General features: G+C 72.1%; 34 protein-coding genes, 6 tRNA genes and 1 riboswitch. Of the genes, 21 read left to right on the forward strand and 19 right to left on the reverse strand.

The genetic code is table 11. The annotated features are described in order from the left end of the window. Positions 1–329 precede the first annotated feature (329 nt). From AB0A61_RS30275 to AB0A61_RS30305, 7 genes are all read right to left on the reverse strand, one after another. Positions 330–404, reverse strand: a tRNA-Asp gene (locus tag AB0A61_RS30275). A gap of 93 nt (positions 405–497) precedes the next feature. Next, positions 498–4,475: an ATP-dependent RNA helicase HrpA gene (hrpA, locus tag AB0A61_RS30280; RefSeq protein WP_361299142.1), complete on the reverse strand. Its 3,978-nt coding sequence runs from the start codon at positions 4,473–4,475 to the stop codon at positions 498–500. A 360-nt stretch (positions 4,476–4,835) separates the two neighbouring features. Further along, positions 4,836–5,171: a hypothetical protein gene (locus tag AB0A61_RS30285; protein WP_361299145.1), complete on the reverse strand. Its 336-nt coding sequence runs from the start codon at positions 5,169–5,171 to the stop codon at positions 4,836–4,838. 147 nt (positions 5,172–5,318) lie between these two features. Next, positions 5,319–5,395 (reverse strand) — tRNA-Phe (locus AB0A61_RS30290). A 24-nt stretch (positions 5,396–5,419) separates the two neighbouring features. Continuing rightward, positions 5,420–5,494 (reverse strand) — tRNA-Asp (locus tag AB0A61_RS30295). A gap of 49 nt (positions 5,495–5,543) precedes the next feature. After that, positions 5,544–5,616, reverse strand: a tRNA-Glu gene (locus tag AB0A61_RS30300). 80 nt (positions 5,617–5,696) lie between these two features. After that, entirely contained in the window at positions 5,697–7,319 is a 1,623-nt protein-coding gene (locus AB0A61_RS30305) for a metallophosphoesterase (protein WP_361299148.1), read from the reverse strand. Between the two features lie 147 nt (positions 7,320–7,466). Between AB0A61_RS30305 and AB0A61_RS30310 the strand changes: the two genes are divergently transcribed. The 5 genes from AB0A61_RS30310 (at position 7,467) to AB0A61_RS30330 (ending at position 12,897) form a co-directional block, all read left to right on the forward strand. After that, entirely contained in the window at positions 7,467–7,817 is a 351-nt protein-coding gene (locus tag AB0A61_RS30310; protein ID WP_361299151.1) for a metallopeptidase family protein, read from the forward strand. A 171-nt stretch (positions 7,818–7,988) separates the two neighbouring features. Continuing rightward, entirely contained in the window at positions 7,989–8,510 is a 522-nt protein-coding gene (locus AB0A61_RS30315) for a hypothetical protein (RefSeq protein ID WP_361299154.1), read from the forward strand. A gap of 226 nt (positions 8,511–8,736) precedes the next feature. Further along, positions 8,737–10,944 carry a DEAD/DEAH box helicase gene (locus AB0A61_RS30320; protein ID WP_361299157.1) on the forward strand — a complete coding sequence of 736 codons (2,208 nt, stop codon included), beginning with the start codon at positions 8,737–8,739 and terminating at the stop codon, positions 10,942–10,944. 190 nt (positions 10,945–11,134) lie between these two features. Next, complete coding sequence (locus tag AB0A61_RS30325) at positions 11,135–12,670, forward strand: amino acid permease (RefSeq protein WP_361299160.1); 1,536 nt, start codon at positions 11,135–11,137, stop codon at positions 12,668–12,670. Positions 12,671–12,824: 154 nt separating this feature from the next. After that, a tRNA-Lys gene (locus AB0A61_RS30330) sits at positions 12,825–12,897 on the forward strand. 120 nt (positions 12,898–13,017) lie between these two features. Here the strand turns inward: AB0A61_RS30330 and arsM are convergent. Continuing rightward, a complete protein-coding gene (gene arsM, locus AB0A61_RS30335; protein ID WP_361299163.1) occupies positions 13,018–13,911 on the reverse strand; it encodes an arsenite methyltransferase in 894 nt (297 codons plus the stop codon). A 105-nt stretch (positions 13,912–14,016) separates the two neighbouring features. Between arsM and AB0A61_RS30340 the strand changes: the two genes are divergently transcribed. The 6 genes from AB0A61_RS30340 (at position 14,017) to AB0A61_RS30365 (ending at position 18,853) form a co-directional block, all read left to right on the forward strand. Beyond that, a complete protein-coding gene (locus AB0A61_RS30340; RefSeq protein ID WP_361299166.1) occupies positions 14,017–14,388 on the forward strand; it encodes a metalloregulator ArsR/SmtB family transcription factor in 372 nt (123 codons plus the stop codon). Further along, entirely contained in the window at positions 14,385–14,546 is a 162-nt protein-coding gene (locus AB0A61_RS30345) for a hypothetical protein (protein WP_361299169.1), read from the forward strand. The genes AB0A61_RS30340 and AB0A61_RS30345 overlap by 4 nt, the downstream gene beginning before the upstream one ends. Positions 14,547–14,575: 29 nt before the next feature. After that, entirely contained in the window at positions 14,576–15,001 is a 426-nt protein-coding gene (locus tag AB0A61_RS30350; protein ID WP_361299172.1) for an arsenate reductase ArsC, read from the forward strand. A 283-nt stretch (positions 15,002–15,284) separates the two neighbouring features. Then, entirely contained in the window at positions 15,285–16,889 is a 1,605-nt protein-coding gene (locus AB0A61_RS30355; RefSeq protein WP_361299175.1) for a histidine kinase, read from the forward strand. Beyond that, positions 16,880–17,563, forward strand: coding sequence for a response regulator transcription factor (locus AB0A61_RS30360; protein ID WP_361299178.1), 684 nt, complete (start codon positions 16,880–16,882; stop codon positions 17,561–17,563). The genes AB0A61_RS30355 and AB0A61_RS30360 overlap by 10 nt, the downstream gene beginning before the upstream one ends. 138 nt (positions 17,564–17,701) lie before the next feature. Beyond that, positions 17,702–18,853 carry an acetylhydrolase gene (locus tag AB0A61_RS30365; protein WP_361299181.1) on the forward strand — a complete coding sequence of 384 codons (1,152 nt, stop codon included), beginning with the start codon at positions 17,702–17,704 and terminating at the stop codon, positions 18,851–18,853. A gap of 360 nt (positions 18,854–19,213) precedes the next feature. Here the strand turns inward: AB0A61_RS30365 and ribA are convergent, their stop codons facing one another. Together ribA and AB0A61_RS30375 are read right to left on the reverse strand one after the other, a co-directional pair. Then, positions 19,214–19,858: a GTP cyclohydrolase II gene (gene ribA / locus AB0A61_RS30370; protein WP_361299184.1), complete on the reverse strand. Its 645-nt coding sequence runs from the start codon at positions 19,856–19,858 to the stop codon at positions 19,214–19,216. Between the two features lie 132 nt (positions 19,859–19,990). After that, a complete protein-coding gene (locus AB0A61_RS30375; RefSeq protein ID WP_361299187.1) occupies positions 19,991–20,506 on the reverse strand; it encodes a MarR family transcriptional regulator in 516 nt (171 codons plus the stop codon). A 106-nt stretch (positions 20,507–20,612) separates the two neighbouring features. On the opposite strand from AB0A61_RS30375, the gene AB0A61_RS30380 reads away from it, so the two are divergent. The 5 genes from AB0A61_RS30380 (at position 20,613) to AB0A61_RS30400 (ending at position 25,975) form a co-directional block, all read left to right on the forward strand. Then, positions 20,613–21,743: a dihydrofolate reductase family protein gene (locus tag AB0A61_RS30380; RefSeq protein WP_361299190.1), complete on the forward strand. Its 1,131-nt coding sequence runs from the start codon at positions 20,613–20,615 to the stop codon at positions 21,741–21,743. A 142-nt stretch (positions 21,744–21,885) separates the two neighbouring features. Beyond that, a tRNA-Met gene (locus AB0A61_RS30385) sits at positions 21,886–21,959 on the forward strand. Between the two features lie 378 nt (positions 21,960–22,337). Continuing rightward, complete coding sequence (locus AB0A61_RS30390; protein ID WP_361299253.1) at positions 22,338–23,465, forward strand: PP2C family protein-serine/threonine phosphatase; 1,128 nt, start codon at positions 22,338–22,340, stop codon at positions 23,463–23,465. 234 nt (positions 23,466–23,699) lie between these two features. Continuing rightward, positions 23,700–23,857: riboswitch (cyclic di-AMP (ydaO/yuaA leader) on the forward strand. 11 nt (positions 23,858–23,868) lie between these two features. Beyond that, entirely contained in the window at positions 23,869–24,900 is a 1,032-nt protein-coding gene (locus AB0A61_RS30395) for a M23 family metallopeptidase (protein WP_361299193.1), read from the forward strand. Between the two features lie 130 nt (positions 24,901–25,030). Next, positions 25,031–25,975, forward strand: a complete 945-nt coding sequence (locus tag AB0A61_RS30400) for an aldo/keto reductase (protein WP_361299196.1) — start codon at positions 25,031–25,033, stop codon at positions 25,973–25,975. 93 nt (positions 25,976–26,068) lie between these two features. Here AB0A61_RS30400 and AB0A61_RS30405 read toward each other — a convergent pair whose 3' ends face one another. The 4 genes from AB0A61_RS30405 to AB0A61_RS30420 form a co-directional block, all read right to left on the reverse strand. Next, complete coding sequence (locus AB0A61_RS30405; protein WP_361299199.1) at positions 26,069–27,460, reverse strand: PrsW family intramembrane metalloprotease; 1,392 nt, start codon at positions 27,458–27,460, stop codon at positions 26,069–26,071. Between the two features lie 60 nt (positions 27,461–27,520). Beyond that, positions 27,521–28,411, reverse strand: a complete 891-nt coding sequence (trmB, locus tag AB0A61_RS30410) for a tRNA (guanosine(46)-N7)-methyltransferase TrmB (RefSeq protein WP_361299202.1) — start codon at positions 28,409–28,411, stop codon at positions 27,521–27,523. A gap of 149 nt (positions 28,412–28,560) precedes the next feature. After that, positions 28,561–29,802, reverse strand: coding sequence for an L-2-hydroxyglutarate oxidase (gene lhgO / locus AB0A61_RS30415; RefSeq protein WP_361299205.1), 1,242 nt, complete (start codon positions 29,800–29,802; stop codon positions 28,561–28,563). Positions 29,803–29,882: 80 nt separating this feature from the next. After that, positions 29,883–31,307, reverse strand: a complete 1,425-nt coding sequence (locus AB0A61_RS30420; RefSeq protein WP_361299208.1) for an MFS transporter — start codon at positions 31,305–31,307, stop codon at positions 29,883–29,885. A gap of 704 nt (positions 31,308–32,011) precedes the next feature. Between AB0A61_RS30420 and AB0A61_RS30425 the strand changes: the two genes are divergently transcribed. After that, complete coding sequence (locus AB0A61_RS30425) at positions 32,012–34,090, forward strand: asparagine synthase-related protein (protein WP_361299211.1); 2,079 nt, start codon at positions 32,012–32,014, stop codon at positions 34,088–34,090. A gap of 136 nt (positions 34,091–34,226) precedes the next feature. Here AB0A61_RS30425 and AB0A61_RS30430 read toward each other — a convergent pair whose 3' ends face one another. Next, entirely contained in the window at positions 34,227–34,565 is a 339-nt protein-coding gene (locus tag AB0A61_RS30430; RefSeq protein WP_361299214.1) for a transcriptional regulator, read from the reverse strand. A 6-nt stretch (positions 34,566–34,571) separates the two neighbouring features. After that, positions 34,572–34,994, reverse strand: a complete 423-nt coding sequence (locus tag AB0A61_RS30435) for a hypothetical protein (RefSeq protein WP_361299217.1) — start codon at positions 34,992–34,994, stop codon at positions 34,572–34,574. Between the two features lie 149 nt (positions 34,995–35,143). On the opposite strand from AB0A61_RS30435, the gene AB0A61_RS30440 reads away from it, so the two are divergent. Then, positions 35,144–38,563 (forward strand): BTAD domain-containing putative transcriptional regulator, encoded by a 3,420-nt coding sequence (locus tag AB0A61_RS30440; RefSeq protein WP_361299220.1) that lies wholly within the window; start codon positions 35,144–35,146, stop codon positions 38,561–38,563. Between the two features lie 4 nt (positions 38,564–38,567). Here AB0A61_RS30440 and AB0A61_RS30445 read toward each other — a convergent pair whose 3' ends face one another. Both AB0A61_RS30445 and AB0A61_RS30450 read right to left on the reverse strand, forming a co-directional pair. Next, the gene (locus AB0A61_RS30445; protein ID WP_361299223.1) at positions 38,568–40,787 is read right to left on the reverse strand and encodes a sigma-70 family RNA polymerase sigma factor; all 2,220 of its coding nucleotides are present in this window, start codon (positions 40,785–40,787) and stop codon (positions 38,568–38,570) included. Between the two features lie 289 nt (positions 40,788–41,076). Next, the gene (locus AB0A61_RS30450) at positions 41,077–41,868 is read right to left on the reverse strand and encodes a helix-turn-helix domain-containing protein (RefSeq protein WP_361299226.1); all 792 of its coding nucleotides are present in this window, start codon (positions 41,866–41,868) and stop codon (positions 41,077–41,079) included. A gap of 397 nt (positions 41,869–42,265) precedes the next feature. Between AB0A61_RS30450 and AB0A61_RS30455 the strand changes: the two genes are divergently transcribed. Both AB0A61_RS30455 and AB0A61_RS30460 read left to right on the forward strand, forming a co-directional pair. Continuing rightward, positions 42,266–43,642: an NAD(P)/FAD-dependent oxidoreductase gene (locus AB0A61_RS30455; protein ID WP_361299229.1), complete on the forward strand. Its 1,377-nt coding sequence runs from the start codon at positions 42,266–42,268 to the stop codon at positions 43,640–43,642. Between the two features lie 238 nt (positions 43,643–43,880). Further along, positions 43,881–45,587 (forward strand): SpoIIE family protein phosphatase, encoded by a 1,707-nt coding sequence (locus AB0A61_RS30460; RefSeq protein ID WP_361299232.1) that lies wholly within the window; start codon positions 43,881–43,883, stop codon positions 45,585–45,587. A 95-nt stretch (positions 45,588–45,682) separates the two neighbouring features. On the opposite strand, the gene AB0A61_RS30465 is transcribed toward AB0A61_RS30460, so the two are convergent. Further along, on the reverse strand, positions 45,683–46,945 hold the full coding sequence (locus AB0A61_RS30465; protein ID WP_361299256.1) for an MFS transporter: 1,263 nt from the start codon (positions 46,943–46,945) through the stop codon (positions 45,683–45,685). Between the two features lie 164 nt (positions 46,946–47,109). Between AB0A61_RS30465 and AB0A61_RS30470 the strand changes: the two genes are divergently transcribed. After that, positions 47,110–47,661: a MarR family transcriptional regulator gene (locus tag AB0A61_RS30470; RefSeq protein ID WP_361299235.1), complete on the forward strand. Its 552-nt coding sequence runs from the start codon at positions 47,110–47,112 to the stop codon at positions 47,659–47,661. The last annotated feature ends 505 nt before the right edge of the window (positions 47,662–48,166 follow it).

Below are 48,166 nucleotides of genomic sequence, written 5' to 3' on the forward strand. Positions count from 1 at the left end.
CGAGGGGAGGGGTGCGCTGTGGGGGCGCGGGTCGAGGGGAGGGGTGCGCTGTGGGGACGCGGGTCGACGGGAGGGGCGCGCCGTGCGGGCGCGAGGACACCACGGCGGGGACGCGCCCGGCGGACGCGAGGCAGACACGGCCGAGGCCTGCGTCCGTTGCCGGAGGCGGGCCTCAGTTCACAAGCGGTCCTGACGGGATTTGCTGTACCCGTTTGCGGCTGCGCCGCGGGCGCGGCCTCCACCTTGACAGGGTGGTGGCTTGTGCGGGCGAGAGCTGGAGAACGACTGAGGCCCGCGTCCGTTGCCGGAGGCGGGCCTCAATTCACAAGCGGTCCTGACGGGATTTGAACCCGCGGCCTCCACCTTGACAGGGTGGCGAGCACTCCAAACTGCTCCACAGGACCAGGTTTCGCGGCGACTGTTGTGCGTTGCGCTGCGAGAAAAGACTGTACAGGAGGCGAGCCGCCTGGTCGAACTCACCCCCTGTGCGCACACCGTCACGGAGCCGCGGCGTCGATCGCCTTCACGATCCGCTTGTCGGAGACCGGGTACGCGGTGCCCAGCGCGTGGGCGAAGTAGCTGACCCGGAGCTCCTCGATCATCCAGCGGATGTCCCGTACCGAGGAGGGCACCGGCCGGCCCTGCGGCAGCTGCTCCAGCAGCCATGCGTACTCGTCCCGCATCTCGTGGACCTTCTGCATGCGCGTGCTGTCCCGCTGGACGTTGGTCGGCATCTGCTGCAACCGGCGGTCGGCGGCGACCAGGTAGCGCATCAGGTCCGGCAGACGACGCAGACCCGACTCGGTCACGAAGCCCGGCTTCACGAGCGCGTCCAGCTGGGCCCGTACGTCCGCCAGGTTCGGCAGCAGCGCGGGGCTCCGTACGGCCTTCAGACGGCGCTCACAGGCCTGCCACGCGGCCAGCACCTGCTGCACCTGGCCCACGGTCCGCACGGTCACGTCGACGATCTCGGCCCGCACCTTGTCGTACAGCTTCCGGTACGACTCCTCGTCCCAGGCCGGACCGCCGAAGTCGGCGATCAACCGGTCCGCCGCCGCCGTCGCACAGTCGTCGAACAGCGCCTGGATCGAACCGTGCGGGTTCGCCGAGAGGGCGAGCTTCTGCTGGTTCGTGAGCTTTTCGGACGCGAACTTCGCGGGGTTCACCGGGATGTTGCGCAGGATCAGGCGGCGCGTGCCCTTCCACATGGCCTCGGCCTGTTCCGCCTCGGTGTCGAAGAGCCGTACGGAGACGGTGTCGCCGTCGTCCACGAGTGCCGGGTACGCCTTCACCGGCTGGCCGGCCCGGCGGGTCTCGAAGACCCGGGTGAGGGTGCCGATCGTCCAGTCGGTCAGGCCCCGGCGCTCCAGTGACTCGCCGCCCTGGCGTACCGCCGTGGCGGCCGCGGCCTGGGACAGCGCCTTCCTCGCCTTCGGCTTCAGCCGGAGCTTCAGTGCCTGAAGGTCCTTGTCCTCCTCCAGCTTCCGGCGCCGTTCGTCGACGATCCTGAAAGTGATCTTCAGGTGGTCGGGGACCTTCGCCCAGTCGAAGTCGTCCGCCTCGAAGGGCACGCCGACCATGCGCTTCAGCTCGCGCGCCATGGTGGTGGTGAGCGGCTCCTGGAGTGGGACCGCCTTCTCCAGGAACGCCTTCGCGTAGTTCGGCGCGGGGACGTAGTTGCGGCGGATCGGCTTGGGCAGGGAGCGGATCAGCTCCGTGACCACTTCCTCGCGCAGGCCAGGGATCTGCCATTCGAAGCCCTCGTCGGTGACCTGGTTGAGCACCTGCAGCGGGATGTGGACGGTCACGCCGTCCGCGTCCGCCCCCGGTTCGAACTGGTACGTCACCCGGAACTTCAGGTTGCCCTGCCGCCAGGAGTCCGGGTAGTCGGCCTTGGTGACCGCCTCCGCCGACTCGCGGATGAGCATCTCCCGCTCGAAGTCGAGGAAGTCGGGCTGCTCCTGCCGCTTGCGCTTCCACCAGGAGTCGAAGTGGGCACCGGAGACGACGTGTTCGGGCACCCGCTGCTCGTAGAAGTCGAAGAGGGTCTCGTCGTCGACCAGGATGTCCCGGCGCCGGGCCCGGTGCTCCAGCTCCTCGACCTCGGTCAGCAGCCTGCGGTTGTCGGCGAAGAACTTGTGGTGCGTGCGCCAGTCGCCCTCGACCAGCGCGTTGCGGATGAAAAGCTCACGGCTCGTCTCCGGGTCGATCCGGCCGTAGTTGACCTTGCGCTGGGCGACGATCGGGACGCCGTACAGCGTGACCTTCTCGTACGCCATCACGGCCGCCTGGTCCTTCTCCCAGTGCGGTTCGCTGTAGGTCCGCTTGACCAGGTGCTGCGCGAGCGGTTCGACCCACTCGGGCTCGATCCGCGCGTTGACGCGGGCCCAGAGGCGGGAGGTCTCGACGAGCTCGGCCGACATCACGAAGCGCGGGGGCTTCTTGAACAGCGCCGAGCCGGGGAAGATCGCGAACTTGGCGTTGCGGGCGCCCAGGTACTCGTTGCGGCCGCCGTCGCGGCGGGCGCCGGGCCCGGAGTCCTTGGACTCCTTCACGTCCTTCATGCCGATGTGCGAGAGCAGGCCGGCGAGCAGGGAGACGTGGATCCGGTCGGCGGGCGCGTCCTGGTCGTTGAGGTGGATGCCCATCTGCTTGGCGACCGTGCGCAGCTGGGTGTAGATGTCCTGCCATTCGCGGATGCGCAGGAAGTTGAGGTATTTTTGCTTGCACATCCGGCGGAAGGACGAGGAACCCCGTTCCTTCTGCTGTTCGCGGACGTAGCGCCAGAGGTTGAGATACGCGAGGAAGTCGCTGGTCTCTTCCCTGAAGCGGGCGTGCTGCTGGTCGGCCTGGGTCTGCTTGTCGGCGGGCCGCTCGCGCGGGTCCTGGATGGACAGCGCGGCGGCGATCACCATGACCTCGCGGACGCAGCCGTTCTTGTCGGCCTCCAGGACCATGCGGGCCAGACGCGGGTCGACGGGCAGCTGGGCGAGCTTGCGGCCGGTCTGGGTGAGCCGCTTGCGCGGGTCCTTCTGGTCCGGGTCGAGCGCGCCCAGCTCCTGGAGCAGCTGCACGCCGTCGCGGATGTTGCGGTGGTCCGGCGGGTCGATGAAGGGGAACTTCTCGATGTCGCCGAGGCCGGCCGCGGTCATCTGCAGGATGACACTCGCCAGGTTCGTACGGAGGATCTCGGCGTCCGTGAACTCCGGGCGGGCGACGAAGTCTTCCTCGCTGTAGAGGCGGATGCAGATGCCGTCGGACGTACGGCCGCAGCGGCCCTTGCGCTGGTTGGCGCTGGCCTGGGAGACCGGTTCGATGGGGAGCCGCTGGACCTTGGTCCGGTGGCTGTAACGCGAGATGCGGGCGAAGCCGGGGTCGATGACGTACTTGATGCCCGGGACCGTGAGGGAGGTCTCGGCGACGTTCGTCGCCAGAACGATCCTGCGGCCGGTGTGCGGCTGGAAGACACGGTGCTGTTCGGCGTGGGACAGCCGGGCGTACAGCGGCAGTACCTCGGTGAACCGGTATTTCTTCTTGAGCAGGGCGTCGGCGGTGTCGCGGATCTCGCGTTCGCCGGAGAGGAAGACCAGGATGTCGCCCTGGCCCTCGGCCATCAGTTCCTCGACGGCGTCGGTGATCGCGGTGATCTGGTCCCGGTCGGCGTCGTCGGAGTCATCCTCGAGCAGGGGCCGGTAGCGCACCTCCACCGGGTACGTGCGGCCGCTGACCTCGATGACGGGCGCGTCGCCGAAGTGCCGGGAGAAGCGCTCGGGGTCGATGGTGGCGGAGGTGATGACGACCTTGAGATCGGGCCGCTTGGGCAGCAGCTGGGCGAGGTATCCGAGCAGGAAGTCGATGTTCAGCGACCGCTCGTGGGCCTCGTCGATGATGATCGTGTCGTAGGCGCGCAGCTCGCGGTCGGTCTGGATCTCGGCGAGCAGGATGCCGTCCGTCATGAGCTTGATGAAGGTGGCGTCCGGGTCCACCTGGTCGGTGAAGCGGACCTTCCAGCCCACGGCCTCGCCCAGCGGCGTCTGCAGCTCGTCGGCCACCCGCTCGGCGACGGTACGGGCGGCGATGCGGCGGGGCTGGGTGTGCCCGATCATTCCCCGGACTCCGCGCCCGAGCTCCAGACAGATCTTGGGGATCTGGGTGGTCTTGCCGGACCCGGTCTCACCGGCGACGATGACGACCTGGTGATCGCGGATGGCTTCGGCGATCAGGTCCTTCTTCTGGCTGACGGGCAGCTGCTCGGGGTAGCTGATGCCGGGCACGCGGGCGCGTCGCACGGTCATGCGCTCCTCGGCCTGCCCGACCTCGCCCTCGATCTCTGCGAGGACGGCGGCGCGGGCCTGCGGCTGGCGGATCTTGCGCGCGCCTTCGAGCCTGCGGCCGAGCCGGTGCGCGTCGCGCAGCGACAGATCGGACAGGCGGGGGGCGAGGGTGCCGAGGGCGGGGGCTGGATGCGTAGACATACGCGGTCCAGGATCTCACCTCGGGGAAATGACACGCGAACGATTTGACGCGGGCGGTTCGTCGGCGACGTCGGGGGCCGGTTCGGCGGGTGGCGGTGTGCCCGGGCGGGGCGCCCGCCGGCTCACTGACCCCGCCGGCTCACTGACCCCGCCGGCTCACTGACCCCGCCGGCTCACTGACCCCGCCGGCTCACTGACCCCGCCGGCTCACTGACCGCGCCGGCTCACTGACCGCGCCGGCTCACTGACCCCGCCGGCTCACTGACCGCGCCGGCTCACTGACCGCGCCGGCTCACTGACCGCGCCGGCTCACTGACCGCGCCGGCTCACTGACCCCGCCGGCTCACCGACCGCGCCGGCTCACTGGCCCCGCTGGACCGGTGGCACCGTGGGCGTTGTGCTCGGCGTGGGCGCCGGCTCGCGTCGCGCCGCGCCGCCCTCGCCCAGGGCGATGGAGCGGGCCGTGTTGGAGACGGCCTTGATGCCGAGGTAGGCCGTGGTCATGCTGCTCACCGCGGTGAACGCGGCGGTGAGGACACCGACGATCACCGCGCGGTCGCCGTCCAGGCGCCATACGCCGAAGATCGCGACACCGGCGATCGCGAGATTGCTGATGATCACGGCCAGCAGTCCGTATCTGGCCCGGTCCTTCTCCAGCTCGGTGTCCCGAATGGCTCGTGCCTCGTCCCGGCTCATCGTCGACCCCCCAGTCGATAATCCCCACGCCGACCAGCCAGAACGTAGCGCCGAACGACACCGCTGCCAAGCCGCTCGCCGGGCAGGGCGCGATACGAAAACACCCCCTCGGGAAGAACCCGGAGGGGGTGTGCCCTTGAGGGGCAGTGGTGGCTGGGGCCGGGGTCGAACCGGCGACCTTCCGCTTTTCAGGCGGACGCTCGTACCAACTGAGCTACCCAGCCACGAGGTTTCACGTGAAACCTCAGCGGTCCTGACGGGATTTGAACCCGCGGCCTCCACCTTGACAGGGTGGCGAGCACTCCAAACTGCTCCACAGGACCATGTGGTGTGTGCGAACCGGCGAACGTAAGTGTCGCACACCGTACTGCGTGCCCCCAACGGGATTCGAACCCGTGCTACCGCCTTGAAAGGGCGGCGTCCTAGGCCGCTAGACGATGAGGGCTATCGGCCCGCCTGGGCGCTTCTCAGCGCGTCGGGGACGTGAGAAGCATATGGGATGGCGAGGGCTATCGCCAAAACGGTTTACGGGCTCGACGGCGAAGAGGGCGAGGGGGCCGAGGGGCTGGGCGTGGCCCCCGGCCGGTTCTCTTCCGGCAGGTGGCGGCTGACCTCGGCCGTCGTCTGGCCCAGTCCGCCCAGTTTGATCTCGTCCCAGGCCTGGAGGCGGTGGTTGTCCCGGTCGAAGTAGAGGATCGACGCCTCGATCGGGGCGGGGTACTGGTGCTCGACCGCCCTTAGGCCGCTGCCGCCCGTCGAGCCCTCCATGCGCAGCCGGGTGCCGTACTTCAGGATCTCCGTTCCCTCGTGGTGCAGATGGCCGCACAGAACCAGCGGCACCTCACCGTCCGTCCCGCGGGCCGCCGACGGCTCGTGGGCGATGGCGACGTCGACCGGTGTGCCCTTGGCCCGCTGGTCGCGCAGCGCCGACGCCAGCCGGGCGCCGGCCAGCTGCTCGGCCGCGTCGCCGCCGGGCGCGACGGAGCGGTCCGGGGTGAACTGGGGGTCGCCGATGCCGGCGAAGCGCAGGCCCGCGATCGTCTCCGCACTGCCGTCGTCCAGGACGTGCACGTTCTTCATGCGCTTGAGATAGGCCTGGGTGACCGTCGAGTCGTGGTTGCCGCGGACCCAGACGTAGGGGACGCCGAGGTCCTTGATCGGGTCCAGGAAGCCGTTCTCCGCCGCCGTGCCGTGGTCCATGGTGTCGCCGGAGTCGACGATCACGTTCACCTTGTACTGCTCCACCAGCGAGTCGATGATCTTCCAGCTCGCCGGGTTCAGGTGGATGTCGGAGACGTGCAGGACCCGGATCGTGGTCGGGTCCGGCGAGTAGGCCGGGAGCGTGGACGTGACGTCGTAGAGCTTCGTCACGTTCGTCACCAGGCGGGCCAACTCCTTCTGGTACACGTCGAATTCCGTGACGATGCTGCGCGCGTTGCCGACCAGGGACGGCGCGGAGGACAGCAGTCCCGAGAACTTGGGCTCCAGGACCGACTTGGGATTCCAGGTCGCGTACGCCGTCGCTCCCGAGGCGGCGAGGAGGGCCAGCGCCAGACCGCCGGCCGCGAGCGCGCGGCGCGGGCGCCGGTAGACCGCCAGGCCGAGGGCCGTCGCGCCGGCCACCACGGCCACGCAGGAGCGCACGGCCAGGTCGAAGGTGCCGTGCTCGACGTCCTGCACCACCTCGTCCTGCAGGCCGGAGATGCGCTCCGGGTGGTCGACCAGGGCCTGCGAACGGACCGGGTCCAGCTGGTCGACGTTGACGTCCAGACGGACGGGCGCGACATGGCTGTTCAGCTCCAGCGCGCCCAGCGGAGAGACGTTGATCTTCGTGCCGCCGCTCAGGGACGGGCGCAGCGTCATCGTGGTGTTCATGGGTCCGACGGGGACCCGTACGTCGCCGACGATCAGCAGGCCCAGCCAGGCGCCGACGAGTACGACGGCCACCAGGCCGAAGGCGCTGAGCCAGGGCCGCGGCTGCGGGGCCGGAGAGAGGGACGGTTGCCGGGCGCGGGCCGGCGGGCGGCGCCGCCGGGCGAGGGCACGGTCCGAGGGGTGGCGCCACCGGGCGAGGACGAGGGCCGCCCGCCCCGGGACGCCGGGCAGGCGGTGCATGCGGATCAGGTCTGCGACGGGGACGCGGGCCATTGGTCGCGTATGCCCAAGTGCGTAGCCCCATATGCGTGGCTGCGGGCGGCACGGGGCGCCCGTGGGACATCGGGCGGCTCGCGGGAGGCTTCGGACGGGGACGGTTCACGCCTCTGCTCCACGGGTGACGTACCGGACAATGGCTCTGTGCTGGAGATGACGCGCGAGGAGTTCGAGGAACTGGTCGCCGAGGCGCTCGACCGGATTCCGCCGGAGCTGATGCGGCTGATGGACAACGTCGCGGTGTTCGTCGAGGACGAACCGCCGCTCGACGATCCCGAGCTGCTCGGGCTGTACGAGGGCACCCCGCTGACGGACCGGGGCGAGTGGTACGCGGGCGTGCTGCCCGACCGGATCACGATCTACCGCGGGCCCACGCTGCGGATGTGCGAGACGCGTGAGGACGTCGTCGCGGAGACGGAGGTGACCGTGGTGCACGAGATCGCCCACCACTTCGGCATCGACGACGCCCGGCTGCACGCCCTCGGTTACGGCTGAGGCCAGGGCTGAGGCCCGGTCACGGCTGGGAGGGGCGTCGCCCGCAGGCGGCTGGGAGGGGCGTCGCCCGCAGGCGGAGCGCCACGGCTGTCGGTGGCGGTGGCGTGTCTTCTCGCGGGCGAGGGGAGTTGGACACGTCGACTCCTTCATCCACCCCGGAGGTGGCTTCCCGTGCGTCCCTTGTACGTACCCGTCCGTCTCGCCGCCACGGTCGTCGCCGTCGCCGCTGCCGCGGGCTGCATGAGCGTGGCCGAAGACTCCGGCGGCGGGGCCAGGCCGTCGCACTCCGCGGGCCGCCGGGCCGGCGAGGCCCAGGACGGAGGCCCGGCGTGGTCGGGCGGCCGCGTGGGGTACGGCGAGGGTGGGGGCGACGGCAAGCACGGGCACGGGGCCAGGGGCAAGGCCGATCGGTCGCCGTCCGCGTCGGCCTCGCCGTCCGCCTCGGGGAGCGCGTCCGCGACGGAGCCGGGCAAGCGGGCGGTGCCGCCGAAGGCGGGGCAGCCGACTCCGACCCCGGTCCAGCCGGATCCGCCGCGCACGTCCGCGCCGCCGGAGCCGCCTCCGGCCTCGTCGGCACCGCCGCCGGCCTCGCCCGACCCCACGGCTGCCGAGCCCTCGTCGTCGGCGCACGAGAACGCGGGGACGCAACTGGTGCAGCGGGAGCCGGCGCCACGGGCGGGGGCACCGGTGTAGCCGACGAGGCGTGGATGACCTGCGCATATGGGCCCGGTTTGCCTTGTGGGCCCGGGAGTGCGTATGGTAGTAGATCGTTTGATCCCATTTGCCCGGCGCCCACGCAGAGCGCGCCGTATGGCGCGTACTCTCCCTTGCCGTGGCGGACCGCATCGAGGCGGTCGTTATGCGAATCACGGAGTTGACGGGCGCGTGCCGACGAGACTCCGGAAGGTTTCGCATTCGCATGTCCATTGCCAGTACCGATCACGCTGTCCTGCCCGAGAACACCGAGCCCCAGGACAACGCCGAGCTCCAGGACGAGGCTCCCCAGCTCACGTTCGCGGACCTCGGCCTCCCCGAGGGCGTCGTCCGCAAGCTCGCGCAGAACGGTGTGACGGTCCCCTTCCCGATCCAGGCCGCGACCATCCCGGACGCCCTGGTCGGAAAGGACATCCTCGGCCGGGGCCGCACCGGCTCCGGCAAGACCCTCTCCTTCGGTCTGCCGACCCTGGCCACGCTGGCCGGCGGCCACACCGAGAAGAAGCGGCCGCGCGCCGTGATCCTCACCCCCACCCGCGAGCTGGCGATGCAGGTCGCCGACGCGCTGCAGCCCTACGGCGACGTCCTGGGCCTGAAGATGAAGGTCGTCTGCGGCGGCACCTCGATGGGCAACCAGATCTACGCCCTGGAAAGGGGCGTGGACGTCCTGGTCGCCACCCCCGGCCGCCTGCGCGACATCATCAACCGCGGCGCCTGCTCCCTGGAGGACGTGCGGATCGCCGTCCTCGACGAGGCCGACCAGATGTCCGACCTGGGCTTCCTGCCCGAGGTCACCGAGCTGCTCGACCAGGTTCCGGCGGGCGGTCAGCGGATGCTGTTCTCCGCGACGATGGAGAACGAGATCCAGACCCTCGTCGACCGCTACCTCAGCGACCCGGTCAGCCACGAGGTCGACGCGGCGCAGGGTGCGGTGACGACCATGTCCCACCACATCCTGATCGTGAAGCCCAAGGACAAGGCGCCGGTCACCGCGGCCATCGCCTCCCGCAAGGGCCGCACCATCATCTTCGTGCGCACCCAGCTGGGCGCCGACCGCGTCGCCGAGCAGCTGCGCGACGCCGGCGCGAAGGCCGACGCGCTGCACGGTGGCATGACCCAGGGCGCCCGCACACGGACCCTGGCCGACTTCAAGGACGGGTACGTCAACGTCCTGGTCGCCACCGACGTGGCGGCCCGCGGCATCCACGTCGACGGCATCGACCTGGTGCTCAACGTCGACCCGGCCGGCGACCACAAGGACTACCTGCACCGGGCCGGCCGTACCGCCCGCGCGGGCCGTACGGGCACGGTCGTGTCCCTCTCGCTGCCGCACCAGCGGCGCCAGATCTTCCGCCTGATGGAGGACGCCGGCGTCGACGCCTCGCGCCACATCATCCAGGGCGGCGCGGCCTTCGACCCCGAGGTCGCCGAGATCACCGGCGCCCGGTCGATGACCGAGGTGCAGGCCGAGTCCGCGGGCAACGCCGCGCAGCAGGCCGAGCGCGAGGTCGCCCACCTCACCAAGCAGCTGGAGCGGGCGCAGCGGCGTGCCGTCGAGCTGCGCGAGGAGGCGGACCGGCTGGTCGCCAGGGCCGCCCGCGAGCGGGGCGAGGACCCCGAGGCGGCGGTGGTCCAGGCCCAGGCGGCGGCCGTGGAGGTGGCCGGGGTCCTGGTGCCGGAGCAGCCGGCGGCCGAGGACGTCGACCGCGCCGAGCGGGCCGAGCGCGAGGAGCGTACGGCGGCCCCGTCGTCGTACGAGCGCCGGGAGCGGCGGGACGAGCGGGGCGGGCGCACGTTCGACCGCGAGCGTTCCTTCGACCGTGACCGTGGTGGCCGTTCCTTCGAGCGGCGCGACGACCGTGGCGGCTTCAACCGTGACCGCGACCGTGACCGTGAGCGCGGCTTCGACCGCCGTGACGACCGGGGTGACCGCGGCGAGCGCGGTGACCGCGGTGGCTTCCGCCGGGACGACCGTGGTGGCCGTTCCTTCGACCGTGACCGCGACCGCGGCTTCGAGCGCCGTGACCACGACCGCGGCTTCCGCCGTGACGACCGGGGCGACCGCCCTGACCGTGCTGAGCGCGCTGACCGTGGTGACCGTGGTGACCGCGGTGGCTTCCGCCGGGACGACCGTGGTGGCCGTCCGTTCGAGCGGGACCGCGACCGGGCGCCCCGCTCCTTCGACCGCCGCGACGACCGTGGCGGCTTCCGCCGGGACGACCGCCCCGCGCACCGCGACGAGCGCGGCGGGCACCGTGGCAGCGACCGCCCGTTCAACCGCGACCGCCAGGGCGACCGCCCCGGCTTCCGCTCCGGTGGCCACGAGCGTCCCTACGGCCGCCGTGACGACCACCGCGGCGGCGGTTCCTTCGGCCGCCGCGACGACAAGCCGCGCTGGAAGCGCAACGGCTGACGCCGACCGCGGCTGACGCCGACCGGTGAGCAGAGAGCGCCGTGACCCCGCCCGGGGCCACGGCGCTCTGCCGTGTACGCCCGAGCGCACATCCAGGCGGGCCGCTGAAGGACCGGGCAGGGGCAATTTTTGGCCATAGCACCTACCGTGTGGTGCATGTCACGCCCTCGGCGAGGGAATCGCTGGGGACATGACAGATGACGCCAGAGCGACAGGGCTGTCGGACGAAGAGCGGCTGGCCCAGCTCGGATACACACAGGTTCTCGCCCGCCGGATGTCGGCGTTCTCCAACTACGCGGTCTCCTTCACCATCATCTCGGTCCTCTCCGGTTGTCTGACGCTCTACCTCTTCGGGATGAACACCGGCGGCCCCGCCGTGATCACCTGGGGCTGGGTGGCGGTGGGCCTGATGACGCTGTTCGTCGGGTTGTCGATGGCCGAAATCTGCTCGGCGTACCCGACCTCCGCGGGCCTGTACTTCTGGGCCCACCGGCTGGCACCGCCGAAGTCCGCCGCCGCCTGGGCCTGGTTCACGGGCTGGTTCAACGTGCTGGGCCAGGTGGCGGTGACGGCGGGCATCGACTTCGGCGCCGCGTCCTTCCTCGGGGCGTATCTGAACCTCCAGTTCGACTTCGAGGTCACGCCCGGCCGCACGGTCCTGCTCTTCGCGGCGATCCTGCTCCTGCACGGCCTGCTGAACACGTTCGGCGTCCGCATCGTCGCCCTGCTCAACAGCGTCAGCGTGTGGTGGCACGTACTGGGCGTCGGTGTGATCGTCGGCGCGCTGGCCTTCGTACCGGACCACCACCGGTCGGCGTCCTTCGTGTTCACGAGGTTCGTGAACAACACGGGCTGGGGCAGCGGTGTCTACGTCGTCCTGCTCGGCCTGCTGATGGCCCAGTACACCTTCACCGGCTACGACGCCTCCGCCCACATGACGGAGGAGACCCACGACGCCTCCACGGCCGGCCCGAAGGGCATCGTCCGCTCCATCTGGACGTCCTGGATAGCCGGGTTCGTCCTCCTCCTGGGCTTCACCTTCGCCATCCAGTCCTACGACAAGGAGCTCGCCTCCCCGACCGGTGCGCCGCCCGCCCAGATCCTGCTGGACGCCCTCGGCGCGACCGCCGGCAAGCTGCTGCTGCTCGTGGTGATCGGGGCGCAGCTGTTCTGCGGGATGGCGTCGGTGACGGCCAACAGCCGCATGATCTACGCCTTTTCGCGCGACGGCGCGTTGCCGTACTCACACGTGTGGCACACGGTCAGCCCGCGTACGCGCACACCGGTGGCGGCGGTGTGGCTGGCGGCGCTGGGCGCGCTCGTCCTGGGCCTGCCCTACCTGATCAATGTCACGGCCTACGCGGCGGTCACGTCGATCGCGGTCATCGGTCTCTACATCGCCTACGTCGTCCCGACCCTGCTCCGGGTGCGCAGGGGCGAGGCCTTCGAACGCGGGCCGTGGCACCTGGGCCGCTGGTCGCGGGTGATCGGAGTGGTCTCGGTGGCCTGGGTCGGCGTGATCACCGTCCTCTTCATGCTCCCGCAGGTCTCGCCGATCACCTGGGAGACCTTCAACTACGCCCCGGTCGCCGTCCTGGTCGTCCTCGGCTTCGCCGCGACCTGGTGGAGGGCCTCGGCCCGCCACTGGTTCCTCAACCCCGACCACGAACGCACCCTCGCCCGAGAGGCCGCCCGCACAAGCACCCCCGAACCGGCCGACCCCTGACCGACGGGCCACCCACGCGGCGCCGGTCACCCCGCGGGACGGCGCCCGCACGGCGCACGCGCGGGACCCGTACGGCGCTCTTCCGGCCCGGCTCACCGATACCCGATCGGAGACACGGCCTCCTGCGGCTATGCTCGGGGAGGCAACATCGCCTGGGCCCTTAGCTCAATTGGCAGAGCAGTGGACTTTTAATCCATTGGTTGTGGGTTCGAGTCCCACAGGGCCTACGGGCTGTAGGCGGGGGTTGACCCCTCTGACCTGCCACGCAGCGCCTGAGTCGGCATCGGCCGGCTCAGGCGCTGTCTCGTTTCCGGGCCCGGGTGTGAGCGATGCGCGGGCGGATGTCTTCAGCTCTGGCAGCCGCAGCCCGACGCGCTCTTGGCTTCCGTGACGGTCAGGGCGGGGTCGGCTGAGGTTTCGGACGGAGTGCAGCAGGCGTTGACGCCGCAGCAGGCCTCCTCCGAGTTCCTCACCTCGTAGGTCGCATCGGAAGTGGTGGGCTTGGTGGCGCTGACGATCGCGGAGTGCATGCCGTCCGCGACGAGGTGCGTCGAGGTGATCTCGACGTCCGTGAACCCGGCGCCCTCCAGACCCGCCCGATACTCGGAGAAAGACAGGGCGCCGGCGATGCAGCCGACGTAGTCACCGCGTTCGGTGCGCTGTTCGGGGGTGAGCGCGTCGTCGGCGACGACGTCCGAGACGCCGATACGGCCGCCGGGCCGGAGGACCCGGAAGGTCTCTGCGAAGACGGCGGGTTTGTCGACGGACAGGTTGATCACGCAGTTGGAGACGACGACGTCGATGGTGTTCGCCGGGAGGGGGACGGCCTCGATGGTGCCCTTCAGGAACTCGACGTTCCTGGCGCCTGCCTTCTCGGCGTTCGCCAGCGCCAGCGCCAGCATCTCCTCGGTCATGTCCAGTCCGTATGTCTTGCCGGTCGGGCCGACGCGGCGGGCGGAGAGCAGGACGTCGATGCCGCCGCCGCAGCCGAGGTCGAGGACGCGTTCCCCTTCACGGAGTTCGGCGACGGCGGTGGGGTTGCCGCAGCCGAGGGAGGCGGCGACTGCTTCGGCGGGCAGCACGTCGCGTTCGTCGGCGGCGTAGCGGGTGGAGCCGAAGTTCTCGTCGACCTCGACGGGCTGGGGCCCGCAACAGGCGGTGCCGCCTTCGGTGACCTCGACGGCCGCGGCGGCATAGCGCTCGCGGACGGTTTCGCGCAGGTCGGTGGACTGCTCGCTCATGACTTCACTCCTGGTGACGGGGCATGGCGGTGCCCTGGAACGGCTTGTATTGACGTTCGTTGATGCAACCTTGCGCACTGAATCGAAAAACGTCAACATAGAGGCATGTCGAAGCAAGAGCTTGAGGTGGCCGACCAGGACGCCACCTGCTGCCAGGGCCTGGCCAGTGCGCCGCTGGACGAGGAACGCGCCATGGAGCTGGCGAAGGTTTTCAAGGCGCTGGGCGATCCGGTCCGGCTGCGGCTGCTGTCGATGATCGCCTCGCGCGAGGGCGGCGAGGTCTGCGTGTGCGAGATGACGCCGGCCTTCGACCTGTCCCAGCCGACGATCTCCCACCACCTCAAGCTGCTGCGGCAGGCCGGCCTGATCGACTGCGAGCGCCGGGGGACGTGGGTGTACTACTGGGTGCTGCCCGGCGTCCTGTACAAGCTCGCCGCCTTCCTGGCCACGCCGCAGACCGCCGGGGTGACCGCGTGACCGCGTCCCTCGGCCGCCGTGTCGCCGCCGAGGCGACGGCCCAGTCGGCGGGCACCGCGCTCGGGCCGGGCGCCGTGGCGGTGGTGGACGGGCGTCCCGCTCGCACGGCAGACGACGTCGTCGTCCCGCGCGGCGAGCCCGAACTCGCCTCCTCCTGACCTCACTCCGCCCGCAAGGACACCCCGCCATGAGCACTGCCGCCCCGCGCCCCTCCGTGCTGTTCGTCTGCGTCCACAACGCCGGCCGCTCCCAGATGGGCGCCGCCTTCCTCACTCACCTCGCCGGGGACGCCGTCGAGGTGCGCTCGGCCGGGTCCGCGCCTGCCGACGCCGTCAACCCGGCGGTGGTGGAGGCCATGAAGGAGTCCGGCATCGACATCTCCGCCGAAACGCCGAAGATCCTCACCACCGAGGCCGTACAGTCCTCCGACGTGGTGATCACGATGGGCTGCGGGGACACCTGCCCCGTCTTCCCGGGCAAGCGGTACCTGGACTGGCAGCTCGATGATCCGGCGGGGCAGGGTGTCGCTGCCGTGCGGCCGATCCGGGACGAGATCGAACGGCGAGTGCGGGATCTGCTGGCCGGGTTCGGGATTCCGGCGGCATCGGCCTGAGCCGGCACTTGGCCGGCTCGACTGCCTGTTCGGCTGTCGAGCGGGACCGGGGATCTGCTTCGCCGCCTTCTCGGCGATTTCAGGGCCCAACTCGGGGAGCGGGCTCGGGCAAGCCGCCTCTCGGCCGGGGTAGGTGTTTGCCTACCTCAGAAGTAGGTATCGGCCCATGGTGCTTGCCGGCCCCCTCGCAGCAGCATGATCTCCAGGCCACGGCGTGTGGCATGGATGACGAGACGGGGGGACGGACATGTGGCCGTTTCCGGTGGGCGTGACGCCCTTGCCGGTGAGCGTGCTTGCGGTGCTGACCGCGGTCTGTGCCGTGCTGGCCTTCAGAGCGGAGCAGGCGCGGGCCCGGCCGGCGCGTACCGCACTGTCGGCCGGGCGGATCGGGTGGCCGGTCGTGGCGGGACTGGTGGGTACGGCCGCGTACGGCAGTGTGCCGGCCCTGCTGACCGACCTGCACAACACCTCCGCCGCATTGCCCGGGTATGTCGTCACCTTGCCGGATCTGGAGCCCGGCGGCCTGCTCCCGGCGGCACTGCTGATGGCCGGCCTGCTGGCCACCGCGCTGCTCACCTCGGCGCCCGCACCCAGGCGGTGGGTGCTGCCCGTGGTCGCGGCGGTCACCGGCGAACTGCTGGAAGGGACGTACTGGCTCACGCATTCCGCTGCGTCCTCGGGCCGGACACCGCTGAACGTCCTGGTGGGCTGTACGAGCGTCCCGGTGATCGCCGCCCTCGCCGGTGCGGCTCTGCTCCGGCCGGCGACCGGCAGACCCGCGTGTCTGGCCGGAGCCGACGCGCCCGGGTCAGCGCGCTGGGCCCTGCTGCTGCCCGCCGTCGTGGTGATGACCGGTGACCTGTTCGGCCTCCATCTGTGGCAGTCCGCGACCCCGGGCACCGGGATCGGGCCGTCAGTGGCGGGTCATCTGGTGGGGCTCGTGCTGCTGGTGGTCGTCGTGGCCGGGCTCATGCGGTGGCCGAGGGCGGCAGCGGACCTGGCGGCCCTGGGACTGGTCGGGATCGGGGCGTACGACGTCGTCAAGAGCGGGTTCGGGCAGTACGCGGTGGTGCAGCACAAGGTCGGCTCCCCGCGTGGGCCGGCGCCGTCCCTCTCCACGGGGCTGGCACACCATGCGTCGGTCCTCGGCGGCATCCAGGGGGCAGTGGTGCTGGCCTTCGGGCTCTGGCTGCTGGCACTGACCGTACTGCCGGATCTCAGGCGGCTGTTGGGGCGGGAGCCGGATCCGGCGTTGAGCCGGCGGGTGCGGGAGCTGACCGAGACGCGGGCCGAGGCGGTCGGCTCCGCGGCCGCGGAGCTGCGCAGGATCGAGCGGGACCTGCACGACGGCGCACAGGGACGGCTGGTCACCATCGGCATGAACCTCAGGGTCGCCGAGGAGATGATCCACAACGATCCGCACGAGGCCGCCGCACTGGTCGTGGAGGCCCGCCTCGCCTCGGCGGCGGCACTGGAGGAACTTCGCGGCCTGGTCAGGGGGATGCACCCGCCGATGCTGGCCGACCGGGGCCTGGGCGAGGCGGTCCGGGCGCTCGCGCTGGACCTGCCCCTGTTGTGCGAGACCGAGATCGATCTGCCCGAGCGGCTCGCCGCCCCGCTGGAGTCGGCCTGCTACTTCGCCGTCGCCGAGGTGGTCACCAACGCCGTCCGGCACGCCTCGGCGCACGGCGTCGAGATCCGTATGGCCCGTACGGACGGGCTGCTGCGCATCGAGGTGGTCGACGACGGGGTGGGCGGCGCGGATCCCGCCCGGGGCACCGGGCTGGCCGGGGTGGAGCGACGGCTGGCGGCCTTCGACGGCATCCTGGCGGTCAGCAGCCCGCCCGGGGGGCCGACGATCGTGGTCATGGAGGTGCCGTGCGCGTAGTCGTCGCGGAGGATCTCTTCCTGCTCCGGGAGGGGCTGGTCAGGCTCCTCAAGGCACGTGGGTTCGAGATCGTGGCGGCCACCGACAGCGCGCCGGGCCTGCTCGGCGCGCTGCTGGAGTTCCGGCCGGACCTCGCGATCGTGGACATCAGGCTGCCGCCCACCCACACCGACGACGGGCTCCGTGCGGCGCTGTCCGCCCGGGAACGGATACCCGGGCTGCCGATCCTGCTGCTCTCGCAGTACGTCGAGCAGATATACGCCCAGGAACTGCTCGCCGACCAGGCCGGAGGGGTCGGCTACCTGCTCAAGGACCGGGTGTTCAGCGACGACCAGTTCATCGACGTGATCCGTACGGTCGCCGCGGGCGGCACGGTCATGGACCCCGAAGTGGTCACCAAGCTGCTCGGCCGCCGCAGCCGTGGCAAACGCGGGCCTCTCGCCAGGCTTACCGAGCGGGAACGTCAGGTGCTCGAGCTCATGGCCGAGGGACGCTCCAACAGCGCCATCGCGAACCGGCTCTTCATCAGCGAGAAGGCCGTGTCCAAGCACAGCACCAGCATCTTCACCAAGCTGGAGCTCGTCCCCTCCGACGACGACAACCGCCGCGTGCTGGCCGTGCTCGCCCACCTCATGTCCGCGCCACATGAAGGCCGTGTGCCACCGAGCCGCTGAGCTGATCAAGACCGGAACACCACCCGGCCCGGGCCGACGGCCCAACCGCCGGGCGTAGCCCAGTGCTGCCCAGAAACCCAGGGAGGGTCCGTGACGACCACACCGTTCATGAACCGAGAAGGAATGACACGCCGTCGCATGTTCGGAGCCGCGCTGGCGGTCGGGGTCACCGTGCCGATCGGCGCCGCACGCCAGGCGTGGGCGGCCTCGACCGGACCGGATCCGGTGCGGCTCACCCTGCCCGTGCCCACCGGACCGTACCCGGTGGGCACGGTGCCCCTGCACCTCGTCGACACTTCACGTCCGGACCCCGTGGCCGGCCCCGGGCACCACCGCGAGTTGATGGCCGCCGTCTGGTACCCCGCCCGGGGCATCGAACGGTATCCGCCGGCCCGCTGGACATCCCCCGCCGTGACGCGGGCACTCCTCACGTCGGCGGGCTGGCCGGCCGATGTCGCGGTGGCGCCGCTCACGGCCGGCCACGAGGGCGCGCCGGTTCGGCGAACGGGCCGACGGCTGCCCGTCGTCGTGTTCTCGCACGGTGCGCACGATCACCGGGCGGACACCACCATCGTGGTGCAGGAGCTTGCCAGCCACGGGTATGCGGTCGTCACGGTGGACCACACGTACGACGCGTTCAGCGTGTTCCCCGACGGCCGGCTCACGGTCCCGCTCGACCGACCTGCCCTGACACCGCGGGACTTCGCCACCGACATCCGGTTCGTGCTCGACCGCGTCGAGGATCTCGCGGCCGGGCGCAACCCCGACGCCGGACACCGGCCGCTGCCGGCCGGCCTGCCCGGCGCCCTCGATCCGCGGCGCATCGGCCTGTTCGGCTGGTCGAAAGGCGGGACGGCGACCGCTCTCGTCATGAGCGAGGACCAGCGCGTCCGGGCCGGGCTGAGCGTCGACGGCCCGATGCAGCCGACGGTCACCACCGACCTGGACCGGCCGTTCATGCTGATGTCCGCCGAGTTCCCCCGGGCCACGCAGCCGAGCGTCGCCGAGTTCTGGTCGCACCTGCGGGGATGGCGGCTCAACGTCCAGGCGGAGGGCGCGGTTCACTCGTCGTACTGCGACGTCCAGTTCTTGATCCCACAGCTGGCACAGGCCGTCGGGATGAGCGACGAGGAGCTGCAGGGCTGGATCGGCACCCTCGATCCGGCCCGGGCGGTGCGGATCCAGCAGGCGTACCCGCTCGCGTTCTTCGACCTGCATCTGCGGCACCACCGGGAGCCCCTGCTGGACGGTCCGAGTGCGGCCTTCCCGGAGGTGAAATTCCTTCCGTGAAGCGACGGGCCGCGGCGCTCGTGTCCCGCGCCGCGATTCGCCCGTCCGACCGCGCGCACGAGCACGAGCCGACGGGCCCGGCCCATGGAGGGTCTTGGACGGAGTGCGGCGGGCGTCGGCGCCGCGGTACGCGCCGTGCGAACTCCTCCGCCGGGTTCCTGACGACGCCGGAGACCGCCGCTCTGCCGCCCGCGTGTCCAGCCGGGCGGCAGAGTGGCGGACGGACGGGCCGGATGCGGGGCTCACTTCCGAACTCCCCCACGCGGCACGGCCGTTCTCCACTGGCCACCTTGACCAGAAGTCACCGGTGGAAAACGTGCGCGGCGCGGTGACGGGTCGTTCTGTGATGCGGGATCTCGGTCAGCCCGCGTTCAGTTCGGAGAGGCCCAGTTCGCCGAGGGGGAGGGTGTGCTGGGTCTGGAGGACCTTGGCGCGGAGATAGCGGACGTTGTGGGCCGTCGTGAAGACGCCGGTCGGGACGCGGTCGCGGACGTCGATGCCGAGGGCGCGGAGCTGCCCTGCCTTGTCGGGGTTGTTGGAGAGCAGGTCCGCGGAGCCGATGCCCAGCGCCTGGAGCATCTGGGCGGCCGCCGTGTAGTCGCGGGCGTCCTCGGGCAGGCCGAGGGCGGCGTTCGCCTCGTAGGTGTCCAGGCCGCGGTCCTGGAGGGCGTAGGCGTCGAGCTTGTTGTAGAGGCCGATGCCGCGCCCCTCCTGGCGGAGGTAGAGCAGGACGCCGCCGCGGTCGGCGATGCGCTCCACCGCCTCGCGCAGCTGCGGCCCGCAGTCGCAGCGGGCGGAACCGAAGACGTCCCCCGTCAGGCACTCGGAGTGCAGGCGCACCAACGGGACGGCGGGGCCGGGCTCGCCGAGGACGACCGCCAGGTGTTCCTGGCCGTCGGCCAGGCCGTGGAAGGTGACCAGTTCGGCGTCGACGCCGTACCCGTCCTGGAAGCGCAGCGGTACCCGGACGCGGGAGCGCGGCGTGGCGGCGGGGAAGTCAGGCATACGGGGTCTCCGGGTCCGGGGCCATCTGCTTCAGTTCTGCTTCAGATTTGAAGCAGAACTTCGGATGGTGAGCCTACTCCATGCTTGAATTTTGAAGCAACACTTTTCGGCCGGCTGGCATCGCCCGGCCGGTCACGAGCAGGATTTGGGCGACCGGCGGCGCCACGGCACGTCCTCCGGGGTGCTCCTGGTCTCGTCGCCCTGGAGCGCCTCCGCCACGCCTGTGAAGATCTCCTCCAGCTGTGCCACCTGGTGCGCGTCGAGATGGTCGAAGAGGTGGGTGCGGACCGCCTCGACATGGCCGGGTGCCGCGCGCTCCAGGACCGCCATGCCCTCGTCGGTCAGGACCGCGGTGCTGCCCCGCTTGTCCGTCGGGCAGCCCTCGCGCCGTACCAGACCGTCCTTCTCCAGGCGCTGGACCGCGTAGGTCAGCCGGCTGCGGGTGATCTTCAGCCGCTCGGCGAGGTCGGTCATCCGCAGCTGGCGCTCCGGCGTCTCGGAGAGCACCGACAGGATGGAGTAGTACATGTGTGGCATGCCGGCCTCCTGCTGGAGCTGCCGGTCGACCGCGTCCTCCAGCAGGAGGGTGGCGGCGATGTACGCGCGCCAGGCGCGCTGCTCGTCGGGGGTGAGCCAGCGGGTCGTCATGCCGCCAGTGTAGGTTTGCTTAAAACTTGAACCAAGCGTGTCCGCAGCAGAAAGCAACCGAAAGCCGCCGAGCACGGCCGAAAAGTCGCCAAGAAAGAGTGCGTCGATGTCCCGTCCGTACGTCCTGCTGTCCGCCGCCGTCTCCCTCGACGGCTACCTGGACGACACCGGCCCCGAGCGGCTGCTGCTCTCCAGCCCCGCCGACTTCGACCGGGTGGACGAGGTGCGGGCGTCCGTCGACGCGATCCTGGTCGGCGCCGGCACCATCCGCGCCGACAATCCGCGGCTGCTGGTGAACTCGGCCGAACGGCGGGCCGCCAGGACCGCCGCCGGGAAGCCGGAGTACCCCCTGAAGGTGACGGTGAGCGTCTCCGGCGAGCTGGACCCGGACGCGCAGTTCTGGCACACCGGCGGCGAGAAGGTCGTCTACACGACCGACCGGGGCGCGGACCGGCTGCGCCGCTCGGGCATCGCGGCCGACGTCGTGCCGCTCGGACCCGAGGTCGACTGGCGGCTGCTGCTGGAACACCTGCACGACGAGCGGGGGGTGCACCGGCTCATGGTCGAGGGCGGCGGCACCATCCACACCCAACTGCTCCAGCAGGAGCTCGCGGACGAACTGCACCTGGTTCTCGCCCCGCTGTTCGTGGGGGACCCGAAGGCGCCGCGGCTGTTCGGGCCGGGCGCCTACCAGGGCGCGCGGCTGCGGCTGGTGGAGACCCGGGCCATCGGCGACGTCGTCCTCATGCGCTACGAACCGACGGCCCCCGGGACCGGACACCTCGCCCGGCCGGCGGACCGGCACTGGCTGCGGCTGGCGTGCGAGCTGGCGGCGCAGTGCCCGCCCTCGGGCACCGCGTTCAGCGTGGGGGCGGTGGTGGTGGCCGCCGACGGGACGGAGCTCGCGCGGGGGTACTCGCGGGAGGCCGGGGACCAGGTCGTGCACGCGGAGGAGGCGGCGCTCGCGAAGGTGGACCCGGCGGATCCGCGGCTGGCCGGTGCCACGGTGTACAGCAGCCTGGAGCCGTGCGCGCGGCGGGCCTCCCGGCCCCGCCCCTGCGCCCGGTTGATCCTCGACGCGGGGGTGCGCCGGGTGGTGACGGCCTGGCGGGAACCGGACACGTTCGTCGAGGGCGCCGACGGGACCGGCGTACTTCAGGCCGCAGGCGCGGAGGTCGTCGTGCTCCCGGAGTTCGAGGAGCAGGCCAAGGCGCCGAACCGCCATCTGCTCGGCTGAGCGGATCCGCCCCGCCGAGCGAGAGCAGACCGCACGGGGACCGCCCGCCGACCGCCCGCCGACTGAAAACCGCTGATGAAGCGAGGTGGACGTAAATGCGTGCGCATCCTGTCCGGCGGATGGCGTACACTGGTTTCACCGACGCGGGGTGGAGCAGCTCGGTAGCTCGCTGGGCTCATAACCCAGAGGTCGCAGGTTCAAATCCTGTCCCCGCTACTGAAACTCAGGGCCGGAATCCAATCAACGGATTCCGGCCCTGAGTCTTTCCCCGGGTGTTTCCCCGAGTGCAGTCCCAGCGCTCCACGGCGTCCGCCCGCGGCTTGCCACGTGTTCCTCATCACACCGTGTCCTCCGGTCGGCCCACACCGGCTCGCCCGCCGCACCCGGTCCGGGAAACCTGGACGGGCGGACGAGATCGACATGGACATGCGTGGCGGGAGACGAGTGGTGCGGCCTGGTGAGGTGGAGGACGAGGGGCCGTACGACCTCAAGTCCCTGGACGACGACCTCGATCGGCAGGGGCGTCCAGGCCGCGGTGACCGCCTCGGCTCCCCCGGCCGGGGCGGCGGTCGGCCGCCCGGCGATTCCGCGCCCCTGCCCGTGCCGGGGCCCGGTCCCGCCTCTCTCCCGCCGGGCGAGGGCGGCGAGCGGCGGCGCATCTCGGGCGCGCGCGCGTTCGTCCGGGTGCTTCCGCTGCTGCTGCTCGTCGCCGGCACCTGCCACGACTGCCTGACCCCGTCGACCTTCACCGCGGCCCCGCTCTTCACGGCCGCGCCCCTGGTCGCCGCCCCGCTGCTGTCCCGGCGGGTCACCCTGCTCACGGGTGTCGCGGCCGTCGCGGTCGTGCTCGGGCTGCGCCTCGGGCGGGGCGCCGTCCTCCGTGCCGAGTCGGTCACCGAGCTGGTCACCGTGGCGACGGTCGCGGTCCTCGCCGTGATCGTCAACATCCTCGTCCGCCGCAGCCAGGAGCGGCTGGCCTCCGCCCGCGAGATCGCCGAGGCGGCCCAGTACGCCGTGCTGCCCGAACCCGCTGACCGGATCGGGGGCCTGGAGATCGCGGCCCGCTACGAGGCGGCGCAGGCGGACGCGTTCATCGGCGGCGACCTGTACGCGGTGCAGGACAGCCCCTACGGCGTGCGGCTCGTCGTGGGCGACGTGCGCGGCAAGGGCATGGGGGCGGTGGCGGCCGTGGCCGTCGTCATCGGTGCCTTCCGCGAGTCCGCCGAGCAGGAGGCGACGCTGGAGGCGGTGGCGCAGCGGCTGGAGCGGGCGCTGGCCCGTGAAGGCACCCGCGGAAACGGGATCGACGCCATCGAGGGGTTCACCACCGCCGTGCTCGCCGAGATCCCGCACGACGCCAAGGTGGTGCGGATCGTCAACCGCGGCCATCCGCCGCCGCTGCTGCTGTACGCGGACGGCACCCTGCGCACGCTGCTGGCCGCCGACCCGGCGCTGCCGCTCGGCATGGGCGATCTGGGCGTCTGGCCCGACCGCGCCGAGGAGACCGACTTCCCCGCCGGAGCCACGCTCCTCTTCCACACCGACGGCCTGTCCGAGGCACGTGACGGACACGGCCGGTTCTACGACCCCGAACGGCAGCTCGCGGGCCGGACCTTCCGCGACCCGGACACCCTGCTCACCACCCTCGCGTCGGAGGTGCGCCGGCATTCCGGGGGCGGGATGACGGACGACATGGCGCTGCTCGCCGTCCGGCGGCCTTGACCATTGTCACGCGAGGTGAGCGACCGGTCCCGTTCCGCATAAAAACTGACGTACCGTCAGAAACGGTGGAACCGCTGAGGTCGGGTCAACTCGCCCGGCTTTCGTCACCCCTGGCCCGAACGTCCGGGGCGAGAAGGTTTAACGATCAAGACGAACGGCTTGGAATCAGGGGTCCGGGTCTATTAACGTTCGATAACGCAGCGCGGTCGTCCCAGCCGTCACAAGAGGCGGCTCCGTGCGCACGCGCCGAATCCCGTCAGGGAACCGGGGAACCACCACCGTGGGGTGAGTCGAGCGTCAACCGCCGTGGCGGCACGGCTGGTTTACGCGCGTAGGAGACCTTCCTGCTCCGAACCCGTCAGCTAACCCGGTAGGCGAGACGGAAGGAAAGGAGTACGCCCGCGTGGCGTCCAACCGGTCTGCCTCTCCAGCTCCGTTCGTGCCGACCCGGCGCACCGAGACCCTCGGTTACGGCACCTCCCACACCGACGAGGGCCCGTGGGAGGAGTGGAACCCCACCGCGGAGTCCATCCGTCCCGTACGCGGTCGGCACCGCGTCACCAAGCAGCGCGGCGGCGGGCTCGCCCGCAGTTCCACCGTCCTCGGCGTCGGCGTCATAGCCGCCGTCGGCGCGGGCGGCATGGCCAGCGCCAACACCGGCAAACCGCCGGTGTCCATCTCCCTGCCCGACCTGCCCTCCGTGGGCTCCCTGTTCGACGACTCCCCCCACGCTCCCAAGGGTTCCGCGACCGCGCTCAGCACCGCCGGCGTGACCTCCACCGGCAGCGCCGAGGGCGCCGTCGGCGCGGGCGAGGCGCTGCGCAACCGCATCATGGCGCAGGTCGACCAGCAGCAGACCCAGGTCGAGAGCAAGGCCGAGGCAGCCGCGGAGACCGCCGCCGCCAAGCAGGCCGAAGAGGCCGCCGCCCAGGCGAAGAAGGAGGCCGGGGCGAAGGCCGCGGCCGCCAAGCAGAAGGCGGAGGAGGAGGCCAAGCAGAAGGCCGAGGCCGCGCGCCTGGCCGAACTGGCCAAGCAGTACGTGCTGCCGACCTCCTCGTACACCATCACCGGGACCTTCGGGCAGCCCGGTTCCATGTGGTCCTCCGGCTACCACACCGGCCTCGACTTCGCCGCGCCCACGGGCACCCTGATCAAGGCGATCCACAGCGGCACCGTCACCCAGGCCGGCTGGGCCGGCGCCTACGGCTACCGCACGGTGCTCACCCTCGACGACGGCACCGAGCTGTGGTTCTGCCACCAGTCGTCGATCAACGTCACGGTCGGCCAGAAGGTGAGCACCGGCGAGGTCATCGGCCGGGTCGGCGCCACCGGCAACGTCACCGGGCCGCACGTGCACCTGGAGGTCCACCCCGGCGGTCAGGCCACCGCGATCGACCCGATGACGTGGCTGCGCGGCAAGGGCCTCAATCCCTGACATCCACCTCCCCTGTTCCCCGGCGGTTCTGGCGGCGTCCCCCCGACGTCAGGGCTGCCGGTCAGGTGTTTGCGCATCCTTTGCGGCCGGTGTGGAATGAGTCACTCCGTTCAGCGGGTTGATGCTGGACATGACTTCTCCACGCAAGCTGGGCTCGTCCGACCTCGAAGTCTTCCCGCTCGCGCTCGGCGGCAACGTCTTCGGCTGGACCGCGGACGAGGCGCAGTCCTTCGCCGTCCTGGACGCGTACGCGGCCGCCGGCGGCAACTTCGTCGACACCGCGGACTCCTACTCGGCCTGGATCGAGGGGAACGAGGGCGGCGAGTCCGAGACGCTCATCGGCAAATGGCTCAAGGCGCGCGGGAACCGCTCCGACGTCGTCGTCGCGACCAAGGTCAGCCAGCACCCGGCGTACCCGGGCCTGAGCGCCGCCAACATCAAGGCCGCGGCCGACGCCTCCCTCAGGCGCCTGGACACCGACTACATCGACCTCTACTACACCCACTTCGACAAGCCCGAAGTGCCGGTGGAGGAGATCATCGGCGCGCTGGACGAGCTGGTGAGGGCCGGCAAGGTCCGGCACATCGCCGCCTCCAACATCTCCGCCGAGCGGCTGCGGGCATCCCTGGACTTCTCCGAGCGCGAGGGTCTCGCCCGGTACGTGGCGCTCGAGCCGCACTACAACCTGGTCTCGCGGGACACCTACGAGGGCGAGCTGCAGCACCTCGCCGAGCGCGCGGGCCTGGCCGCCGTGCCGTACTTCGCCCTGGCCTCCGGCTTCCTGACCGGCAAGTACCGGCCGGGTGCGACGGTGGACAGCGCGCGGGCCGGGGGCGCCGCCAAGCACCTGCGGACCGAGCGGGGCCAGAAGGTCCTCGCGGCCCTCGACGAGGTCGCCCGGGCTCATGACGCCGAGGTCGCCACGGTGGCCCTGGCCTGGCTCGCCGCGCAGCCGACGGTGGTGGCCCCGATCGCCTCGGCCCGCACGGTGGAACAGCTCCCGGCGCTGGTGGCGGTGGCGGACCTGCGCCTGACGGACGAGGAGCTCCGGAAGCTGACGGAGGCGTCGGCGTAGTCGTCTCCTGGCAGCAGTTTCAGCCGTGTTCAGCCGTGTTCAGCTGTTCTCGGCTGCTTCGGCTGCTTCAGCTCTTTCCCCGGTGCGGAACCCCTATGGCTGGGTCCGGTAGGGGTTGTACGCGGGATACGGCACCGCCGCCCCGTACGGCGCCTGGCCCGGGGCCTGCCCCTGCGCCCCGTACACCCCGTGGCCGGAGCCCGGCGGCTGCCCGTACGCGCCGTACGCCCCGTACACCGGCCACGGCGGCGCGGCCACCGGCACGGGCCGGGCCGTCATCCGCGCCGCGTGGTCCAGCGCGGGCCGCGCCACCTCCCGTCGCCGCCACAGTTCGTGCAGCAGCTCCTGTTCCCGTACGACGAAGTCGGCGCCGGCCCGTCCCCGGCGCCCCCGGTGCCGCAGGAAGGCCAGGGAGGTCGCGTACGCCTCGTACTGGGCGACCGCCCGTGCCGCCGCCTTCCCGGCGTGGTGGCGGGCGTGGTCCCGGGCGAGCCGGCGGGCCCGCATGGAACCGAGGGCGAACGGCTCGGACGGCGCCAGCCACCCGGCGGCGGCGTAGGCGGGCAGCTCCTCGCGGACGGTCCGCAGCTCCCGCTGCCGGGTCCAGATGACCAGCCAGGTGAGCAGCCCGAACGCGGGGAGCATGAAGGCCGCGTAGACGGCGAAGAAGCCGTACTCGCCGAACGAGGACGAGCCGTTCCAGGTCGCGTGCATGCCCATCGCGAGCAGCAGGCCGGACGGCGGCAGCAGCACGCGGCGCAGGTGCTGGCGGTCGCCGGAGAGCGCGGCGATGCCGAAGCCGATGCCGGTGAGGACGGTGAACAGCGGGTGCGCGAACGGCGACATGACGATGCGCACGAAGAAGGTGGCCGCGGTGACGGAGGCGATGCCCCCGTCACCGTTGAGCTGGTCGGTGCCGAAGGCGGTGCCCAGGTAGAGGATGTTCTCGGTGAACGCGAAGCCGGTGGCGGTCACGCCGGCTATGACGACACCGTCGACGATGCCGGTGAAGTCACGCCTGCGGAAGAGGAAGATCAGTAAAACGGCGGCGGCCTTCGCGGACTCCTCCACGATCGGGGCTATCACCGTCGCGCCGAGGGTGTCGGCACTGGAGGGGTCGGCGGTGGCCGTCGCTATCCATTTCGTCGCGAAGCTGTTGGCGACGATCGCTATCAGCGCCGCCGCGCAGGCGCCCCAGGCGAAGGCGAACAGCATGTTCCGCCAGGGGCCGGGCTCGACCCGGTCCAGCCACCGGAAGGCGGCTATGAGCAGCGGTACGGGCAGGACGGCCAGTCCCAGCCCCACCAGGAAGCCCTCGGTGCCGGTCTGTTCGCGGACGATGGCCAGGATGACCAGCCCGGAGAGCGCGAGCAGGGTGCTCAGCGCGCCGTAACGGACCCATCTGCGCTGCCACCAGTGCGCGTGCCGCGGCCGGCCGCCGGCAGGTCCGCTGGGGTGGGTCGGGTACGGGGGAGGGGTGGCCACGGCATTGACCCTAACGAGGGAGGGCGCCGCCCGCGACGGGGCCTCGGGCGACGGGGCGCGTCAGTTGCTGTCGGGGCGCTCGGTGGGGGGCTGGTCCGACGGTCGCTCCTGGTGCTGGTCTTCGTGCTGTACGCGGCGGAAGAGCAGATCGTTCACCACATGACCCTTCTCCAGTCCCTGGCCCTCGAAACGGGTCAGCGGCCGGAAGTCGGGCCGGGGCGCGAACCCGCCGTCGGGCTGCGTGTTCTCGAAGTCCGGGTGCGCCGTCAGTACGTCGAGCATCTGTTCGGCGTACGGCTCCCAGTCGGTCGCGCAGTGCACGACCGCCCCGGGCCGGAGCCGGGATGCGGCCAGCGTCAGGAACTCCGGCTGGATCAGCCGCCGCTTGTGGTGCCGCTTCTTGGGCCAGGGGTCGGGGAAGTAGACGCGCAGCCCGTCCAGGGCGTCGGGGCGGAGCATCTCGCGCAGCAGGATGATGGCGTCGCCGTTGCCGACCCGGATGTTGCCGAGCCCGTTGCGGTCGGCGAGGCCCAGCAGATTGCCCTGGCCCGGGGTGTGCACGTCGACGGCGAGGATGTTGGTGCCCGGGTCCGCGGCCGCCATCAGCGCGGTGGCCTCGCCCATGCCGAACCCGATCTCCAGCACGACGGGGTTCGGGTTGCCGAACAGCTCGGCGAGGTCGATCACCCGCTGTCCGTCGATGTCCAGTCCCCACTGGGACCACAGCCGCTGCAACGCGTCCGCCTGCCCCGCCGTCACCCGGCTCCGTCGCGGCTGGAAGCTGCGGATCCGCCGTTCGAAGTGCGACCCGGCCGGATCGGCCCTGGGCCCGTCGGGAAAGCGCGGCTCGCCCTTGCTCCGGGTGTGCCGGACGGACACACCGGGGGCGTGGCGGGGCTGCCCGCCGGGGGCGGGCTGCGGGGCTTCGGGGGTGTTCAGGGAGTTCCACACAGTGGGTCGATTTTACGGCGTGCGCAGCCGCGAGCCGTCGTGCCACTTCCCGGCCGACGGGCAGTGATGCGGTCGCCGCGGGCTCGGCGCGTTGTGAACCGCCGTCGCGCACCGGTGATGCAGCACGCGAACCTCCCTCGCCGCAGCTGTCACACGGAGCCGAGCGCGGCCAGCGCCCGGCGTGCCACCTCCCGGCCGATCGGCAGTGATGCGGTCGCCGCGGGGCTCGGCGCGTTCAGTACGTGTACCGCCCGCGCACCCTCCCTGATCAGGAAGTCGTCCACCAGCGTCCCGTCCCGCAGGACGGCCTGCGCCCGCACCCCCGCGGCCGCCGGCACCAGGTCGTCGGCCGTCACGGCCGGCAGCAGCCTGCGTACCGCCTGTGTGAACGCCGCCTTCGACACCGAGCGCCGCAGCTCCCCGGTCCCGTACCGCCAGTGGCGGCGCGCGATCCGCCACGCGCCCGGCCAGCTCAGTGTCGTCGCCAGCTCCCCGGGCCGGACGACTCCCCAGCCGTACCCCTCGCGGGCCAGCGCCGGTACCGCGTTGGGCCCGATGTGCACGCCACCGTCGATCCCGCGCGTGAGATGCACCCCGAGGAACGGAAACGCCGGGTCCGGCACCGGATAGACCAGCCCCCGCACCAGCTCCGGCCGCGCCAGCTCGTAGTACTCGCCCCGGAAGGGCACGATCCGCATCCCGGGTTCGTCCCCGGTCAGCCGGGCCACCTCGTCGCAGTACAGCCCGGCGCAGTTGACCAGCACCCGCCCGCGCACGACGTCACCCCGCGCCGTGCGGACGGCCACCCCCAGCTCCGGGCGCCGGTCCACCCGTACCACCCGCGCCCCGTACCGGATCTCCGCTCCCGACGCGTTCGCCAGCTGCCGGGCGACCCCCACGAAGTCGCAGACGCCGGTCGTGCCGACGTGGATCGCGGCCACTCCGCGCACCTCGGGCTCGTGCTCGGCGATCTGGGCGGCGCCCAGTTCCCGGACCGGAATGCCGTTCTCCCGGCCGCGCTGCACGAGCCCGTGCAGGCGGGGCAGCTCCTCCCGCTCGGTGGCGACGATCAGCTTGCCGGTGACGGCGTGCGCGATGCCGTACTCCGCGCAGAACTTGACCATCTCGGCGGCGCCCCGAACCGCGTACCGCGCCTTGAGCGAGCCGGGCCGGTAGTAGATGCCGCTGTGGATGACGCCGCTGTTGCGTCCCGTCTGGTGCCGGGCCGGGCCGGGCTCCTTCTCCAGCACCGTCACGCGCGTGCCCGGCGCGGCCCGCGTGATCGCGTACGCCGTCGACAGGCCGACGATCCCGCCCCCGATCACCAGCACGTCACAGTCGTAAGCGATCTCCGGCCGCACCTGCTCCACCTCCCGCCTTCGATAGTGCACTGCGCCACTGACAAGGCCTTCAAACCCCGCGCAGGAGTCGCGCCCCCAAGGGGTGTGAGGCGGTGTGGGGCGGTGTGGCGCTACGCGGGAGCGACCAGCAGTGGCCGCGCCCGCTCCCGCAGCTCCACCACGCGAGGTTCGTCGCCGTACGGCTCCAGCCGGTGCAGCAGGTCCTTGACGTATTCCGTGGTCCGCGCGGACGAGATGCGCCCGGCGACCTCCACCGCCCGTACGCCCTGCTCGCACGCCGCGTCGAGGTTGCCCGACTCCAGTTCGGCGACGGCCGAGACGACCAGCCTGAGACCGTGCGAGCGCACGAACTCCTCCGTCGGCTTCGACAGCGCCTGTTCGGTGAAGCGCCGGACCTGGCGCGGCGCCTTCAGGTCGCGGTAGCACTCGGCGGCGTCGGCGGCGAACCGGTCGTAGCCGTAGAAGCCCAGCCAGGACGGGTCGTTGTCGCCCTCGCGGGACCGCTCCAGCCAGCCCTCCGCCGCCTTGAGGGCCGCTCCGGCCGCCTGGGCGTCCCCCGCGCGCGCGTGCGCGCGTGCCTCGACGAGACGGAAGAAGCTCATGGTGCGGGCCGTGGCCAGGCCCCGGTTGCGCTCCACCGCGGCCTGCGCGAGGTCGACGCCCTCGTCACCGAAGCCGCGGTAGGTCGCCTGGAGGGACATGGACGCCAGGACGTACCCCCCGAGCGGGACGTCGGCGGCCGCGCGGGCCAGGCGCAGCGCCTGGATGTAGTAGCGCTGGGCGGCCTCCTGCTGGCCGGTGTCGAAGGCCATCCAGCCGGCCAGGCGGGTCAGCTCGGCGGCCGCTCCGAACAGCGCCCTGCCGACCTCGTCGGAGTACGAGCCGAGCAGCAGCGGCGCCGCCTCCACCCGCAGGCACTCGGGCACCATCGACGAACGCCAGTCGCCGCCTCCGTACTTGGAGTCCCAGCGCCTGGCGTCCTCCGCGGCCTCCCGCAGCTTCTGCACATCGCTGTGGCCGACTTTGATCGGTGCGCCGGAGCCCTCCGCGGAGTTCGCCTCGCGCGCCACCGAGCCGTCGGCCGGGGATATCAGCCACCGTGAGGCGGGCGTTGCGTATGCGCTCACTGCGAACGAGCCGGCCAGTGACTGCCAGATGCCGCCGGAGCCGGCCCGGCGGCCGGCGAGGTCCAGACGGTACAGCTCCGTCGCCGACCTGACCGCCTGACCGACGTCCCGGGGGAAGGCGAGGCCCACTTCGGGTGCGGGGTCCGCGTCCGCCAGACCGATCTCGTGGAGCGGTACCGGGCGGCCGAGCTTCTGACCGATGGCGGCCGCGATGAGGTGCGGCGCCGCGCCCTGCGGCACCATTCCCTTGGACACCCAGCGCGCCACCGAGGTCTTGTCGTAGCGAAGTGTCAACCCGCGTTGGGCGCCGAGGTCGTTGACGCGTCGCGCGAGCCCTGCGTTGCTGATTCCCGCGAGGGCGAGAACGGCGCCGAGCTTTTCGTTCGGCCCGCGTTGCTCCCTGGACATGCGCCACCCCTCGACACAGACGGCTGCTGCACTGGCATAACCATGCGGCATTCGTAAACCCAGCGTAGTTCGCCGCATCCCAAGCGTTAAGAGGCATTGTTCCGGATGGCGGGATTGTGGCCCGCACGGAAGTACGGCCCCTGCACGCAGGGTTGCGGCGCGCTCCCGACGTGTGGCTGTGCGCCCGCCCGTGCGCTCTTCTCCGGCCATCGGGGGAGCGGTTCCATGGTCCGCGTGGGTCGGCCCGCTGTACTGGATCCAGTGGGCTGGGGGACACCGCCGCCTCCATCCCCGCGGGCGGCGGAACGGTCCGGGAGGCGAACTCCGCCTCCCGGACTGTGCGTTGTCCGCGCGACGCGCGGATCGTGTACGGAGCGTGCGCACGCCTGCCCCTCCAACGCAGATTTGGCCGAAAATCGACCCCGCTTCCAGCCGCCAATTGCGGCCCTCACCATGGAACTTGACGGCGCTAAGGGTGTGGTGAGGAGCGCATCCGGGGGCGCATTCACGCCGCAGCGGCCTTTCCCGGTACGGGCGTTCGCCCTGCCGGTGGCCCCTGCCCGGGAACGTCCGGGCAGGCGCGCGGGGGCGCGCGCAGTGGATCGAAGACGGCTCCGCTTCCCCTCCGGCGCGCGTCCTTCGTGGCAGCATGGTGTCCCTGTTCGTACGGGTGCACTGGTTGTCCACAGCCTGTGGAGGCGTCGATGCGGTGGTTGGTGGGTTGGAGCAGCACCGCCGCGAGAGCCGCCGGGATCGGCTCCGCGGGCGCCACCGGATACGACGGGGAGACCCTGCATCCGGTGGGCTCCCAGCTTCTGTGGGGCGACCCCGATCCGCTGTGGGCGGTCGGCGACTGGCGGCCGGACGAGATCCGCCAGGTGAAGCTCGACGCACAGACCAGGATCGCGGTCCTCGGCACCTGCGGCGCCTCCGACGAGCAACTGCGCGTGGGACTGCTCGCCGCGCGCGGGGGCGCACTGCGGCACCTGACCGCCTGGCCCGGCAGCTACACCGCCGTCGTCCAGGTGGGCCGGCGCATCACCGTCTGCGGCGATCTCGCGGGCGCGCGGCCGGTGTTCTACACGCCCTGGGCCGACGGCACCGCCTACGCGACGGCCGCCCTGCCACTGGCCGACCTCATCGAGGCCAACCTCGACTTCGGGCACCTCGCCGCGCTGCTCGCCGCCCCCGACGTGCCGGCCGCCCTGCACGACTCCACGCCGTACGACGGCGTGCGGCGCATCCCGCCGGGGCACGCACTGATCCTGCGGGCCGGGGCGCGCGAGATCGCCGGGTACGAGCCGGTCGCCTCGCTCGCCGTGGCCGCGCCCCCGGCCGATCCGGACAGTGCCGTCGACGCCGTGCGGGACGCGCTGGTCGACGCCGTACGCACCCGGCTCTCCGCACCCCGGCACGTCCCGGACATCGATCCCGGGCCGGTACCGGGCATGGGCCCCGCCGAGCGCCGGGCCGCGCGCGGGATGCCGGTACCGGGAATCGGGGCCGACCTGTCCGGAGGGCCCGCCTCCGGAACGCTCGCCCTGCTGGCGGCCGGCCTGCCGGGCAATCCCGGCACCGTCCTGGGCCACGGCACGGGGGCGGGCGAGCGGCTGCTGGCCGTCACCTTCAACGACCTCGCCGTGGGCGGGCGCGAGGCCGAGCTGGAGCGCGCCGGTGCCCTCGCGGCCGGCCCCCGCCTGCATCACGTCGTGGTGACCGGGGCCGAGGAAGTGCTGCCGTACGCCGACCTGGAGGGACCGCTGACGGACGAGCCGGGGCCCTCGCTGGTGACGGCGGCCCGGCACCGCGCGCGACTGGCGTCGGGCAGCGCCGACCACTTCACCGGGTACGGCGCGCGCCAGGTCCTGGACGCGCATCCGGCGCGGCTGGCCGATCTGTTGATGGACCGCAAGCGGCGGCACCTCGTGCGTCCCGTCGCCGCGCTCGCCAGGGCCGACGGGTCGGTGATGGTCCCCGCGCGCGTGTACGGCGCTGCGCGGCGGCTGGCGCGGACGCCCTACCGCGCCGGTCTCGAACTGCTCGCCGAACGGCTGCTGCACCGCAACTTCGAGGAGCCCGGGGGCGCGGTGGGCGCGTCGCTGGCCGCGCTGACCTGGGCGAGACCCGGACCGGCGGCGCGCTGGCTGACGGGTGAGGCGCTGGCCGAAGTATCGGTTCGGCTGCAGGGTGCGACGAGCCGGTCGGGGGTGGGTCCGGGGCAGCGGCCGGGTGACCACCGCGCGCGTGCGGCACTGGCCCGGCACGCGGCGGACCTGCGGGTCCTGGAACAGGCCGCGGAGGTCCGCTCGCAGCGGCTGCACGCGCCGTTCCTGGACAACCAGGTCGTGCGCGCCTGCCGGGCACTGCCGGAGGCGCTGCGGGTGCAGCCTGGGGCTCGGGCGGAGATCCTCCGTACGGTGCTGGAGGGCGCCGGTGTGGGGGAGCTGCCGTCCGGCTGGGGTGCGCCCTCGCACGCGTCGGCCGCGGTCGCGGTCCGGACCGGGCTGCGGGTGGCCGGCGACTCCCTGACGGCCCTGTTCGCGACACCGCTGCTGGCCGAGGCCGGGCTGGTGGAGGCGCGGGTGGTGCGGAAGGCGCTGCGGGGGGCGGCCGAGGGAGAGCCGCTGCCGCTGGACGGCCTGGCCGACCTGGTGTCCCTGGAAGTGTGGCTGCGCCGGCTCCTGGCACGCCGGGGCACCTGCTGGACGGGCACACCCGCGCGCGCCCGCGCGGTCCCGGCGGGGATCGCACCGCAGAGGGGGGCGTTGGCCTCCGGCGGTTAGGTCGGTGGGGGCGCCTGGGGACGTGGGCGCCTGGGGACGTGGGCGTCTGGGGACGTGCGCGTCTGGTGGTGGGGTGTCTGCCGGTGTGGGTGCCTGTCGGTGCTGTGTGGCCGTCAGGTCTTCTGGTGCGCGGCCGTCAGAGCTTCGCTTCCCCTGCCGCGTCCTGATAGGCGGCGCCGTCGCGCCGGTTTCCCTCCACCAGTTCCCGTAGGGCCGCCAGGTGCCCCTCCAGCGCCGATCGTCCCTCGGCCGTCAACGACAGCCAGGTGCGCGGCCGCTTGCCCAGATACCCCTTGCGCGCCCGCACGTAGCCGACCGCCTCCAAAGCCGTCACCAGCTTCGACAGTGTGGGTGATGTCAGACCGCACTGCTCCTTGACCGCTCCGAACTCCGCCTCCGCACAGCCCGACAGGAACGCCACCACGGCGAGGCGCGTGGGGTGATGGATCTGCTCGTCAAGTCCTGGTTCGCTCATCTCGCGTCACACCCTGCCTGCGCGGGCCAGGCGGACCCACTCGTTCGCGCCCAGGCCGAGGCCGAACACGACGCAGGACCACGTTTCACCGGCCGCGGCGTCGACCAGCAGCGCCAGCACCACAACCAGGAGTGGAGGAACGGTGTTCTTCCATCGCCGGGCACGGTCCGCTCCCGCCGACCAGCCCATCACGCCGGTGCGTCGGCGGACCTGCACCACCAGGGTGACGCCGACCACCATCGCCGCGAGACCGGCCGCGATCAGCGCCCCCGCCGTCCCGCCGCCGCGCGAGGCCGCCCCGAGGGTGCACATGCCTGCCGCGAACAGGAGCCCCGCGGTCGGAGGCAGCCAGGCCGGAAGCGGCAGGTTGGCCGCGGCGCGTGAGGTGTCGGCCAGGTCGAGGGCCTTGCGGGCTTCCGCTGCGTCCATGATGTGTCCTCCCGTGTCAACTAGATGCGAGTCTGGCATGTGGTTTCCAGAGTGGCAACTAGTTTCCGTGGAACGCATTTTGGTGCGACGCGGCCGACTCTCGGCGAAACCCCCGTGCCCCGACCCCCGGCCCCGGTGAGAATGGGCCGGTGCGGTACGGAATCCTGGGCGTCACCCAGGGGCGGGACGAGGCGGGCGGTGTCATACCCGTCGGCGGACCGCGGCTGCGCGCGCTGCTCGCCGCCCTCGCCCTGCGGCCGGGCAGGGTCGCCTCGCCCGAGGCCCTGATCGACGAGGTGTGGGCAGACGATCCGCCGCAGGACGCCCCGGCCGCCCTCCAGGCCCTGGTCGGCAGGCTCCGTCGTACCGTCGGCAAGGACGCGATCGTCTCCGGGGCGGGGGGATACCGGCTCGCGGTGGACCGGGAAGACGTCGACTTCTTCGTGTTCGAACGGCTCGTACGCGACGGCACCGCCGCGCTCGACCGCGGCGACGCGTCCGGCGCGGTCGGCGTCCTCGACGCTGCGCTCGCCCTGTGGCGCGGCCCCGCCCTCGCCGACCTGCCCGACCGCGCCGCGGCCACCCGTCCCGAGGCTCTGCGCCTGGAGGCGGTCCGGGCCCGGGCCGAGGCGCGGGTCCGGCTGGGCCGTGCCCAGGAGGCGGTGCCGGAGCTGAGGGAACTCACCGCGGCCCATCCGTACGACGAACCCCTGCACGCCCTCCTCATCCGCGCCCTGCGCGACACCGGCCGCGGTGCCGACGCCCTCGCCGCCTACGAAGCCGCCCGCCGGGTCCTCGCCGATGGCCTGGGCATCGACCCGGGGCCCGAGCTGCGCGCTCTGCACGCCGAGTTGCTGGCGCCGACGGCATCGACGCCCCCCGGCCCCGGCGGCGCCGGTGGCTTCGAACACGGCAGGTCCGAACGGGGTGGCCCTGAACGCGGCAGGTCCGAACGGGGTGGCCCGGAACGCGGTGGCGTCGAACGTGGAGGTTTCGAACGCGGTGGCAACATCCGCCCCCGGCTTACCTCTTTCGTGGGGCGGGAACCCGAACTCGCCGCCATTCGTTCCGACATGCAAAGGGCCCGTCTCGTCACCCTCGTCGGACCGGGCGGCTCCGGAAAGACCCGCCTGGCCGAGGAAGCCGCCGCCGGGCTTCCGCAGGCATGGCTGGCCGAGCTGGCGCCGCTCGACCGGCCGGAGGCGGTGCCGGGCGCGGTGGTCAGTGCCCTCGGTCTGCGTGAGACCCTGCTGATCACCAACGACCTGGCGACCCCGCAGGGCGACCCGGTCGCCCTGCTCGTCGAGTACTGCGCCCAGCGCAGCCTGCTCCTGATCCTTGACAACTGCGAACATGTCATCGAAGCGGCCGCCACTCTCGCCGAGACGCTCCTCACCCGCTGCCCGGGGCTCACCATCCTGGCCACCAGCCGGGAACCCCTGGGCGTGCCCGGCGAGTCGGTCCGTCCGGTCGATCCCCTGCTCCCCGAGCAGGCGCACCTCCTGTTCACCGAGCGCGCCGCCGCCGTCCGTCCCGACGCGGACGACGCGCTCGGCGACAAGGAGGCGGTGGCGGAGATCTGCCGGCGCCTGGACGGCCTGCCCCTCGCCATCGAGCTGGCCGCCGCCCGGCTTCGGCTGCTCACACCCCGCCAGATCGCCGACCGGCTCGACGACCGCTTCCGCCTGCTCACCTCCGGCAGTCGTACGGTCCTGCCCCGCCAGCAGACCCTGCGTGCGGTCGTCGACTGGTCCTGGGACCTGCTCGACGAGCGGGAGCGGACGGTGCTGCGCGAAGCGTCCGTCTTCGCGGGCGGCTGGGACCTCACCGCCGCGGAGACCGTGTGCACCGGCCCCGCGGCCGACCTCGTCGGAGCGCTCGTCGACAAGTCCCTGATCGTGGCGACCCCCGCCGACGGCGAGGGCGGCATGCGGTACCGGATGCTGGAGACCATCCACGAGTACGCGGTCGCGCGCGCCGCCGAGGTCCCCGAGCTGCGCGCCGCCGCCGAACAACGGCACCGCGCATGGGTGCGCGCGCTCGTCGAGGAGGCCGATCCGCTGCTCCGGTCCGCCGGGCAACTGCCCTGGATCGCCCGCCTGGAGACCGAGCTGGACAACATCCGCGCGGCCCTCGATCGTGCCCTGGCGTCCGGCGACGAACCGATGGCGACCGGACTCGCCCTGGCCATGGGCTGGTTCTGGTGGCTGCGCAACTACCGCCGGGAAGCGACGGAGTGGGTCCAGCGCGTCCTGTGCCTGGGTGCCGTCCTCGACGGACTCGCCGGGCGGACCCCGCCGGGCCGCGCCGGATTCCTGCCCCTGCTCGACGCCGTCGATCCGGTGGATGCCTTCCTGGACGCTCCGGACGAGGAGACGCGCCATCCGCTGCACACCCCGCGCATGGACCTGCGGATGCTGCACCTGTTCCTGGTCTCCGAGTCCGAGCCGACGGAGCTGCTGCGGGAAGAGCGGTTCGCGTCCTACATCGCCCGGGTGCGGGCCGCCTTCGAGGGCGGCGGTCCGTGCTCGGCCCGGATGCCGGGCCTCGTCTGGCCGCTGACCGCCATCTTCCAGGGCCGTCCGGACGGCGTCCGGGCCGCCCTGGACGCCGCCCTTGCCAACTGCCGTGCCCACGGCGGTGACTGGGAGGTCGGCGTGACCCTGATGTTCCGCGCGCACATGGTCGTCGACTCACCCGGCAACCTGCGGGGCGTCGACGACGACCTGGTGGAGCTGCGCAGGCTCAGCCGGAGGGTCGGCGACCGCTGGATGGGGGCGCAGGTGTGCAGCGCGGCCGGTGAGGCGGCCATGGCGCGCGGCCGGTTCGAGGAGGCGCGGGACGAGTACGAGGAGGCGCTCCGGCTGGCCCACGAGGTGGGCGCGCACGCCGAGGCGCCCTTCCTGCTCGCCCGGCTGGCCGAGATCGCCTACCGTTCCGGCGATCGGGCCCGTGCCCTGGTCACCCTGGACGAGGCGAGCGAGGCGGACGAGCGCTGTGGAGTGACGGACTCGCGGGCGTTCATCCTGTTGCTGCGGGCACAGATCGCCCTGCACGACGGGGACGTCGCCACCGCGCGCACCCTGTGCGAGAGGGCCTGGGCGGAGACGGAGCGAGGCACGGCGCCCCCACAGTTCCGGGCGATGCTGAGCGCGATCGACGCCCTCGTCACAGTCGGCGAGTCCGGTCCCGCGCACGGGCTGCCGCTGCTGGCGGACGCGTTGCGCGACGCGGTGGAGCAGCGGTGCTCGGAGGTGGTCACGGCGTCGCTGGTGGACATGGCGGCCGAGCCGCTGGCCCGGCTCGGTGACCTGCCGCGCGCGGTCCGCCTGCTCGCCGCCGCCGACCGCTGGCGCGACGACCGTCCCCGACCCATGCCGGAGCGCGCGAGCGCGGAACGCGTCGAAGCAGCCGCCCGCGCGGTCCTTCCCGCCGCCCGCTACACAGCCGAGCGCGCCCGCGGCGCGGCTCTCACCGTGGAGGAGGTCCTGGCCGAGTTCGCGGAGGCCACGCGGGCCCACCCCGCCGGACCGGTGGCGGCCCGCCCCGGCCGAACCACGGGCAGGTGAACGCCTACGCACAGGTGAACGTCGAGTCCGCCCAGTCCGCGAGCGTCACGGTGTCGAAGGCACGGTGCGGCTCGACGACCAGGCGTACGGTCCTGCGGCCGACGAGGCCGACATGGACGGGGACGGCCGGATCGCCGTCCGCGAGCGTCCCGGAACGCCACAGCCGGACCCCGTCCGCGTACACCGAGAAGGTGACCCTGCCGGGCCCTGCCGTCAGATCGTCGACGCCGACCCGGGAGCCGTAGGCGTAGCACGTGCGGTTGAGGTCGATGGTGACGGAGGACCGGCCCTGGACCGTCATGCCGTGCGCGTACCGCTTGCCCGCGACCGACGGGCCGTAGCGCTGCCACACCCAGCCGCTCGACCCGATCCGGATCTCGGGACCGGTGCCGTCGCCGATGAGGTCGTAGGCCGGCTCGCCCCACCGGTGGCCGACCGGTGCGGGTTGCGGGGGAGGTGGCTTTCGACTCGGGGTGGGCGTGAGGCTGGACGGAGGAGTCGGGGGCGGGGTGGGCTGCGGTGCGGGTTGTGGTGCGGTTTGCGGTGCCGAAGCCGGTGACGGCGACGATGCGGGAGCCGTCGTGGGGGTCGGCGCAGGGGTTCGTGTGGGAGCCGGCTTGGCCGCGACGAGGCCCACCGGCGGCTTCGGGGCGGGTTTCCTCCTCGGCGGCGCGGGCGTCGGAGGGTGCGGCTTGACGACCGGGGAGGAGGACGGCGGCGGGGCGGCCTCCGGCTTCGTGCCCGTGCTGTGCTGACCGGCCAGCACCAGCGCGACCGTCGCGGCGGCAGCGGCGACGACACCGGCCGCGATGCCGGCCTTGACCGTGACACCGAGCCCCTCGGAGACCACCGCGCCGCCACCGGCGCCCGTCCCGCCAAATGCCCCGCCCCCGGGCGCGGCGGTCGCACCCGCGGTACCCGCCGCACAGGCACTCGCCGCACCGGCTCCGCCGGCCGATCCGCTTCCGGTCGCCGCCGCAGCACCCGCAGCACCTGCCGCACCGGCCCCTCCGGCGATGATGCCGAGGACCTTGGCGTATCCGGCGGCGCCGAACCAGCCGATGACGGCGACCGGTACGACGGCGGGGATACCGTTCGCGACCTCCTCGATCTCGATCGCCGCCAGCCGGCACCTGGCGCACTCCTCCAGGTGCTTGCGCAGACCCCGCTCCGCGCGGGTACGCAGCCGGCGCCGTGCGTAGGTGCCGAGCTGGTCGGCGTAGCGGGCGCACTCCTCGTCGCGGGTGAGGGTGGCGCTGACGTGGGCCTGGAGGTACGCCTGCCGCAGGCCCTCCCGGGCGCGGCTGGCGAGGACGCGCGTGCCGTTGGCGTCGAGCCCGAAGAGGGTGGCGACCTCGCTCGGCGACTCGTCCTCGACCTCGGTGTGCCACAGCACGGCCTGCCAGCGCTCGGGCAGCGAGCGGAAGGCCTGCATGGCCAGGGACTGGTCGGCCTGGTGCAGCGCCCGCACGTCCGCGCCGAGGTCCAGTGCGCCGTCGTCCGGCACGGCGGAGCCACGCACGGCCCGGTCCGCGAACACCGCGAAGTCGTCGACCAGTTGCTCGCGCCTGGCGGTCTTCGTCCAGTGCGCGGCGACGCGCCGGACGGTGGTCAGCAGATACGCGCGTACCGCGTGCTCGGGGCCGGAGCCGCCGCGCACGGCCTGCAGCGTGCGGGCGAAGACCTCGGCGGTGAGGTCGTCGGCGGTGTGGGCGTCGCGGCAGCAGGTGCGCGCGTACCGGCGCACGGCATCGGCATGGCGCCGGTACAGCTCCTCGTACGCCGTGTCGTCGCCCTGGCGCATCCACCCGACCAACTCGGCGTCGGACGGCGGCAACTCCGTGACGGACGGCAGCACCCCGCCCTCCCACGACCCACCCTGCGCCGAAACGGAACCCTGCCGGGGAGTACCACCGTGCGCCGAAGCGCCACCACGCCGCGAAGCCCCGCCCTGTGTGGATGCCCCGCCCTGTGTGGGAAGGCCGCCCTGTGTGGATGCCCCGCCCTGTGTGGGAACGCCGCCCTGTGTGGATGCCCCGCCCTGTGTGGGAACGCCCCCCCGCGTCGGACCCTCGCCGGCCCCGGAGACGCCCTCCCCGGCTGCCATGTCGCCCCGTAGGCCGCCGACCGGTCCGCTCTGGGTCGGCACCCGTGGTGGGCGCGGTACCTCCACGCCGGCCGTCTCGCCGTCCCCGGGTGACTCGTCGCGCCCGTCATCGCTCATCGCGCAAAGCCCCCGCCACCAGCCCAGCCGACCCGATTCACCGGGCCAGACTGGCACAGGGAATCCGGTCGAGCCTGGCCCGCTCGGATCATCCACTCGTTCGTGGGCACTTGTCGCGACGAAGGACGTGCGTTCACCCGTACGGGGCATGCGCAACGGGCTTCGCGTCGACATGTGTTGCCCGAAGCAGCCGCGCCGCCCCGGTGTCCGGCCGGGCGCGGGTGGCGCAGCACCCGGCCCTGCCGTCACCTCCTCCAGGCCGTCCCGGACGGAACCGGACCGTCACGGTTCACATCGGCCGGGACCGCAGCCCCTCCAGCAGGATGTCCAGTAGCCGCGCCGAGGCGGCCGCCTGCTGGGCCGCGTCCGGCAGCGACGGCGCCGCCGTGGCGATGACCAGCAGCACGTCCGACACCGACACGTCCGGCCGCAGTTCGCCCGCCGCCCGCGCCCGATCCACGAGCCGGCCCACGACGTCGAGCAGCGCCGCCACGCCCGCGTCGTCCTCGGCCGCGTCCGACGCGCTCGCCGCGCTGTCGTCGGACACCAGCCGCAGCTCCCCCGCCGAGCCCGGTTGCGTACGCTGCTGCGGCACCCGCGCCGCGTCCGGCCCCCGGCCGTCGGCCGGGTCGTCCGCGACTCCGACCCGCAGCACCTGCGGCGGCAGCAGCCGCCCGGCGCCGGAGGCGACCGACGTCCGCAGGAAGCGCGACAGCGCCGACCACGGCTCGTCCTCCTGACCGAGGGCGGCCCGCGCCTGGTCGGTCAGCCGGGAGGTCTCCTCCTCGGCAATGCGCCGCACCAGGACGTCCTTGCTCGGAAAGCGCCGGTACACCGTGCCCACGCCGACCCGCGCGCGCCGCGCCACGTCCTCCATGGGAGCCCCGTACCCCAGCTCGCCGAAGACCTCGCGCGCCGCCCGCAGCACATGCTCCAGATTGCGCTGTGCGTCCACGCGCAGCGGGGACGTCCGGACCGCCCGGGGCTCGTCCCCGCGCCCGCTGCTCCCCGCCCCGCTCATCGCCCCGCCACCGGGTGCGATGGCGGACGCGGTCGACCAATGAGTGTCCTGAATGTGCATAGATGATCCCCCGGTAATGACGTCTCCCCCCGGAGACACTCCCCGCCACTGAAATCCGGGGTGCGCGGAACAGGCGTCGTGCACGACCGAGCCCGCCCCTGAGATCCGGTGAGACCTCGCGGACCCGTTCGACCTCGTCCCCTACACCCCGTCGACACACGAACATAGTTGAGAGGGGGTCAATTCAGAAGGGGCAGGTTCCGCACGGAGCGCCCCCCGATCGGAGTACGGGCCGTATACGTCCGGATTGCGCCCCCTTCGGCACTCCGGCTCACCCACGCTGACCTGCGCGCCTGGCGCGCACTCCGGCAATTCGGCCAACCCGGCGCGGCCCCGGCTCACGGTCACACAAATGGTCGGGGCTGTGGACAAACGCCGGAGCCGGGTGCGTCATGGGATGGTGAAGGAACGTGCGCGCATTCTCGTTGTCGGCGGCGGCTACGTCGGGATGTACACGGCCCTGCGTCTGCAGCGGACGATGAAACAGGAGCTGAGGCGGGGCGAGGTCGAGATCACGGTCGTCACGCCCGACCCCTACATGACGTACCAGCCGTTTCTCCCCGAGGCCGCGGCCGGGGCGATTTCCCCTCGTCATGTCGTCGTACCGCTGCGCCGAGTCCTGGACCAGTGCCGCATCATCGTCGGCGAGGCGACGTCCATCGACCACGCGCACCGCACGGCGACCCTCAGCACCCTCGCCACCGAGGAGAGAGGGGGCGCCGAGAAGCTGACGTACGACGAACTCGTGCTGGCCCCCGGCTCGGTCTCCCGCACACTGCCCATCCCCGGCCTCGTCGACTACGGCATCGGTTTCAAGACCGTCGAGGAGGCCATCGGCCTGCGCAACCACGTCCTCGAGCAGATGGACATCGCCTCCTCCACCCGCGACCCCGCGGTCCGTGACGCGGCCCTCACCTTCGTCTTCGTCGGCGGCGGGTACGCCGGCGTGGAGGCGCTGGGCGAGCTGGAGGACATGGCCCGCTACGCCTCGCGCTACTACCACAACGTCAAACCCGAGGACATGAAATGGCTCCTCGTCGAGGCCTCGGACCGCATCCTGCCCGAGGTCGGCGAGGAGATGGGCCGCTACACGGTCACCGAACTGCGCCGCCGCAACATCCAGGTCCTGCTGGGCACCCGCCTCGAATCCTGCGCCGACCGGGTCGCCGTTCTCAGCGACGGGCAACGCTTCCCGACCCGCACGGTCGTGTGGACCGCCGGCGTCAAACCGCATCCCGTCCTCGCCGCCAGCGACCTGCCGCTCAACGGCCGCGGCCGCCTGAAGTGCACCGCCGAGCTGACCATCGACGGCGTCGAGCACGCCTGGGCCGCGGGCGACGCCGCCGCCGTCCCCGACGTCACCGCCTCGGAACCCGGCAAGGAGACCGCCCCCAACGCCCAGCACGCGGTCCGCCAGGCCAAGGTCCTCGGCGACAACATCGCCCACTCCCTGCGCGGCGAACCCCTGGAGACGTACGCGCACAAGTACGCCGGCTCGGTCGCCTCCCTCGGACTGCACAAGGGCGTGGCCCAGGTCTACGGGCGCAAGCTGAAGGGCTACCCCGCGTGGTTCATGCACCGCACCTACCACCTCAGCAGGGTGCCGACCTTCAACCGCAAGGCCCGCGTGCTGGCCGAATGGACGCTGGCGGGCCTCTTCAAACGGGAGATCGTCTCCCTCGGTTCGCTCGAACATCCCCGGGCGGAGTTCGAACTCGCGGCCGGTGGAAAGCATCCTCTCGACCCCCACATGAACCCGAAGGGGTCGTCCTGACCGGACCGGGGAACTCCGCCGGACGCCCCGGCGTCTGACGGATGTCCGCGCGGTCTGCCACCCTGCCAGACTGGTCCACGACTGTGGGCGGGCAGCCGCTCGCCCACGAGCACCCACGACGCTTTCCCGCTGTGCTGCCCTCCCCGGTGCAGTAAGAATGTGCGGTCACCGCCGCGCGGCCCCAGATCCCCGGCCGGGCCCGGAGCTGGCCTGAGACGACGACACGAGGCAAGGATTCGTGAACTTCACGCGCTGGAGCGCCCGGCTCCCCGGAACGCAGCGCCGCGCCGCAGCGCGGACCGATCTCGCGGCCTCCCCGGACCGGCGGGGCGAAGGCTCCGTACCCGCGGCCCGAATCGGACAACCGGCCGGCGACGAGCCGGCGTCCGTACCCGCGGTCGACGAACTTCCCGCACGCGAGGTCCTCGACCGCGTCCCGGCCCTCGTCGCCCTGGTCAACGGCCCCGACCACCGCATCGCCTACCTCAACGACGCCTACGTCACGGCCTTCGGCCCCCGCCCGCTCGGCGAACCCGCCCGCGAGACCCTCCCGGAGCTGCGCGAACTGGGCCTGCTCCCGCTCCTCGACCAGGTCCTGCGCAGTGGCAGACCCCGCACGCTGAAGTCCCGCAAGGCCCCTGACGGGCGTTCGTACACCTTCACCTGCACACCGGTCGCCGAAGCCCGGGGCGACGGCCGGGGCCGCCCCGGGACCGACGGCCGAGGCTCCGGCGGCTCCGGCGTGCTCGTCTTCGCCACCGACGTCACCGACCACGCGGAGGCCGCCGAACGCCTGCGCGCCAGCGAGCGACGGCAGCGCGAGACGGCGGTCACCCTTCAGCGGTCCCTCCTTCCGCAGGTGCTGGAGCAGCCCGACGACCTGCGCATCGCCGCCACCTACCACCCCGGCGGCACGGAGGCCGCGGTCGGCGGCGACTGGTACGACGTGATCACCCTCGGCGGCGGCCGTACGGCGCTGGTCATCGGCGACGTGATGGGCAGGGGCGTGCGCGCGGCGGCGGTCATGGGCCAACTGCGCACCGCGGTACGCGCCTACGCCCGTCTGGACCTACCCCCGCACGAAATCCTCCAGCTCCTCGACGGTCTCGCCGCGGAGATCGACGCCAACCAGATCGCCACCTGTGTCTACGCCATCCACGACCCCAACGAGGGCCGCCTGGTGTACGCCTCCGCCGGCCACCTGCCGATCCTGGTCCGCGACGAGACCGGCACGGTGCGGCGCGCCGACGAGCCCACCGGCCCGCCGCTCGGTACCGGTGGCTGGATGCACGCCTCGGGCTCGGTCCCGCTGAGCCCGGGCTCCACCGCGGTCCTGTACACGGACGGCCTGGTGGAACGCCGGGACGAGGACCTGGACGAGGGCATCGCGGCCCTGGAACGGGCCCTGGCCGGCGCCACCGGCAGTCCCCAGGTGATCTGCGACCGCCTGGTCCGGTCGGCGGGCGTACGCGCGGACCACGACGACGACGTGGCCGTCCTGGTCCTGCAGCACCCCGCCCGTACCGGCCCGGACGGCGAGCTGTTCCGCAACGCGGCGCTGGAACTCCTCGGGGGAGTGGAAGCGGCGCCACGCGCGCGTGCCTTCGCCTCCGGCGTCCTGACGAGCTGGCGGTTCCCGGTCGACCTGCACGACCTGGGCGTCCTGGCGGCGAGCGAACTCGTCGCCAACTCCCTCCAGCACGGCACCCCGCCGATGCGACTGCGCCTGAGGCGCACCGACCGCCGCCTGATCATCGAGGTCACCGACGGCGACGACCACCTGCCCAGGCGGCGCCGAGCGGAACCCAGCGACGAGTCGGGGCGGGGCATCGCGATCGTGGCGACCATCGCCTCCCACTGGGGCTCGCGGCGGACGCCCGGGGGCGGAAAGGCGGTGTGGTGCGAGTTCGCGCTGCCGCAGCTGAGCGACGCCGACCGGCGCTGAGCGGGTGAGGCCATCTCTCACCGGTCCCGTCACACGGCCGGCCGCCACCGAAGGCGAGGGCCGGCCGAACCCGGCGGCTCACGCCCGCGCAGGGCTCACGCCTCCGAGGAAACCGGCTCCGCGGCCGCACCGCCCCGAGCCACCACGCGGCTGCGGGCCGCCCACGGATGATCCTGTACGGCGGTGAGCCGCCGCCCCAGCCGCAGTGCCAGCACGGTGATCCCCAGCGAGAACAGCAGGAACGTCACGACATACGGCGCGGGCAGCGAGGCCCCCATGGGCCCGCCCAGCGCCGGCCCGATCGCCAGCGCGAGCTGCTTCACCAGGGCGAAGGCCGAGTTGTACTGCCCGGCCATCCCGGCCGGCGCGAGATCGGCCACCAGCGGCGCCACGGTCGGCGACAGCATCGCCTCCCCGAGCCCGAACAGGGCGTACGTCGACACGAACGCGGCCGTTGCCATCGTCCGGCTGCCGTGCCCGAGCCCGGCGTACGCGGCCGCGCCCCAGGCCACGGCCCAGATGAGACCGACGGCCGCGATCACCCGGGTCCGCCTGCGCCGCTCGACGAACCTCAGCACGGCGAACTGCGCCACCACGATCATCAGCGTGTTCGCTGCCAGCGCCGTGCCCAGCGCGGACGTGGAGATCCCGGCGGCCTCCACGCCGTACGCGCTCAGCCCCGACTCGAACTGTCCGTAGCAGGCGAAGAAGAGCACGAAGCCCAGCACACACAGCTGCACCATGGCCCGGTTCCCGAGCAGCTGCTTCCAGCCGCCCTTCGACGAGCCCGTCGGTGCGTCCTCGATGCGCGGCGAGTGCGGCATCCGCACCGTCGACAGGACCACGACCAGCAGCAGGAACACCGCGGCCTCGATCGCGAACAGCAGCGTGAAGGAGGAGACCCGGCTGATGTCCACGAGGTGACCGCCGATGAGGCCGCCGACGCCGAGCCCCAGGTTCTGCAGGAAGAACTGCAGCGCGAAGGCCCGCGACCGGGTCTCGGCCGTCGAGCACTCCACGATCAACGTCGCCAGCGCCGGCTGCATCACGGCCTGTCCGGCCCCCAGCGCCGCCGCCGACAGCAGCACGGTCGCGGAGCCGGCCGCCAGGCCCAGGCTCAGCGCTCCCAGCGCGGCGGTGACCAGGGCGGCGAGCAGGACCGGCAGCGGGCCGCGGCGCACGATCGCCCGGCCGGCGAACGGCAGCACGAGCAGCGCGGCCACGGCGAAGACGGCGAGGACCAGCCCCGCCGTCATGGCGCCCAGTCCCCGCACCTGCGCCACATAGACGTACAGGTAGGGGACGGTGAAGCCGAGCCCGAACGCGCTGAGTGCGTTGCCCACGTGGATCCGGCGCATCGCCGCGCCCATCGCCCTGGTCACGTTCACCTCTCTCAGGTAGGAGGGTCAGTAGTTGGAGAGCCTCAGCACTTAGAACCGAAGACTTCGAAGCTAAACTTCGAAGGTAAACAGTACACATGGAAGGACTTCAATGCCAAGCGGGCTCGTGCGATACTGCGGAGATGGGCGACACACCCGGCAGCCTCGGTGAGCCGACACTCGAAGAGCAGATCGCCGCCTACCAGCGCGAGTTCCGGGACCTCGACCCCCAGGTCGAGAAGATCGTCTCGGCGCTGTCCCGTCTGAACCGCCGGATGAACGTCGCCTACGGCCGCCAGACCGCCGCGCTCGGCATCAGCAACGCGGAGTGGGAGGTCCTCAAGGTCCTGGTCCTCTCCGGCGCCCCCTACCGGATGGGTCCGAGCGACCTCGCCAAGCGGCTCGGCCTCACGCCCGCGGCGATGACCCACCGCATTGACCGCATGGTGGCCGAGGGGCTGGTCACCCGGGAGCGCGACGAGTCCAACCGCGTTCGGGTGATCGTGGAGCTGACGCCGGAGGGCCGCGAGAAGTGGCTGGAGGCCATGCGCCTGGCGTCGGTCTTCGAAGAGGAGCTGCTGCAGGACCTGTCCCCGGAGGACCGCACGGTCCTCGGCGAGGCCCTGACCAGGCTCCTGCGCAGGGTGGAACACGCCCAGCCCGACGCCGGCGGGCGCCTCAGCGACCTCGACTAAAAAATCTTGACAGCGACCGCTTGACACCCCTCTGACGGATCCGTAAAGTTCTTCGGGTTGCCACGGAGCCGTAACGACGCCGTGACGGCACTTCCGCCGCAACAGCGGCACTCAAACCATCAGTACGACCTCCCGAACGGGCGGTATTCGGCGTTGCCCGAATTCCATTCGCACGGGACTCAGCGATCTTGACCGGATCCGCAAGGGCCGATTGGGAATCACCGAGAGAATCCGCTAGGGTTTGAGACGTCGGAACGGCCCAACGGCCGGGAAGGCAAACCCCGCTGACCGGGGGTCAGGTCGAAAATACGATCTGATAGAGTCGGAACCGCCGGAAAGGGAAACGCGGAAGCGGGAACCTGGAAAGCGCCGAGGAAATCGGATCGAGAAAAGATCTGATAGAGTCGGAAACACCGAAGGGAAGCGCCCGGAGGAAAGCCCGAGAGGGTGAGTACGAAGGAAGCGTCCGTTCCTTGAGAACTCAACAGCGTGCCAAAAATCAACG

The organism is Streptomyces sp. NPDC046197 (genome assembly GCF_040646295.1).
Classification (GTDB): domain Bacteria; phylum Actinomycetota; class Actinomycetes; order Streptomycetales; family Streptomycetaceae; genus Streptomyces.

What these genes read in the sequence shown, in the direction of transcription:
- AB0A61_RS30320 (WP_361299157.1), top strand. Translation starts at nt 8,737, where the DNA reads ATGTCCATTGCCAGTACCGATCACGCTGTCCTGCCCGAGAACACCGAG.
- AB0A61_RS30340 (WP_361299166.1), top strand. Translation starts at nt 14,017, where the DNA reads ATGTCGAAGCAAGAGCTTGAGGTGGCCGACCAGGACGCCACCTGCTGC.
- AB0A61_RS30425 (WP_361299211.1), top strand. Translation starts at nt 32,012, where the DNA reads ATGCGGTGGTTGGTGGGTTGGAGCAGCACCGCCGCGAGAGCCGCCGGG.
- AB0A61_RS30375 (WP_361299187.1), bottom strand. Translation starts at nt 20,506, where the DNA reads ATGACGACCCGCTGGCTCACCCCCGACGAGCAGCGCGCCTGGCGCGCG.
- AB0A61_RS30450 (WP_361299226.1), bottom strand. Translation starts at nt 41,868, where the DNA reads ATGCACATTCAGGACACTCATTGGTCGACCGCGTCCGCCATCGCACCC.
- ribA (WP_361299184.1), bottom strand. Translation starts at nt 19,858, where the DNA reads ATGCCTGACTTCCCCGCCGCCACGCCGCGCTCCCGCGTCCGGGTACCG.
- AB0A61_RS30420 (WP_361299208.1), bottom strand. Translation starts at nt 31,307, where the DNA reads ATGTCCAGGGAGCAACGCGGGCCGAACGAAAAGCTCGGCGCCGTTCTC.
- AB0A61_RS30325 (WP_361299160.1), top strand. Translation starts at nt 11,135, where the DNA reads ATGACAGATGACGCCAGAGCGACAGGGCTGTCGGACGAAGAGCGGCTG.
- AB0A61_RS30285 (WP_361299145.1), bottom strand. Translation starts at nt 5,171, where the DNA reads ATGAGCCGGGACGAGGCACGAGCCATTCGGGACACCGAGCTGGAGAAG.
- AB0A61_RS30305 (WP_361299148.1), bottom strand. Translation starts at nt 7,319, where the DNA reads ATGGCCCGCGTCCCCGTCGCAGACCTGATCCGCATGCACCGCCTGCCC.
- AB0A61_RS30445 (WP_361299223.1), bottom strand. Translation starts at nt 40,787, where the DNA reads ATGAGCGATGACGGGCGCGACGAGTCACCCGGGGACGGCGAGACGGCC.
- AB0A61_RS30365 (WP_361299181.1), top strand. Translation starts at nt 17,702, where the DNA reads ATGTTCGGAGCCGCGCTGGCGGTCGGGGTCACCGTGCCGATCGGCGCC.
- AB0A61_RS30465 (WP_361299256.1), bottom strand. Translation starts at nt 46,945, where the DNA reads ATGCGCCGGATCCACGTGGGCAACGCACTCAGCGCGTTCGGGCTCGGC.
- AB0A61_RS30455 (WP_361299229.1), top strand. Translation starts at nt 42,266, where the DNA reads ATGGTGAAGGAACGTGCGCGCATTCTCGTTGTCGGCGGCGGCTACGTC.
- AB0A61_RS30435 (WP_361299217.1), bottom strand. Translation starts at nt 34,994, where the DNA reads ATGGACGCAGCGGAAGCCCGCAAGGCCCTCGACCTGGCCGACACCTCA.
- arsM (WP_361299163.1), bottom strand. Translation starts at nt 13,911, where the DNA reads ATGAGCGAGCAGTCCACCGACCTGCGCGAAACCGTCCGCGAGCGCTAT.
- AB0A61_RS30380 (WP_361299190.1), top strand. Translation starts at nt 20,613, where the DNA reads ATGTCCCGTCCGTACGTCCTGCTGTCCGCCGCCGTCTCCCTCGACGGC.
- AB0A61_RS30400 (WP_361299196.1), top strand. Translation starts at nt 25,031, where the DNA reads ATGACTTCTCCACGCAAGCTGGGCTCGTCCGACCTCGAAGTCTTCCCG.
- hrpA (WP_361299142.1), bottom strand. Translation starts at nt 4,475, where the DNA reads ATGTCTACGCATCCAGCCCCCGCCCTCGGCACCCTCGCCCCCCGCCTG.
- AB0A61_RS30350 (WP_361299172.1), top strand. Translation starts at nt 14,576, where the DNA reads ATGAGCACTGCCGCCCCGCGCCCCTCCGTGCTGTTCGTCTGCGTCCAC.
- AB0A61_RS30470 (WP_361299235.1), top strand. Translation starts at nt 47,110, where the DNA reads ATGGGCGACACACCCGGCAGCCTCGGTGAGCCGACACTCGAAGAGCAG.
- AB0A61_RS30430 (WP_361299214.1), bottom strand. Translation starts at nt 34,565, where the DNA reads ATGAGCGAACCAGGACTTGACGAGCAGATCCATCACCCCACGCGCCTC.